Origin of the sequence: Pseudomonas izuensis (assembly GCF_009861505.1) — a bacterium.
Lineage (GTDB): Bacteria > Pseudomonadota > Gammaproteobacteria > Pseudomonadales > Pseudomonadaceae > Aquipseudomonas > Aquipseudomonas izuensis.
In genome coordinates this window covers 105,951-149,203 of sequence record NZ_WTFT01000014.1, presented here as the reverse complement: position 1 = coordinate 149,203, position 43,253 = coordinate 105,951, and the positions used below count along the sequence as shown (strand labels likewise).

Annotated in this window: 42 protein-coding genes and 1 pseudogene; 18 read left to right on the top strand and 25 right to left on the bottom strand. The window is 59.7% G+C overall.

What is annotated here, in order from left to right; translation table 11 throughout:
* The coding region (locus GPL81_RS31230) for a hypothetical protein (protein ID WP_218585649.1) at window positions 1–362 on the top strand (362 nt) is incomplete at its 5' end.
* Window positions 316–477: pseudogene (locus tag GPL81_RS31720) on the top strand (DUF6124 family protein); the annotation flags it as partial. The gene GPL81_RS31230 and the pseudogene GPL81_RS31720, both read left to right, overlap by 47 nt.
* 634 nt (window positions 478–1,111) lie before the next feature.
* On the opposite strand, the gene GPL81_RS14980 reads toward GPL81_RS31720, so the two are convergent.
* The 4 genes from GPL81_RS14980 to GPL81_RS14965 form a co-directional block, all read right to left on the bottom strand.
* Window positions 1,112–1,498 (bottom strand): VOC family protein, encoded by a 387-nt coding sequence (locus GPL81_RS14980; RefSeq protein WP_160107379.1) that lies wholly within the window; start codon window positions 1,496–1,498, stop codon window positions 1,112–1,114.
* 71 nt (window positions 1,499–1,569) lie between these two features.
* A complete protein-coding gene (locus GPL81_RS14975) occupies window positions 1,570–3,168 on the bottom strand; it encodes an arylsulfatase (RefSeq protein ID WP_246218931.1) in 1,599 nt (532 codons plus the stop codon).
* A 320-nt stretch (window positions 3,169–3,488) separates the two neighbouring features.
* Window positions 3,489–3,668 carry a hypothetical protein gene (locus GPL81_RS14970; protein ID WP_160107377.1) on the bottom strand — a complete coding sequence of 60 codons (180 nt, stop codon included), beginning with the start codon at window positions 3,666–3,668 and terminating at the stop codon, window positions 3,489–3,491.
* A gap of 102 nt (window positions 3,669–3,770) precedes the next feature.
* On the bottom strand, window positions 3,771–4,553 hold the full coding sequence (locus GPL81_RS14965) for a CHAD domain-containing protein (protein WP_160107376.1): 783 nt from the start codon (window positions 4,551–4,553) through the stop codon (window positions 3,771–3,773).
* 158 nt (window positions 4,554–4,711) lie between these two features.
* Between GPL81_RS14965 and GPL81_RS14960 the strand changes: the two genes are divergently transcribed.
* Complete coding sequence (locus GPL81_RS14960) at window positions 4,712–5,485, top strand: ParA family protein (protein WP_160107513.1); 774 nt, start codon at window positions 4,712–4,714, stop codon at window positions 5,483–5,485.
* A 126-nt stretch (window positions 5,486–5,611) separates the two neighbouring features.
* Window positions 5,612–6,025, top strand: coding sequence for an arsenate reductase ArsC (locus tag GPL81_RS14955; RefSeq protein WP_160107375.1), 414 nt, complete (start codon window positions 5,612–5,614; stop codon window positions 6,023–6,025).
* A 66-nt stretch (window positions 6,026–6,091) separates the two neighbouring features.
* Here GPL81_RS14955 and GPL81_RS14950 read toward each other — a convergent pair whose 3' ends face one another.
* Together GPL81_RS14950 and GPL81_RS14945 are read right to left on the bottom strand one after the other, a co-directional pair.
* Entirely contained in the window at window positions 6,092–6,514 is a 423-nt protein-coding gene (locus tag GPL81_RS14950) for a tautomerase family protein (RefSeq protein ID WP_160107374.1), read from the bottom strand.
* Window positions 6,515–6,577: 63 nt separating this feature from the next.
* On the bottom strand, window positions 6,578–7,363 hold the full coding sequence (locus GPL81_RS14945; RefSeq protein WP_160107373.1) for an SDR family NAD(P)-dependent oxidoreductase: 786 nt from the start codon (window positions 7,361–7,363) through the stop codon (window positions 6,578–6,580).
* A gap of 177 nt (window positions 7,364–7,540) precedes the next feature.
* Here GPL81_RS14945 and GPL81_RS14940 point away from each other — a divergent pair, with 177 nt between their 5' ends.
* Window positions 7,541–8,047 (top strand): winged helix-turn-helix transcriptional regulator, encoded by a 507-nt coding sequence (locus tag GPL81_RS14940; RefSeq protein ID WP_160107372.1) that lies wholly within the window; start codon window positions 7,541–7,543, stop codon window positions 8,045–8,047.
* A gap of 59 nt (window positions 8,048–8,106) precedes the next feature.
* Here GPL81_RS14940 and GPL81_RS14935 read toward each other — a convergent pair whose 3' ends face one another.
* From GPL81_RS14935 to GPL81_RS14910, 5 genes are all read right to left on the bottom strand, one after another.
* Entirely contained in the window at window positions 8,107–8,508 is a 402-nt protein-coding gene (locus GPL81_RS14935) for a nuclear transport factor 2 family protein (protein ID WP_160107371.1), read from the bottom strand.
* Between the two features lie 27 nt (window positions 8,509–8,535).
* Window positions 8,536–9,294, bottom strand: coding sequence for an SDR family oxidoreductase (locus GPL81_RS14930; RefSeq protein WP_160107370.1), 759 nt, complete (start codon window positions 9,292–9,294; stop codon window positions 8,536–8,538).
* A gap of 172 nt (window positions 9,295–9,466) precedes the next feature.
* Window positions 9,467–10,372: a LysR family transcriptional regulator gene (locus GPL81_RS14925; RefSeq protein ID WP_160107369.1), complete on the bottom strand. Its 906-nt coding sequence runs from the start codon at window positions 10,370–10,372 to the stop codon at window positions 9,467–9,469.
* Window positions 10,373–10,568: 196 nt separating this feature from the next.
* The gene (locus GPL81_RS14915) at window positions 10,569–11,510 is read right to left on the bottom strand and encodes an AEC family transporter (protein WP_121103443.1); all 942 of its coding nucleotides are present in this window, start codon (window positions 11,508–11,510) and stop codon (window positions 10,569–10,571) included.
* A gap of 109 nt (window positions 11,511–11,619) precedes the next feature.
* Window positions 11,620–12,726 carry a mandelate racemase/muconate lactonizing enzyme family protein gene (locus tag GPL81_RS14910; protein ID WP_160107368.1) on the bottom strand — a complete coding sequence of 369 codons (1,107 nt, stop codon included), beginning with the start codon at window positions 12,724–12,726 and terminating at the stop codon, window positions 11,620–11,622.
* A gap of 262 nt (window positions 12,727–12,988) precedes the next feature.
* Here GPL81_RS14910 and GPL81_RS14905 point away from each other — a divergent pair, with 262 nt between their 5' ends.
* Complete coding sequence (locus tag GPL81_RS14905) at window positions 12,989–13,723, top strand: FadR/GntR family transcriptional regulator (RefSeq protein ID WP_096510361.1); 735 nt, start codon at window positions 12,989–12,991, stop codon at window positions 13,721–13,723.
* A 231-nt stretch (window positions 13,724–13,954) separates the two neighbouring features.
* On the opposite strand, the gene GPL81_RS14900 is transcribed toward GPL81_RS14905, so the two are convergent.
* The 4 genes from GPL81_RS14900 to GPL81_RS14885 form a co-directional block, all read right to left on the bottom strand.
* Window positions 13,955–14,953, bottom strand: coding sequence for an NAD(P)H-quinone oxidoreductase (locus tag GPL81_RS14900; protein ID WP_160107512.1), 999 nt, complete (start codon window positions 14,951–14,953; stop codon window positions 13,955–13,957).
* A 210-nt stretch (window positions 14,954–15,163) separates the two neighbouring features.
* The gene (locus GPL81_RS14895; RefSeq protein ID WP_160107367.1) at window positions 15,164–15,997 is read right to left on the bottom strand and encodes a fumarylacetoacetate hydrolase family protein; all 834 of its coding nucleotides are present in this window, start codon (window positions 15,995–15,997) and stop codon (window positions 15,164–15,166) included.
* 81 nt (window positions 15,998–16,078) lie between these two features.
* Window positions 16,079–16,915 (bottom strand): enoyl-CoA hydratase/isomerase family protein, encoded by an 837-nt coding sequence (locus tag GPL81_RS14890; protein ID WP_160107366.1) that lies wholly within the window; start codon window positions 16,913–16,915, stop codon window positions 16,079–16,081.
* A 41-nt stretch (window positions 16,916–16,956) separates the two neighbouring features.
* Window positions 16,957–17,868, bottom strand: a complete 912-nt coding sequence (locus tag GPL81_RS14885) for a bile acid:sodium symporter family protein (RefSeq protein WP_160107365.1) — start codon at window positions 17,866–17,868, stop codon at window positions 16,957–16,959.
* A 427-nt stretch (window positions 17,869–18,295) separates the two neighbouring features.
* On the opposite strand from GPL81_RS14885, the gene GPL81_RS14880 reads away from it, so the two are divergent.
* A complete protein-coding gene (locus GPL81_RS14880) occupies window positions 18,296–19,297 on the top strand; it encodes an AraC family transcriptional regulator (protein ID WP_160107364.1) in 1,002 nt (333 codons plus the stop codon).
* Between the two features lie 18 nt (window positions 19,298–19,315).
* Here GPL81_RS14880 and GPL81_RS14875 read toward each other — a convergent pair whose 3' ends face one another.
* The 3 genes from GPL81_RS14875 to GPL81_RS14865 all read right to left on the bottom strand — a co-directional run bounded on the left by GPL81_RS14875 (window position 19,316) and on the right by GPL81_RS14865 (window position 21,164).
* A complete protein-coding gene (locus tag GPL81_RS14875) occupies window positions 19,316–19,735 on the bottom strand; it encodes a nuclear transport factor 2 family protein (protein WP_160107363.1) in 420 nt (139 codons plus the stop codon).
* Window positions 19,736–19,763: 28 nt separating this feature from the next.
* A complete protein-coding gene (locus GPL81_RS14870; protein WP_160107362.1) occupies window positions 19,764–20,234 on the bottom strand; it encodes an ester cyclase in 471 nt (156 codons plus the stop codon).
* Window positions 20,235–20,381: 147 nt separating this feature from the next.
* Window positions 20,382–21,164, bottom strand: a complete 783-nt coding sequence (locus GPL81_RS14865; protein WP_160107361.1) for a sulfite exporter TauE/SafE family protein — start codon at window positions 21,162–21,164, stop codon at window positions 20,382–20,384.
* Between the two features lie 72 nt (window positions 21,165–21,236).
* On the opposite strand from GPL81_RS14865, the gene pdxR reads away from it, so the two are divergent.
* Entirely contained in the window at window positions 21,237–22,733 is a 1,497-nt protein-coding gene (gene pdxR / locus GPL81_RS14860; protein ID WP_246218930.1) for a MocR-like pyridoxine biosynthesis transcription factor PdxR, read from the top strand.
* Between the two features lie 5 nt (window positions 22,734–22,738).
* On the opposite strand, the gene GPL81_RS14855 is transcribed toward pdxR, so the two are convergent.
* On the bottom strand, window positions 22,739–23,347 hold the full coding sequence (locus GPL81_RS14855; protein ID WP_246218939.1) for a helix-turn-helix domain-containing protein: 609 nt from the start codon (window positions 23,345–23,347) through the stop codon (window positions 22,739–22,741).
* 248 nt (window positions 23,348–23,595) lie between these two features.
* Here GPL81_RS14855 and GPL81_RS14850 point away from each other — a divergent pair, with 248 nt between their 5' ends.
* The 5 genes from GPL81_RS14850 to GPL81_RS14830 all read left to right on the top strand — a co-directional run bounded on the left by GPL81_RS14850 (window position 23,596) and on the right by GPL81_RS14830 (window position 27,780).
* Window positions 23,596–24,249 carry a hydrolase gene (locus tag GPL81_RS14850; RefSeq protein ID WP_160107358.1) on the top strand — a complete coding sequence of 218 codons (654 nt, stop codon included), beginning with the start codon at window positions 23,596–23,598 and terminating at the stop codon, window positions 24,247–24,249.
* A gap of 67 nt (window positions 24,250–24,316) precedes the next feature.
* Window positions 24,317–24,898 carry a putative antibiotic biosynthesis monooxygenase gene (locus GPL81_RS14845; protein WP_160107357.1) on the top strand — a complete coding sequence of 194 codons (582 nt, stop codon included), beginning with the start codon at window positions 24,317–24,319 and terminating at the stop codon, window positions 24,896–24,898.
* Window positions 24,899–24,990: 92 nt separating this feature from the next.
* On the top strand, window positions 24,991–26,829 hold the full coding sequence (locus tag GPL81_RS14840; RefSeq protein ID WP_160107356.1) for an amidohydrolase: 1,839 nt from the start codon (window positions 24,991–24,993) through the stop codon (window positions 26,827–26,829).
* Between the two features lie 43 nt (window positions 26,830–26,872).
* The gene (locus GPL81_RS14835; RefSeq protein WP_096510373.1) at window positions 26,873–27,337 is read left to right on the top strand and encodes a nuclear transport factor 2 family protein; all 465 of its coding nucleotides are present in this window, start codon (window positions 26,873–26,875) and stop codon (window positions 27,335–27,337) included.
* 11 nt (window positions 27,338–27,348) lie between these two features.
* Window positions 27,349–27,780 (top strand): DoxX family protein, encoded by a 432-nt coding sequence (locus GPL81_RS14830; protein ID WP_160107355.1) that lies wholly within the window; start codon window positions 27,349–27,351, stop codon window positions 27,778–27,780.
* A 111-nt stretch (window positions 27,781–27,891) separates the two neighbouring features.
* Here GPL81_RS14830 and GPL81_RS14825 read toward each other — a convergent pair whose 3' ends face one another.
* From GPL81_RS14825 to GPL81_RS14810, 4 genes are all read right to left on the bottom strand, one after another.
* On the bottom strand, window positions 27,892–29,898 hold the full coding sequence (locus GPL81_RS14825; RefSeq protein WP_160107354.1) for an FUSC family protein: 2,007 nt from the start codon (window positions 29,896–29,898) through the stop codon (window positions 27,892–27,894).
* 127 nt (window positions 29,899–30,025) lie between these two features.
* Window positions 30,026–31,300: an MFS transporter gene (locus GPL81_RS14820; RefSeq protein WP_160107353.1), complete on the bottom strand. Its 1,275-nt coding sequence runs from the start codon at window positions 31,298–31,300 to the stop codon at window positions 30,026–30,028.
* A 60-nt stretch (window positions 31,301–31,360) separates the two neighbouring features.
* Window positions 31,361–32,515, bottom strand: coding sequence for an acyl-CoA dehydrogenase family protein (locus GPL81_RS14815; RefSeq protein ID WP_160107352.1), 1,155 nt, complete (start codon window positions 32,513–32,515; stop codon window positions 31,361–31,363).
* A gap of 60 nt (window positions 32,516–32,575) precedes the next feature.
* A complete protein-coding gene (locus GPL81_RS14810; protein ID WP_160107351.1) occupies window positions 32,576–33,442 on the bottom strand; it encodes an IclR family transcriptional regulator in 867 nt (288 codons plus the stop codon).
* A gap of 236 nt (window positions 33,443–33,678) precedes the next feature.
* Here GPL81_RS14810 and GPL81_RS14805 point away from each other — a divergent pair, with 236 nt between their 5' ends.
* The 3 genes from GPL81_RS14805 to GPL81_RS14795 all read left to right on the top strand — a co-directional run bounded on the left by GPL81_RS14805 (window position 33,679) and on the right by GPL81_RS14795 (window position 37,315).
* Complete coding sequence (locus GPL81_RS14805; protein WP_160107350.1) at window positions 33,679–34,464, top strand: enoyl-CoA hydratase; 786 nt, start codon at window positions 33,679–33,681, stop codon at window positions 34,462–34,464.
* Between the two features lie 3 nt (window positions 34,465–34,467).
* The gene (locus GPL81_RS14800; RefSeq protein WP_160107349.1) at window positions 34,468–35,997 is read left to right on the top strand and encodes a 3-hydroxyacyl-CoA dehydrogenase; all 1,530 of its coding nucleotides are present in this window, start codon (window positions 34,468–34,470) and stop codon (window positions 35,995–35,997) included.
* 85 nt (window positions 35,998–36,082) lie between these two features.
* Window positions 36,083–37,315 (top strand): CaiB/BaiF CoA transferase family protein, encoded by a 1,233-nt coding sequence (locus tag GPL81_RS14795; protein ID WP_160107348.1) that lies wholly within the window; start codon window positions 36,083–36,085, stop codon window positions 37,313–37,315.
* Window positions 37,316–37,353: 38 nt separating this feature from the next.
* Here the strand turns inward: GPL81_RS14795 and GPL81_RS14790 are convergent, their stop codons facing one another.
* Together GPL81_RS14790 and GPL81_RS14785 are read right to left on the bottom strand one after the other, a co-directional pair.
* Entirely contained in the window at window positions 37,354–38,781 is a 1,428-nt protein-coding gene (locus GPL81_RS14790; RefSeq protein WP_160107347.1) for a diguanylate cyclase, read from the bottom strand.
* Window positions 38,782–39,030: 249 nt separating this feature from the next.
* Window positions 39,031–40,050 (bottom strand): amidohydrolase family protein, encoded by a 1,020-nt coding sequence (locus GPL81_RS14785; protein WP_178122597.1) that lies wholly within the window; start codon window positions 40,048–40,050, stop codon window positions 39,031–39,033.
* A 312-nt stretch (window positions 40,051–40,362) separates the two neighbouring features.
* On the opposite strand from GPL81_RS14785, the gene GPL81_RS14780 reads away from it, so the two are divergent.
* The gene (locus GPL81_RS14780) at window positions 40,363–41,700 is read left to right on the top strand and encodes an MFS transporter (protein WP_160107346.1); all 1,338 of its coding nucleotides are present in this window, start codon (window positions 40,363–40,365) and stop codon (window positions 41,698–41,700) included.
* 24 nt (window positions 41,701–41,724) lie between these two features.
* Window positions 41,725–42,987, top strand: a complete 1,263-nt coding sequence (locus GPL81_RS14775) for a gallate dioxygenase (RefSeq protein ID WP_160107345.1) — start codon at window positions 41,725–41,727, stop codon at window positions 42,985–42,987.
* Window positions 42,988–43,253 lie beyond the last annotated feature (266 nt).

Here is a 43,253-nt window from a genome sequence, read left to right as displayed (position 1 = left end):
CACTGCCCTCCGGTTGGCTTCGCTGCACCTACATGCAGCGTGTTCGACTGCGTCGAACGGCGCTGCGCGCCACTCCCCGGATGAACACCTCCACTCAGCCTCCCGAAGGGGCGGGTGGATCAAAATCAAAAGCGGCAGGCGAGCTAACGCTCGGCCTGTTGAGTGGTGAGAAGCAGGTGTGCACCGTCCACTGTGGGAGCTGGCTTGCCAGCGAAGGCGGCCTCACAGCCAACCTTTCTCTCGCGGACATACCCAATCCCCCTGTAGGAGCGAGCCTGCTCGCGATGGACGTCAACGATAACGCGCACCTTCCGGGTTTGCGCTTGCGAAACCTTGGCCTTGGCCAGTGTCATGGCCAGTGAACTGGCGTTTCTCCTCGAAGGCCCTAAATGCAATCTGGCCTTGGGGATTCAGCAGATGATTTCTCTTGCCGAGTTGTCGGTGAATTGGGTGCTGGATCACGTTGATCCGCAATAAAGAAAGCCTGCTGAACCGGTGACGGTCAGCGGGATTGCTGTGGCCTGTGCCGCCGACTTCGCAGTTCAAGCCAGCTCCTACAGTTTCGCGTTCTCCCTGCAAGCGCTACCGCAAAAACAAAAGCGAGGCCGCCGCCCCTCTGTAGGAGCTGGCTTGCCAGCGAAAGCGGTTAATCAGTCAACATTGATGTTGAGGGTGCCGCCGTCTTCGCTGCGATGCGGCGACCCGACAAGCCAGCTCCTACAGTTACGCGTTTTCCCGGATGAATTTCCCATCTGATCCGTATTTTTCAGCGCTTTCTGCCTCTGTAATGCACTCAGTTTGCGTCGCACAATTACGGCAAGTTCCGCGCCTGAAGCCGCGGTGCACCGCAAACTCAATGTGTAGGGGGCCTTATGGGCAAGATGGCGATTTTTCTGGGTGGCTTTCTGGTGCTGACTATTTTGATTGGCGTGCTGGCGACGATTTCGCCGGTGTGAGGGGGGGACTGATCGGGGATTTTCAGGGGCTGACAGGGCCTCATCGCGGGCAAGCCACGCTCCCACAGGTAATGCGGCGTTCGTATCATCAGGGACCGACACAAAACCTGTGGGAGCGGGCTTGCTCGCGAAGGCGTCCGTCCGGCCTATCCAATTCAATGCCTTTGAACGATCTGGATCAGATTCCCGCAGGTGTCGTCAAACACTGCGGTGGTGACCGGACCCATGGCGGTCGGCGGCTGGGTGAATCGGACCCCGGCGGCACTGAGTCGCGCGTACTCTGCATGGATGTCTTCGACGCCGAAGGAGGTGTAGGGAATGCCATCCTGTTTCACCGCCGACTTGAACGGTTTCGCTGCCGGATGGGCGTCAGGCTCCAGCAGCAATTCGACCCCGTCTGGATCGCCCGGTGACGTGAGCGTCAGCCAGCGAAACTGGTCCATCGGAATGTCATGTTTGAGTTCAAAACCCAGCACGTCGCGGTAGAAGGCCAGCGCCTTTACCTGGTCGTCGACCATCACACTGGTGACCACGATCTTCATGAATCTCTCCTCCCTGGCGCGACGCAATCAGTAGCCAGTGGCAGCCCCGGGCGAAGCTGCCACTCCCAGGGTCAGTTAGGGATCGGAATGTTCACACCTTCCTTCTGCAGGTCCTCGCGCACCGACTGGAATTTCTGGTACTTGGAAATTTCAACCGGGCCGTCATAGGTCATGCTCTGCATCTTGCGAGGCGGATATTTGGCGTAGGTCTTCATGAGCTTGTCGATGGCCTGGCTGATCGGAACCATGGTCCAGGTGCGTTCGGTGATGTTGCTCATGAAAATGTCATAGCGCTCTTGCGGGTCCTGATACAGGTCGAAGACCTGCGGTACCGTCGCCACGTATTTCGCAGCGCCTTTCCAGCCCAGGTTGGTGTCCACGGCCAGGCCGCCTGTCGGGGCGCCATCGTCGCCACGCAAGTTGAACACAGCCTTGTAGTTGCCCACACGGGCAGCCCCCGGGGACAGCTCGTTTTCGGTGAAGTAGAACCACTCTTTTCGTGGATCGGGGCCGGTGCCCTTCAACACCGGGGTCATGTCATAGCTGTCGAAGATGATCGGCTGACCTTCGCGATCTTTCTCCGGCAGTTTGATCCCGGCCACCGAGGCGAACGTCGCCATCAGATCCAGGCCGCCGATGATGTCGTGGTTCTTGGCGTTCGCCTTGATCTGGCCGGGCCAGACCATGATCGCCGGCACCCGGTTGCCCCCTTCGCGCACCGTACCCTTGGTGCCCCGGAATGGCGTGTAACCGGCATCCGGATAAACGTCCTGCCAGGCGCCGTTATCGGTGGTGTAAACCACCAGGGTGTTCTTATCCAGCCCCAGCGCTTTCAACTTGTCCATGATGTGCCCGATACGGGTGTCGAGCTCGACGATCGAGTCGGCGTACTTCGTCTTGGAGATCGACTTGTGGACGAACTCCGGAGCGGGCAGGTTGGGTTGATGCACCTTCATGAAGTTGACGTTGATAAAGAACGGCTTGTCGGATTTGGCTGCGCTGTCGAGGAACTCCAGTGCTGCTTTCTCGACATAGCTGTCGAAGAACGGAACTCCGACCACACCCGGCTTGCCATCCACCACCGGCGTATCCACGTATTGTCCGTTGATCTTGAATTCCTCGACTGCCTTTTCCCCCGCCTTGGCGGACAACGCGCCTTTGGTCACTTGGGCGAACATGGCGCGGGTCTCCGGATCCATGTCCGGGAACCAGGTGGGATCGGCGTAGGTGTAGGCATTGAGGTGGTAAAGGCCGGCGTATTTCATGACGTCGTAACCTTGCGCATTGGGCAGTGCGTAGTCGGCCTCGCCCAAGTGCCATTTGCCGGTGAAATAGGTTTCGTAACCACCGGTTTTCAGCACGGAGGCCAGTGTCCACTCAGCCGCCGGCAAACCGCCGCCCTGGCCCTGGAATGCTACTGTGGTCATGCCGCTGCGGTTGGGGATGCGCCCGGTCTGCATCGCGGCCCGGCCCGGCGTGCAGCTGGGTTGGGCATAGAAGGAATAGAAGGTGGTGCCTTCTGCCGCCAGTTGATCGATGCTGGGCGTCGGCATGCCGCGACCGACACCGCCGCCATAGGGGCCGAGGTCACCGTAGCCGGTGTCGTCGGAGACGATAAACAGGATATTGGGTTTTTCGGTCTGTGCTGCCTGGGCAACGTTGATTGCCATTAACAATGAACATGCCAGGTAAAACCTGGGGCGGTGCGAGAACCTGTTCATAAGGGTTTTCCTTTCTCTGGTTCCGATCCGTGTTGCAGGTCGCCCAAGTATCGAGGGCAAAACAACAGGACCTTCGTGAGTAACCCCCCAACGTTTAGCCTGGACGGTTCAAGGAAACCCTTTAACGACTGGATCGAATCCCGCGTACCGTTCAAGGCGCCCGTAATAGCCTAGTACGGTGTTTTCGCCGCGCTTGTGACCAGCGGTGTAATTCAGTGTCATTCGTCGCCTGGGCTGGACTGGAAAAATCCGGCCCGGGCGTTAAAAGTCTAACTAACCTCCGGTTTTCCCCCTTCCAGGGCAAAGGTATGAGAGGCCGCCTCTATCCGCTCTTCGAGTTGGGCAATGTACGCTTTAGCGTCCTCCAGATTGGGGAACGAAATGGCCGTTTCGCCAAGCCATACCTTGCACCCGCTTCCTTGTTCATTTGCCTCGATTTTGATCTTCATCTGCAAACCCTTTGCTGTTGAGGCGGCGGAGGGTATCGCACTTTTTAGATGATTCAAAATGTATCAGAGGCTCTACAACAATGCTTTCAGGGCGATTTAACATTAGCCTTTTGAATTGTTCAGGTCTTTCTCAAGGTGATTGAGCAGCGATGCCAGTTTCATCTCGGCATCAGCCAGCGCCTGTTCGGATGCGACTTGCCAGTAAGGGGCGATTTCGAGCAGATCAGGTTCGGATTCGGCCCGCAGGCACCATTGATGATGATCGTGCCACGAGCCAAGGGACGACTGTACCGACTTCAGTTCAGCCCTGGATTTAGCCTTGAGCGGTGACAATGCCGGAAACGCATCGGTGAGGTATCTCGCGTTTTTCACGATGATCCTCAGTTCGTGCCGGTCAAAATCCTTGTCCCGAAGCCCGGCGATCAGCTGAGTGATTCTTTTCTTCAGGGCTTTCTGAACCTGACGTTTGACATCGGCCAGTTCGCCGGCTCTTTCGGCCGTCCTGAACAAGTCAGGCCACCGATCCAGTTCGTCAAACAGATTGTCGAGCTCCGGGCTGGCAACGATCTTGCGATTCTGTTCTGTCAGGGATGCGCTGCGACTCATCGCCTGGCGCGGATAACCCATTTTCTGCAGTTCACCGATGATGACCTCCAGATCCCTCGTGGGGGTCGTCACGCTGCCGACTTCAGCCGCCGCCTGATTCAACGCTGCAACCTCCGGCATGTTGCGCAGCGGACGCAAAAGGCTTCGAACTTTGCGAACCGCGATCCTCAGGTCGTGCAGGGCTTCGCTGTCGCTGTTGGCTTGCAACCGGGCACGAGCGTGATAGAGGGAGACTTCCAGGGTGATGATATTGGCCACGAAATCGTCGACAAAAGACATCATCGTCCTCGCTTGTGAGTGGATTCGCAGAGCGTAGCAGAGCTTCTGTTTGTTGCAGCCATTGCGCGCGATGGCTGCAATAAAAAATTCATCAAGTTACCGCAGCAGGTTCGCAACAAATCGATACACTGGAATCTTTTGCCACAGGAAGGGCAATGATGCGCCGCGTTGTTTTCAATCAGAAGGGTGGGGTGGGTAAGTCGAGTATTGTGTGCAACCTGGCGGCTGCAAGTGCAATGGAAGGCTATCGGACACTCGTTGTCGATCTGGATGCCCAGGCCAACTCCACGTATTACCTCACCGGTCTGACCGGCGATGACATCCCGGTGGGCATTGCCGATTTTTTCAAGCAAACCCTGTCTTCCGGGCCGGCAGCCAAAAAAAGCCGCGCCCAGATCGTCGAGACGCCCTACGACAATCTTCACCTCATCACGGCCAGCGGCGAGCTTGCCGACCTGCAGCCCAAGCTCGAAGCCAAGTTCAAGATCAACAAACTGCGCCGGCTACTGGACGACATTTCCCTGGACTACGACCGGATCTACATCGATACGCCTCCGGCGATGAATTTCTACGCCTTCAGTGCGCTCATTGCTGCGGACGCGGTGTTGATTCCATTCGATTGCGATACCTTCGCGCGCCAGGCGTTGTACCAGGTGCTGGCGCAGGTGGCAGAACTTCAGGCTGACCATAATGAGTCACTGGTCGTTGAAGGCATTGTCATCAATCAATATGTGAGTACCACGGGCTTGCACCGCAACCTGGTCGAAGAGCTCATCGTCGAGGGGTTACCGGTTCTTCCGGTGTATCTCGGCAGTTCGGTCAAGATGCGTGAGTCCCATGAGCGGTGCCAACCGTTGATTCACCTCGATCGGCATCACAAACTGACCGGGCAGTTCGTTGATCTCTTGCACGTGCTGGAGGAAGCAAGCTGAAGTGGCGCGGGCACTGAAAGATTTGGAAATAGTGCATTCCATCGACTTGAAGTCGGGCGATTAAAAACGCTGCTTAACTGAGCCATGTCGTTTTTTCAGATCACTGTTCGAACGGGGGAGAAAGTAATGGCTGACAAATTCCGGGTGCTGTTTGTCTGCGCTAAAAATGACGTTCGTTCGTTGTTTGCCGAGGCGCTGCTACGCCACACCGACTCATCCAGTTTCGAAGCGTTCAGTGCCGGTCTTGAGCCCGGTGAGGTGGATCCTCGAACCCTGGAGTCACTCGAACACATTGGCATTGAGACCAATGGCCTGCGCAGTAAATCGATCGATGAATTCGAGGGGCAGGAGTTCCACTATGTCATCACCCTGTGTGACAAGTCGTCCGAGGAAGACTCACGGATTCCGACCTCCGGCGAGGTGATCGTGTGGAGCTTCGAAGACCCGACGACCAGTGAGCGACATGAACCGTTTCGCCATGCGCTCCAGGAGATTCACGACCGCATCAAGATGTTTGTCACGGTGAAAACCAGGCAGTGAGCAGAGTGGGGCATGGTCGGTAAAACCACCGACCCACGGGTTCGTCATGTGGGTCGGTGGCATGGCTCAGGCCTGTAAAGGTGAGGGTCGATTCTCGCTGCGCCAGCGGATCTCATCAGGCGTCCCCGGCAGCGGTGGGCGATACCCTCCAATTGTCCACAGACTGAACGGCGTTTCGTCTACGTGCATCTCCCACCGCAGTCCCCGTTCAGTGATGAATGGCGCCAGCAGTTTTGCAACGGCATTGAGGAATCGCTGCTTTATCTCCTCGTCGTTGAACTGACGAGCGATGTGATCCACCGAGATGCGGACAAAGTCGTCTGCTGGCTCGCCGCCAATGTAGAACGACGACTTCGGTATCGCCTCGAACACAACTCCGACATAAAACGGCGGCAGCATGTGATAGAGGCTGGTGATGCGTTGAGAGATGGCTTGTTTGTCCTCGGACGAGAACGCTTCCTCAGGGTGATAGACCTTCCAGAGCGGCATGTTTTTTCTCCTTTCTTGTTTTCTGATTCCTGACACGAAATGCCGGGTGGTTCATGCGGTGGGTTATTGGGTGTAACGCTCGGCAGGCGTGCCGTGTTGGGTGAGCGCCTTGACCAGTCCGCCCCGGGCCATTTCAACGCTCTGCCAGGCAGTTAAATCATGGAGTGTCGGGAAGCACACGACTTCCTCTTGGTCCAGAGCATTCAAGGCGGCATCCACCAGCGCTTGCGGGGAGATAAACAGTTGGTCCGGGAACGGTGCCGGCTTGTCACCGAAGAACTCGGAGCGCACCGGGCCAGGCATCACCACCTGGACGGTGACATTGCTCTGGGCGAGTTCTGCTTGGAGTGAACGGGTGAAGTTGAGAACATAGGCTTTCGAGCCGCTATAGCCACCCGCGCCCGGAACAGGCATGAAGGCGACGACTGATCCGATATTGATGATCGTTCCTTCCTTTGCAGCAGCGAAACGCCGTGCGGCTGCCAGCGACAGGCGAGTCAGCGCCACGACGTTGACCTGGAGCATGTTGGCCGCTGTCGCGGGATCAATGCTGGTGGTCATGCCAAGCGCGCCCAGGCCTGCGCAATTGACCAGAACGCGCAGGTCAGTGGCGCTGCCGATCAGGGCCTCGACTTCCGATACGTCCTGCTCGTTAGCGAGGTCGGCAGTGACAACCTGAACAGTTCGGCCATGTTCGTTGCGCAATTGCCCGGCCAGTTCTTCAAGACGCTCAAGCCGTCGGGCCACGAGGATCAGATCGTGGCCACGCTCGGCAAGCCTGGCGGCATAAACGGCGCCAATACCTGACGATGCACCGGTCACCAGTGCGGTCCCCTTTATTGTGCTCATGCGCAATTCCTCTTGTTTTGGTTGGATGACCCAGTTAACTCTGATAACTGGAGTGACAAACCATAACTCTAGTAATCAGAGTGAGCAAGGCCTATTATTGGGTCAGGCTTGTCCCTTGGTCAGGCTCTGTCCGCAGGGTTATCCTGCGCACACATGTTTCGAGAAAGGCTGATTTCAATGCGATCCAAAGGCTTTGACGGCATGGCGTGTTCCATCGCCAGCGTGCTGGGCGCCATCGGCGACCGCTGGGGGGCGCTGATTTTGCGGGACGTGCTCCTGGGGCTCAGGCGCTACGATGATCTGCGTCACTCCACGGGCATTACCAACGCTACGCTGTCAGATCGATTGAAGGCGCTGGAGCAAAATGAGCTGATCGAGCGGCGGCAGTACCAATCGCGCCCGGACCGCTATGAATACGTGCTGACATCACAGGGGACAGACACCGCACTGGTGCTTATGGCTTTGGCACAAGTCGGCGACAAATGGGACCTGGGAGATCTGGGTGGACCTCCCCTGAGATTTATCAATGCGAACACAGGGAATGGGGTCAAACTCGCTCTGCTCGACGAAGCCACGGGCGAGAGGGTTGTCTTGCGAGACGTTCGGGTTGAAGAGGGGCCGGCAGCCGATGAACTGACTCGCTGGCGATTGGCAAAACGTGCAGAGCACGTTGAAACGCGTTAAGGGTGATCAACCTGGAACCGTGTTGCGATCACCCTCGCGCAGGCACTGTTGCGGATGCGTCAGCCTGGAAACTGATCACCGAACATGGGATGGCCACCCGCGGAGCCTTCGCGCGTAGCCTCGTCCTGAATCACATCCCAATGTTCGACCATCACACCCTCTTCGAGTCGCAGGATATCGACCACGACCCAGTTCGTCGGCTGGCCGAGGCCGGAGAAGCGTCCGTGCAGCATGACGAAATCACCTTCGGCCACCGCGAGCTGACATTCGTAATACAGGTCGGGCGATCCGGCAGCGACCAGTTCAAAAAGTCCCTCACGACCAGGGGGCACATGAGCGCTGTGCTGGATGTAAGAGGGCGACCAGAAGCGTTCGGCTGCCGCCAGATCCTTGCGATTGAACAGTGTCTGGAAAGCTTCGAGCACGATGGCTTTGTTTTCGGCGGGTGTGTGCAGGGTCATGGTTGGGTCCTATTGGCAAAATAAGGGTCAGCCGAGAGCCGGTCCGCTGGCGAGCATGTCGTTGAACTGATCGACCCACGCATGTTCGTTCGGCCCGGGATTGGCACGCATGGCTTCGGCGGGAGAGACGAGGACCTCGTCCACGCCGCTCTCGAACTGCTCCATGGCTTGCGTGATGAACTGGTCCAGCGGAATGGCGCGCTCTTCTTCGCTGCTGTTGAGCAACTCGGTGCGTACCCAGGGCGGCGCGACTTCAACCAGTTGGATACCTTGTTCACGCAGCAGGTAGCGTTGCGACAGCGTGTAGGAATGAAGCGCAGCCTTGGTCGCCGAGTAGACCGCCGCGACGGCCATTGGCACGAAGCCGAGCACGGAGGAGACGTTGGCAATCACCGCGTCAGGCCTGGCTTTCAGATGCTCGACCAGCGCCGAGGTCATGCGAATCGGGCCGAGCAGGTTGGTGGTGACGGTCAACTGCGCGAGCGCGTCGTCAACCGGCCCGCCGGCATTGTCCAGCATCATGACGCCGGCATTGTTGATCAGCACGTTCAGATCCGGGTACCTGGAGAGCAGCGTCTGTGCGGCGGCGCGGATGCTGTCCGGGTCAGTGATGTCGAGTTCGATCGCAGCCATGCCCGGATTGGCGTCCAGTGTTTGCTGCAGCCGCTCTTTGCGTCGGCCGGAGATGATCACCTGGTTACCCAGTTTGTGAAAGGCTTCGGCCAGGCCCCGGCCAATGCCGGAGCCGCCGCCGGTGATGAAGATGGTATTGCCGGTCATACGCATGACACGTCTCCTGGAAGGATGCTGTAAGGGGCGTCCAGCGCGGCGTTCGGTTGGATTCGTCGTGCTGAGTGACGGCACTAAACTGTCAGCTTCGGCGCAAATGCAGTAGCCGTCCTGATTGGCTATGACTTATGTAAGAAATGCATAAGGTCATGCAGCGAGTCGCTGCCACTTACATTCTCAACGTGTCGCTATCCTCGGCCAGGAGGCTGGAGATCAAATGCTCGATCAGCGCGCGGCCGGCACTTCGGGTGCGCGAGCCATGGGGGAAATAGGCATGCACAGGAATGGATTCGGTCTCCCAATCGGTCAGCAGGGGGACGAGTTCACCGGTTTCAAGTTCGCGCCGGCATGCCCAGGCCGTTGTCGACGTGATCCCCAAGCCCGCGGTGGCCGCTGCGACAGCTCCCTCGTTTTCGTCCGTTGAGAAATGCGCCTTGAGCTCAATGGTTCGGGTCTCTCCATTGCGTGTGAACATCCAGCCGCTGGGAACAATCGAGGCAGGGCCTGCGATGATTCGATGGGATTGCAGGTCCTCGGGGGTCGTTGGCTCGCCAGCGGCGCGCAAGTAGGCGGGGGCGGCGAGAATGAACCGGGAGATCGTCATGATCTGACGGCTCGTTGCACTGGAGTCCAACAGCCGTCCCAGGCGTATCGCGACATCGATATTTTCGCGGACCAGATCCTGCCAGTGATCGGCGAGCAGGACCTGGATATGCAGGTTGGGGTGCAGGGCTGCGAACGGCGCGATGCGCGGAATGATTTCCCTCACGCCGATGCTCGTTGGCATGCTGATTCGCACGACGCCACGCAGCTCTGCGCCCGCGCGAACGCTCTGTTCTGCTTCTTCCACCGCGGCAAGGATGGGCTCCATGCGCAACAGAAAATCCGCCCCCGCTTCAGTGGGCACGACTGCGCGTGTCGATCTCGCCAATAGCAGGGTGCCGAGATCGGCTTCGAGTTCGGCAATAGCCCTGGATACTTGGGATTGAGAAAGACCCACTTCACGGGCCGCGGCTGAAAAACTGCCCAGTCGCGCGACCCTGGTGAAAAGCCGGTAAGTGAAAAGGTCCTTCATGGGTTAGCACCTTCCATCAGCCCGTGTGCACGTTAAGGCCCCGGTTATCGGCGGTGCAGATTGTCACGCTGCTTCAGTATGGAAAGGATAGTCCGTGTAACCCGCCTCAGTATCACCAAAGAACGTCTCGCGATCGTACGGGTTCAGCGGCCAGCCATTGCGCAGGCGTTCCGGCAAGTCAGGGGTAGCCCCACCATCAGGCTGCCGCCAGTCCCCCGTCAATCAGGTAGATCGCCGCCGAAAACGTCACGATCGACAGCACGGTACTGACCAGGATGGAGGTGGCGGCTTCGCTCTGATAGGCGCCGGTCTGGTTCGCGAACATCGCCGGGATCGTCGCCGATGGAAGCGCACACAGCAGGATCATCTGTTGTGCGTAAAGGCCATGGGTGCCCAGTACGACAGTGGCGCCGAACATCAACACCGGGTGAATGAACAGCTTGAGCCCAAGGTTGGTCCACACCTCACCCGACATTTTCAGCTTCTCGGAAGACATGATCAGTCCCAGGCACAGCAGGGATACGCCAGGTGTTGCCTTGCCCAGAAGCGTGAGTGATTCCGCGGCCAGCGGCGGCAGTTTGACCTGAAGCAGGGAGAGGAGGATGCCCAGTGCCGGTGCCCACATCAGCGGGCGGCGTACGGCTCCCGACAGGCTCGACACGAATGCCTGGGTGCCGCTGCCTTTGCCATCGGCGATGGTCAGCAGCATGGTCGTCACCGGAATCATCACCAGGCTCGCGACCAGGTTCAGCACCAGCACTGAATAGATGCTGCCTGCGCCGTACATCGCGCCGAGGATCGGGATGCCCATGAAGGCGGCGTCGGGGTAGCCGTTGACGAAGCCCTTGAGCGTCGCCACCTTGAGGTCGCGAAAGCGCCACCAGCCAATCACCAGCGCGATCGTATACATGCCCATGATGCCGATAAACGTGGCAGCGACGAACTTGAAGTCGAACAGCTGTTCGCGAGGCGTGCCGGCCATCCCGACAAACAGCAGCGCCGGGAATATCCAGCCGAGCACCAGCCGGCTGATCAGCAGACTGTCCGAATGGCTGAGCCGCCCGCGCTTGCCGGCGATATAGCCCAGCGCGATCACAAACGCGACGGGCAAGATGGGCCCTACGATCCTGTCTAACATGTCATCAATCCTCGTATTTATTCTTATCAAGAATGTCGCCATGGCTGATCGAGGCTGGTGCGACGTTTGTTGCGTCGGCCTCGATCAACGGTGCAATCGGCTTATGGGGTTAAGGTGTGAAGCGGTAGTCGCGAATGACGTCCGGGTCCGGCTCGATGCCGAGCCCCGGCCCTTGCGGTACGTCGATGCGTCCGTTACGGGGAATGATCGCGTCGCCATAGAGTTGCGCTTCGAGATCGAAATAACGCCACTCCACCAGTGACTTGGCACCGCCCAGGGCGGCACTTCCATGCACGGCGGCCAGCAGGCCGGGACCGTCATAGAAGGCGTGGACCATCACGGTGACGCCATGGGCGTTCGCCAGTGCATAGACTTTTTGCAGTTCGGTGATGCCACCCATTTTTGCCGGGCTGGGCTGAATGAAATCGACCGCGCCGGCTTCGAGCAGGTGCTGGAAGTCCATCAGCGTCGACGCATTCTCGCCGGCCGCAACCGGAATGCCGCCTTGCCTGCGCACCGTCGACAGGCCCGAATAGTTTTCCGGCGGCCACACCGGCTCTTCGATCCAGCGCAGATTCAGCGGACGAAGTTTCTCGGTCATATCCAGCGCTTCACGCACGGACCACGGGGCGTTGACGTCGAGAGTGATTTCCACGTCGGGGCCGGCGGCTTCGCATGCGGCGCGGATGACTTCGACATCAACCTCATGCAGCTTCAGGTGGCGGAAACCGCTGTTGACTGCGCGTTGCACATTGATGCGGATGAGCTCGGGGTCGGCATAGCGGATCAGGCTTGCATACGCCGCCAGCGAGGTGGCCTCGCTGCCGCCAAGCAGTTGGTAGATCGGTTGGCCGGCCGCTTTGCCAGCGATATCCCACAACGCGATATCAATCGCCGACAAGCCGTAGATGAACGCGCCGCTGCGACCGAAGACGTGAAACTTCTTCTGCAAATCGCCCTGCAATTTCTCGCGGCGCGTGACATCGCTGCCAATCAGCTCGGGCGCAAGGATGGTGTCGATCACGATTTTTACCGCCGGTATCGCGGTGAAACCGAAGGTTTCGCCCCAACCGACAATGCCGTCGTCGGTCGTGATTTTAACCACGAGGGAATCGACCATCTGCAGGTCTTTCGGCCCCCAGACCCCACCGGCCGACTTGCCTCCAGTGGTGAACGGAATCCGCAGCGCAATGGTTTCAATACTGGCAATTTTCATAAGACGTCGCCTCAAGCGGGTTGCACGGTGTCGCGGCGATTTTCGGATTTCGCCTGCGCCAGGTTGAGGACAACGTATATGACATCCTGTTGTTCATCAACTGAACAACTGGTGCTTTTCTTCAGGCCTTCGTCTATGCGTTTATCAACATATTGATTTTATTGAATTTAATGATTATGTCGGTTGCAGAACTTCAGTTTTAACTGACGGGAACAAGTCGCCTGATGTAGATTAAGTAGACAAGTGAGAGGGAAGAACGAGCATGAGTGAAATGAATGTGCAACCCGTCGCGCGGCGACCTCACCTTGCCGAGCACATCGCCCGCTCGTTGAGCGACGAGATTGCCTCCGGACGACTGCGACCGGGCGATCGTTTGCCCACCGAACAGTTTCTCGCGCAAAACTTCGGCGTCAGCAGGAACGTCGTACGGGAAGGCATCGCGACGCTTCGAGCGCAGGGGCTGATCCAGTCGCGCCAGGGCGTGGGTGTGTTCGTTTCGGCCGCGAGCCAATCGCCGGAGCCTTTGGCACCCCGCGAGAGTGCGCCGTTGCTGGACGGCGACAATACGATCCGCAACATGTTCGAAGTGCGGGCCGTACTGGAAAGCCAGGCCGCCGCGCTGACGGCGTCGCACATGACGCCCGGCAAGCTGAAAACGATTCAGGCGGCGGTCCTGCGTATGCAATATGAAGGCGAACCGACGCTGGACACGGTCAACGCTGACCTCGACTTTCATCGGGCCGTGGCCGCCGCGTCAGGCAACGATTATCTCGAGACGATGATTCGCACGGTGCTCGAACCGATGCGGGCATTGATCACCATGAACTTCGCGCGGCGAGGCCCGGTGTTCAGCAATATTCCGCACGCGGCGCGCGGGGAGCATGAAGAGTTGGTGCAGGCATTCATCGACCGCAATGCGGCGGCGGCGCGTCAGATCATGGGGCAGCATATCGTCAGCGCAGCATCGCGATTCGGCTACGAGATCAAGTTTTACTAGGGGCGATGGTTGTTTCATTGTTCTACAAGTGACTCAGCGCGCTTGCTCGCGAAAAAGCGCCCAGGCAACGCGGTCATTCAGGCAGGGCGCGTTATCGTTGACGTCCTTCGCGAGCAAGCTCGCTCCTACAGTGTTGATCTCCAGCGAACGCCAATCCTGCGGCCAACGAAGTTCCCTTGTAGGAGCTGGCTTGCCAGCGAAGAGGCCGGCACATTCAGCAGTGCCAGGCTATCAGGCGATGAGCGTGGCGCCTGTCGTCAGGACGATTTTTCCAAAGTGTGTGCCGGAATCGATCAGCTCGTGAGCGCCGCGAGCGTCGGTCAGCGCAAAGGTCTTGTAGATGACCGGCTTGATCTTGCCGCTCTCGATATGAGGCCAGACCTGCTGCTCGAGTTCATGCATGATGGTCGCCTTTTGCGCGGGGGTGCGCGATCGCAAGGTCGAGCCCATATGCGTCAGGCGCTTCATCATCATCGGTACGACGTCGAGGTCCTTCGCCGGGCCCTTGATCACACCCACCTGAAGGATCCGGCCGTCCATGGCGGCGACGTCATAGTTTTTCTGCACATAGTCGCCGGCAATGATGTCGAGGATCACATCGACACCTTTTCCAGCGGTGGCCTGCTTCGTTTCGGTGACGAAATCGGCCTCCAGATAATTGATCGCGAGGTCCGCACCCAGCGCCAGGCTGGCGTCCTGATGCGCCTGCGAGCCGACGGTCGTGATGATTTTCGAAGCGCCAAATGCCTTCGCCAGCATGATCGCCGTGGTGCCGATACCCGACGCGCCGCCATGGATCAACACCGACTCGCCGGCATCCAGCTTGCCGCGCTGGAAAACGTTCAGCCATACCGTCATGAACGTTTCGGGCATGGCCCCCGCTTCCAACAGCGACAGGCCTTTAGGGATGTGCATCGTGTTGCAGGCGTCCGCCACTGCAAATTCTGCGTAACCACCGCCGGGAATCAATGCACACACCCGCTCACCGATCTGGAAGTCGGACACGTTGGAACCCACGGCGACCACCTGACCTGACACTTCCAGCCCGGGAATGTCCGTCACGCCGGCGGGTGGATCGTACAGTCCTTTGCGCTGGAACACGTCCGGACCGTTCACGGCCGCCGCGTGGATGCGGATCAGCACCTGGTCGGCGGCTGGCGTCGGTACCGGGCGCGTCGTCGGCACCAGGACTTCGGGGCCGCCGGGCTGTTTGATTTCAATGGCCGTCATGAGGGCCGGTACGCGATAAATTGGATCAGACAAAGCGATCACTCCTCAAAAAAATGATGCTCGATGGATCCGGGTGGATCATTGAGCGAAGCCCCCCCAAGTCCGTGCAGTATAAATATCGATACTGATGCTTGCGCGCAGCGATATTCATGACGTGTGATGCAAATTTGCATCAACAGGAGGGCGCGATGAATCGGGCTGCCGCTTCCGTTACGCTTCGTCCATCACCGGATTGAGCAGTTTGCCGATACCTTCGATTGACACCTCAACCACGTCGCCGGGCTTGAGGTAGACCTTGGGGGTCATGCCGAAACCGACGCCCGCGGGAGTGCCGCTCACGATGACGTCGCCGGCTTCCAGGGTGAGCGCTTCGCTGAGGGTGGAGATGAGGGTCGCTACATCAAAGATCATGTCTTGGGTATTGACGCACTGAACGACTTTTCCATTGACCCGGGTTTCCAGCAATAGCCCCTTGCCGCCGGCGGGTAGCTCGTCAGCCGTGACCAGGTCCGGTCCGAATGCGCCGGTATCGTCGAAATTCTTGCCGACGGTCCATTGCGGCGATTTGAACTGGTAATCGCGGACCGAGCCGTCGTTGAACAGTGCATAGCCCGCGACGTGATCGAGCGCTTTGTCTTTCGGGATATGGCGGCCCCCGCTCTTCAAGACCACGGCCATCTCGCCTTCGTAGTCCAATGCGTTGGATATTTTTGGACGAATCAGCGGTTTGTTGTGTGCCGTCAGGCTGCTGTTTAAACGTGCAAACAGCGTCGGGTAGTCCGGTTGGGCGTAGGAGGACTCTTTGACATGATCGGCGTAGTTCAAACCGAGGCAGAGGATTTTCCCCGGTTTGCACATCAATGGCAGGTAGTCGTGTTCGCCAATGTCGACAATAGGCCCTGGTGCGTTGGCGCCGTAGGTGGCCAGATTCACACCACGCTCAAGCAGGGACTCCAGCGTTTCTTCGCCCAGCACTTTGACACCCTCGGGGGTGTGTACGCCCAGCACGGCGCGACCTTGATGGTTGAAGTGAACGTATCGCATGGGAGTGAACCTCTATTTGTGGTTGATCAGGAAGGGGGGGGGGCAGGACAAAGCGCTGCCAAATGGCAATCCGCGGTGGCGCTATGGGTACAGTGGGGAAAGTTTCGACATAAAGTTCATCTCAAGCTCACCCTCATAGGTTTCAGCGCCGACCTTCAACGCTTGCGCCACGCGGGCTTGGGTCACGTCGCTTGCGACGCTCAAGTCCGACGCATGGGCTTCCACCAGAAGCCCCTCTGCCAAGGTGCCAAATGCTCCGGTATCCACGGCCGCCTTGGTATGAGCGATGGCATGCGCGGGGAATGAGGCGATACGGTGAGCGAGTTGCTCGACAAAAGGTGTCAGCTCGTCCGCTGGCAATGCTCGATTGATAAAACCGTAGCGTTCTGCCTGCGCTGCTGAAAAATCGTTGCAACCCAACAGCACTTCCAGGGCGCGTCCCCTTCCGACGAGCCGGGGCAACCTTTGCGTACTGCCACCGCCCGGAACGAGCCCGACCGCGACCTCTGGTTGGGAGAAAATCGCTTTGTCCAGGGCCGCAAAGCACATGTCCATGGCCAGCGCGATCTCACTGCCTCCGCCCCGAGCCCGCCCCTCGATTTTTGCGATGGTGACCTTGGGCATGTTCCTGAACCGTTCGCCGATCATCTGTGTAAGGCGAAAACTGCGAGTAGGGGACACCGTTTTGGGAGCGGCTCCAACCCGCCCCAATCCAGAGTGAGCGATAAAGAAATCGGGAAGTTCGCTCTGCAGGACCACGACTCGGACGTTCTCATCGACCTCGAGTTCTTTGCCCAGCTTGTCGAATTCCAGCGAGAGCACTTCATCAAGAAGATTTATCGGCGGGTGATGGATGCTGACGAATGCAACGCCAGCATCAAACCTGAACCGGAAACACTTGTAGTCGGAATATCCCATGGTACGGCCTCCTTTTTTGGTGATCGTTTCGGTAACAAAAACTACCTTTGAGACACGTGGGCCGGGACGTCTGCCTTGATCCTCAGTTCTCTGGCATGGGTTGCATTGACCCACCAACCGAAGATTGCAGCAGTGAAGAACATGAGCACGCTGTAAATGGCTGCCGGAATGGCCATGGTCGGGTTGTTCAGCAATGTCGGACTGAGCGCCAGGGCGATAGCCAGAGCGCCATTGTGAATGCCGATTTCCATGCCGATGGCGACGGCCTGGCGCTGCGGCAACCGGAACAGGCGTGGTACCCAGTAGCCGACGCCGAGGCTGAGCACATTGAACAGCAATGCGGCCATACCGACGACGGGCGCGTAGTCCAATACCGTCTGCCAATCTTTGACTAAGGCGAGCGCTACAGTGGCTATTAGGAATAACGCGGAAATGATCTTCATCGGGCGTTCCATGAGAACGGCGAAACGTGTCGCCAGTTTGCGTACCAGCATGCCCACCGCGACCGGCACCAGGACGATGAAGAACACCTGCACGACTTTGGTAAATTGCAATGGAATGGCCTGACCATCTGCCATGAAGTACATCAGTGCCCCATTGACGAGCAGCGGCATGGTGATAATCGCCACCACCGAATTCACGGCCGTCAGGGTGATGTTCAGTGCGACATCACCCTGAGCCAAGTGGCTGTAGAGGTTGGCACTGGTGCCGCCAGGGGAGGCCGCCAGGAGCATCAGGCCCACGGCCAGTACCGGTGCCAGACCAAACCCCTTGGCAATGAGGAAGCACAAAAGTGGTAGCAGGACTAACTGGCAGACAAGGCCGATCAGGACGGGCTTAGGAAATTTCACCACTCGGGCAAAATCCGCCGAGGTGAGCGACAACCCCAGACCGAGCATGATGAAGCCCAGGGCGATGGGAAGGAATGTAGTCAGTAAGGGCGATGCATTCATTATTGTTGTACTCGCAGCGAGGCAAACCCGGCGGTTGATCGGGATGCAAACGAGTCTAGTGAGGAGGGGAGAAGGACGAAATTCTCCTTGCCAGCCAGACTGCTCGCCTTGCCGGTCAGGTATATGCCTCATGAAACTTCAATATCATTGCTGGGCCAGTACGCCGGCGTCCTTGCATGGGGCGAGAAGGTCGCGCCTGATGTGGACCTATGCAGGAGCGAGCTTGCTCGCGATGGTCGTTAACGATGACGCGTGTTTACTGGCTAAACACGGTGCTCTTGAGTCCATCGCGAGCAAGCTCGCTCCTACATCGTCCTAAGGTGAACATCAGAATGAAACAACGGCGGAGGGTGAGGCCGGTCAATGTTGTCTCGCGTGTGGATGCTGGTGTAAAACGGCTGCGCCTGAATCGAGTGGGAATCTGCAGATGAGTCCGCGTACTACTTCCTCCGGCTGGGCAAGCGCCATTGTCCGCGCCCTGGAAATGGGCGGTGTCGACTGCCGCAGCCTGTTCGAACGTCTTGGGATGGACTATTGCGCGCTGAGTGATCCCGAAGCACGCTTCCCCCAGGATGGCATGACGGGCCTATGGCACCTGGCGGTAGAAGCCTCGGGCAATCCCGTCATTGCCCTGAACCTGGCCCAGGTGGTGCGACCATCCTCCTTCCATGTGGTTGGCTATGCCTTGATGTCCAGCCGCAACTTGCATGAGGGGATATCCAGTCTGGTCCGCTACCAGCGCATCATTGGGGAGAGTGCAGATCTCAGCCTTCACCCTACATCGGACGGCTATGAGTTGACGCTGGCCATTCACGGCGATCGTTTACCTTCCGCCAGGGAAAGTGCAGAGGGGTCGCTGGCCTATATTCTGGCTTTTTGCCGCTGGCTGGCGTGCCGTCCATTGACGCCTCGCCTTGTCAGCTTTACCGGACCTGCGCCGGCTCATCTGACACCCTATCGCGAGGTGTTCCAGGCCCCCCTGAAGTTCAATGCCGGGCACTATGCATTGTTGTTCGACCGCACCGATCTGGATACTCCGCTGCATTCTGCCAACGAAGCCCTGGCGCAATTGCACGAACGCTTCGCCGGCGAATACCTGGCGCGCTTTTCGGATGGCCAGATCACCCATCAGGTGCGCCAGTTGCTCTGTCGTTTGCTGCCCCAGGGGGAGCCCAAACGTGAAGTGGTGGCCCAGGCAATGTTAATGTCCGAGCGTACCTTGCAGCGCCGCCTGCAAGCGGAAGGCACCGGTTTTCATCTACTGCTCGACGGTACTCGCCGAGAGCTGGCCGGCCAGTATTTGATGCAGCCCCAACTCACCCTGCAGGAAATCTCCTATCTGCTGGGCTTCGCCGCGCCAGGCAATTTCTTCCGCGCCTTTCGCCGTTGGTTCAATACCACACCCAATGAATACAGGGCCGGTTTGTAGAGCGAGGACTTTCAATCCCTATGGCTGCGCGGCGGATATCGGTGTATCGAGCGCATGGGCCGCGCGGATGGGGTCGAAGTACTCGCGCAGGAAGACGATCTTGCCATTCTCTACCCGGCAAAAAAGGACGTAGTCCTGGCGATAGATTCGGCCTGTAGGCTTGATCAAGCCTTCTGCCTTGACCTCAGCCACCGCCATGCCGGGATCGGCAAAGGCGTGGATCTTCAGGTCGTGAAAGCGGAAATTTTCGACCGCGCCAACGAACCAGCCCACATGGTTCAGCACTTCCTGACGGCCGTTCAGTCGTTCGGGATGACCCAGACCCGGCGCATAGGGAAGCTCCCACAGCAGATTATCGGCGATCAGTGTCTTCCACTGTTCGTGGTCATCAATAAACGTCTGGAAATGCAGGTGCAGCAACTGCGCAGCGCTACTCATTTTCTTGTCCTCAATTGGCCGGGTGGTTTCAGTGTTGTACAACGCCGAGCTGATGCAACCCAGTCATCCAATCCTCCATGTGCCAGGTGCGCACGATTTTTCCATCCTGGAATTCATGGATATCGGTGGCCATGATGTTGATTCTGCGGTGGGTCGGCGCCACGCCAGCGAAGGTTCCGGTCTGGATGCCAGAGATACGCGAGCGCACGATGACCTTGTTGCCGTCCTGCAAGACTTCCTCAATCTTGATGCTGAAGTCGGAGAACGTGCTGTGCAGGTGCTTGAGCACGGCCTTGGCGCCAGCCGGGCCAGGGACTTGATCGGGGCTTGAGGGAATGTCCAGCCAGTTGTCGCTCAATATTTTGTCGATCAGGCTCGGATCATTCCTGTCGAAGGCGTCGTACCAGCGTTGGACATCCTGCTTGTAACTATTGGGTTGCGCGGCACTGGCGCTGGCGCACATCACCGTAAACAAGAGGATGTAGAGGAGGGTTCTCACGTTTGAGCTCCTGATCGAGCGTGGCAACGTTGCCACGTCGATGAGGAATTTCGCATAGGGGAAGAACGAGTAATAGCCGAATAAAATCGACGCCTATGATCGAGAAAATAGAATAGTCAGGGGTGCGTTGCTCGTGCGATCAGGCTCTCAGGCCATATAACCACTGACCCCATCCCACAGCAGCTTCACGGCCGTAACCACCAGCAATCCATAACAGGCGCGGTACATCTGGCGCTGGTCCAGTCTGGCGTGCAGCCGCCAGCCCAACCAGACACCACTGGGTACGGCGAGCAGACAGATGGCCGTCAGGCTCAATACGTTGCCGGTCGGTTTGGCCAACATCAGCCAGGGCACGGCCTTGAGCAGGTTGCCCACCGTGAAAAACATACTGGTGGTTCCGGCGTAGAGCTGCTTGCTCAGGCCCAGCGGCAGCAGGTAGATCGCCAGCGGTGGTCCGCCCGAGTGCGCGACCATGGTCGTGATGCCCGATGTGAGGCCTGCGGCCACGGCCTTGGGTTTTGAGCGCGGCTGGACCCTGACTTCGCCGCCGGCCTTGAACCAGAGAGCGACAAACGTCAGCGTGACCACGGCCATGACAATGGCGACGGCACGGTGGTCCATCACGCGAAAGAGCAGATAGCCGACGCCGATGCCAACGACCAGCCCGGGCACCAGCAGTTTCAGGTCCACCCTGGACCAGGTGGATGGCTTCCAGTAGCGCAGGCCGAACAGGTCCATGGCGATGAACAACGGCGCGAGCAGGCCGCCGGCCGTGATCGGGTCCATCACCAGCGACAGCAGCGGGATGCCGACAATGGCAAAGCCGCCGCCGAATGCGCCCTTCATGAAACAGATCAGAAAGACCCCGGCGAAGGTGACAAGGAGGGTGGTGATGGTCAGTTCCAAAGTGTCGGCCCTCTGGGGATTCATTCCGGATGGATGCGAGCCCATAATCTCGACCATGACCTGCACAAGAAAAAGTGCCAGTTTCGAGGTTTCTCCATGGGCCAGTTTTCAACCGAATCGAATGTATCCTCCCGCGGTACGGAGCGCCGTATCTATGCCAGGCTGCGGGCGCAGATCGAGGACGGCACGCTCGCCGCAGGCGCGAAACTGGTTTCGACTCGGGCAATGGCGGCCGAGCTAGGCGTGTCGCGCACCACCGTGACGGCGGTCTACGAACAACTCGCCGCCGAGGGCTTTGTCGTGACCTCGGCGGGCAAGGCCGCCCGGGTGGCACAGGGGATGAGTACCCCGTCCGGGGCGGTCAAAGCGGACTCGCCGCAGAGCCGGAAACTGCCGCCCGCACTGTCTTTGTACGGTCAGCGAGTGGCCGCCCTCGAGCCGTACAGCGTCGCTTCGCCACTGGCCCGCATCGACTTCAAGTACGGCTCGGTGGCCTCGCGGGATTTCCCGGCCCTGGGTTGGCAGCGCGCTTACCGCGCCGAACTGGTCAAGCGTCAGACAAACCTCTATTACGGTCAGCCCGAAGGGGAAGCGCGCCTGCGCAGCGCGCTGCAGGGCTACCTGCGCCGCGCCCGCGGCCTGGTGTGCGACGTGGAGCAGATTCTCGTGGTGCATGGTTCGCAGCAGGGGGTGGACCTGTGCGCCCGGCTTCTGCTCGATCCGCACGATGCCTTCGCTTTCGAGGAACCGGGCTACCGCATGGCCCGATACAGCTTCGAGGCCACGGGTGCGACGGCGCTGCCCATAGCGGTCGATACCGCCGGGCTGGATACCCGCCATCTGCCGGACGATGATCGCGTGCGGTTGGCCTATGTGACCCCGTCGCACCAGTTTCCCATGGGCGCCGTGCTGTCCATCGCCCGTCGCCAGGAACTGCTGAGGTGGGCAAGCCGACACCACGCATGGATCATCGAGGACGATTACGGCGGCGAGTTTCGTTATGGCCAGCGGCCCATCGACGCGCTGCAATCGATGGACACCGATGCCCGGGTCATTTATGTCGGCACCTTCTCCAAGGCACTCTCGCCGCAGCTCAGGCTCGGGTATCTGGTGCTGCCCCACGAGCTGGTTCATGTGTTCCGCGAAGCCAAGCGGATGACGGATCGTCACTCGGCGCGCTGGGAGCAAAACGTGCTGGCCTCGTTGATCGAAAGTGGCACCTATGAGCGCCACGTGCGCCGCCTGCGCCGGGAGAACGAGCGGCGACGAAAAGCACTGCTGGAGGCTGTCGAGCAGCATCTGGCAGGGCAGGGGCAACTGGTCGGCATGGCGGCGGGGCTGCATGGCGTGTTGCTGCTGCCGGCACTTCGCGCCGTGGACGAGCTTGCGCTACAGGCGTCCGCTCTCGAGCGCGGGGTTGGCGTTTATCCGCTCGCGCCGCTGTTCGCCGACCCCGGGTCATCGGCGTGCGAGCGCCCAGCAGGGCTCATTCTGGGTTATGCCGGCCTGACGACCCGGGAGATTGATGAAGGGGTCGGTATTCTTGCTGAAGTGATTCGGGACCTGATGGGCGATGGCGTCAGGGGCCGATAGGCTCATCAACCCTCCGGGCCAGGGGAATATCGAAAGCCAGTAGTGAGCTGACGCCAGTAAGAAGGCGAGAACCCCGTACATCGACTGAAGACCCTGGAGAAATGCGAGCTGTCGGAGAATCCGCAATCAATCGCGATATCGGTAATTTTCAGTGAGGGATTCAGGAGCAGCTTCCTGGCTTTGTCCACGCGTAATTGCAGAAGGTACTGATGAGGACTGGAACCGAGACTGAGCTTGAACGCCCGGCTGAAATGGCAGCGAGAGTAGGAGCATTCACGGGCCAGTTTTTCAACGGATACACCATCGACAATGTGCGCGCACAACATTTCCCTGGCACGTCGCTGCTGCCAGGGCGCCAGGCCTCGATCCTTCGCAGACACGGCAACGCTTTTCTGACCCTGCTGGAGGGACAGGTGCGCCTGCATGGCCATCATGACTTGATCGATGAAAAAGCGATTGGCTTCATCCGGCTGGTTGAGCATGGGCATCACCGCAGAGGCCAAGTGAAACATGACCGGGTCAGACGCCTCGATGCTGTACAAATGGATGAGCAAGAATTCATCGATGGACGGTGTGCGGGTAGCGGGGGTGTTTTTTTCGGGTATCGGATGCATGCGCAAGCTTCCTCGAAGTCGGGATACAGGTGCAGGTGCCGGCCGTTTTTGACATCCAGTCTGGTACATGATCCGACAGTTGCAACAAAGGGTGAGGGCCATTCATCCTTTTCGTGGTGCCAGGCTGTCCCGATCCGGGAATCAGCAAATTATCTGCGCACAAACCTTCCAAAATCGCACATCCATACAATCGCCGGCTCCAACACACCCTGAGAATGCACACTCCCAAACGTATTCGGAGAAGTGTCATGGCAACTGCAAAAGCAACACCCGGTAAAGGCTTGTTGGATCCATCCAACCACGCTCTGATCCTGATCGACTTCCAGTCACAGATGTCATTTGCCACTAAATCCATAGACGCGGTCACCCTTCGCAACAACGCTGCATTGATCTCCAAGGCCGCCAGGGAATTTGGTGTTCCGGCCATTCTTACCACGGTCGCTGAAAAGAGCTTTTCAGGCCCCATGTTCGAGGAAATCACCTCGACGTTTGCTGGCCAGGCGCTCATTGATCGCACCAGCATGAACACCTGGGAAGACGAGCGGATCGCCGTGGAAGTGAACAAGATCGGTCGCGATAGAATCGTGCTTGCCGGTCTGTGGACGTCGGTCTGCATCGTCGGCCCTGCGATCTCGGCGCTCGAGCAAGGGTTCGAGGTCTACATCATCTGTGATGCCTGCGGTGACGTTTCGGATGAGGCTCACGAACGCGCCATTACCCGTATGGTCCAGGCAGGCGCACGGCCAATGACTTCGCTTCAGTACCTGCTGGAACTGCAGCGCGACTGGGCCCGAAGCGACACCTACAACGAGACGGTGAAGACCTCCATTGCCCATGGCGGCGCTTATGGTCTGGGCTTGATTTACGCCAAGACGATGTTCAACGCCTCGGAAGGTCACTGATCTGTTTTACGCCTCATCCCGTAGGGGGATGAGGCGCACTCAGGCGTCGGTCACTCGGGAGGTCGCAATGAGCATTTTCGATGCCAATGAAGTGGCCACGTTAGTCGTTCGGCACCGGGCCCGGCAGGGCAGTGAGAACGCCTATGAAGACTGGTTGCGAAAAACAGTCAATACCGCCAAGGGTTATGAAGGGCACTTGGGCGTGGATGTTTTTCGCAGCCATCAGGACGGCGTTCATCTATTCACGAGTGTCCTGCGCTTCTCCTGCACGGAAAAGCTTCAGGCCTGGCTGGACTCCGAGGACCGTCGGTTGCTGGTGGCTGAGGTGCAAGACCTGCTGGCCGATGGTGATCAACTGGAGGTCAGCCAGGGGCGCGAGTTCTGGTTCACGCCCGAGACAGCCCAGGCGTCACCGCCGCCGCGGTGGAAACAGGCTTGCATTACCTTTTTGGTCATCCTTCCGCTGTCATTGATTGTCCCCTTGTGCTGGGGCCTGTTGTTCGCACGGGTTCCGTGGCTGGGAGGGTATGTCCAGAGCAATGTGGTGATTACGCTGACCATCGTCCTGCTGGTGGTGTACGTGTTCATGCCGCCTGTGACCCGTCTGTTCGCACCCTGGCTCAGTGGTGATAAAAGCGGGCGTCCGTGAAACCCGGCACACCGCGAATCGACAGGCGCCGGCCTTGCCGGTGAAGGCGGCAGCAAGCATTGCATCGCAAACGCTGACAATCAGGAGGCACCATGAACGCTGATTTGATCATGATCAATGGCCGCTTTCACACCGTTGATCGCGAGAAACCCACGGCCAGTGCCGTGGCTATCAAAGACGGGAAATTCATCGCGGTTGGCAATGACGAAGACATCATGGCCACGCGCGGCAGCGCCACTCAGGTCATTGACTTGAACAAACGCACAGTGATTCCCGGGCTGAACGATTCCCACCTCCATCTGATCCGGGGTGGCTTGAATTTCAATCTGGAACTGCGTTGGGAAGGCGTGCCTTCGCTGGCGGATGCCCTGCGCATGCTCAAGGTACAAGCCGATCGTACGCCCGCGCCACAGTGGGTGAGGGTGGTGGGCGGCTGGACGGAATTCCAGTTCGCCGAAAAGCGCATGCCGACCCTGGACGAACTGAACAAAGCCGCTCCCGACACGCCGGTGTTCGTCCTGCATTTGTATGATCGTGCGCTGTTGAATCGTGCCGCGTTGAAAGTGGTCGGCTACACCCGCGATACGCCCAATCCACCGGGTGGGGAAATTCAGCGCGATGCCAATGGCGATCCAACCGGTATGCTGATCGCCCGCCCCAATGCGATGATCCTTTACTCGACACTGGCCAAAGGCCCGACATTGCCGCTGGAATATCAGGTCAACTCGACACGCCAGTTCATGCGTGAGCTCAACCGGTTGGGCGTCACGAGCGCCATCGACGCGGGGGGTGGCTTCCAGAATTACCCCGACGATTACAAAGTCATTCGCGAACTGGCCGATAAAGACCAGTTGAGCGTACGCATCGCTTACAACCTGTTCACGCAAAAGCCCAAGCAGGAACTGGCGGACTTCAAGAGCTGGACCAGCCTGGTCAAGCCCGGCGACGGCAACGATTTCTTCCGTCATAACGGTGCCGGTGAAATGCTGGTGTTCTCTGCCGCCGACTTCGAGGACTTCCTCGAGCCACGCCCCGATCTTGCGCCAAGCATGGAGCAGGAACTGGAGCCGGTGGTTCGCCATCTGGTCGAACACCGTTGGCCCTTCCGGCTGCATGCGACTTACAACGAATCCATCACGCGGATGCTCGACGTGTTTGAGAAGGTCGACCGGGACATTCCCTTCAATGGCCTCCCCTGGTTTTTCGATCACGCCGAAACCATCACCCCTGAAAACATCGAGCGCGTCCGGGCGTTGGGTGGCGGCATCGCCATTCAGGACCGGATGGCGTTCCAGGGCGAATATTTTGTCGAGCGTTATGGCAACAAGGCCGCCGAGCACACGCCGCCCATCCAGCGGATGCTCGCCGAAGGCGTACCCGTGGGCGCAGGCACCGACGCGACCCGGGTGTCGAGCTATAACCCGTGGACATCGCTGTACTGGCTGGTCAGTGGAAAAACCGTGGGCGGCATGACGCTGTATCCGCAAGGTCTGTCACGGGATACCGCGTTGCAGCTGTATACCCATGGCAGCGCCTGGTTCTCGTCGGAGCAGGGCAAGAAAGGGCAGATCAAGGTCGGTCAACTGGCTGACGTCGTGGCCTTGAGCGCCGATTTCTTCAGCGTCGAAGACGAAGCGATCAAGTGGATCGAATCGGTGTTGACGGTGGTGGGAGGCAAGGTCGTTTATGGTGCCGGTGAGTTCGACCAATTGGCACCGCCCGCGCTGCCGGTCATGCCGGATTGGTCACCTGTCAGCAAGGTTCCGGGGCACTGGAAGCCCAATGCGATGGCCGCTGTCCGGGCGCACCAGTGCAGTGGTCCTTGTGCCGTTCACTCACACAGTCACGACCGGGCCCGGTTGTCGTCTGTGCCGGTCAATGACTTCAGAGATTTCTGGGGAGCCTTCGGTTGTTCCTGTTTTGCATTCTAGGGACGGGAAACGGACGGGGCGGATTTCAGTGGAGCGAATCATCATGCTGAGCAACATGACGATGAGTGACGAGCATCGCAAATCAGTGATCCTGGACTACTTCAGGGCCTTTGATAACGGCGGTGTCGCCCCGGATGGCCGCCATATCCTGGAGCTGTTTTCCGAAGACGCACAGGTTTACTTCCCCAAATGGGGGATCGCGACCGGGCGTACGCAGATCGCTGAATTGTTTGCGGACTTGAGTGCGCGGCTGATTTCAATCACCCATGACTACGCTCATTTCAACTGGGTTTTTTCCGGAACGGATGTCGTCGTGTGTGAAGGCACAAGCCACGGTGAGCATGTGGATGGCGCGTGGTGCGCCGGCAATCCGGACTGGGCCGCCGGGTATTGGTGTGATGTTTTCGAAGTCCGTGACTGGAAGATCCATCGTTGTTTCATCTATCTCGATCCGGATTACGCAGGGCAGGACTGCTTGCGCTATCCCTGGTTGGCGAAACCGATTTGAGGCCGGCAAACATGTCTACGACTGATATTGAAACGACAACCACCGCCACCGATGTTGCACTGTGCTGGCTGCGCATCACCGGGTGCCTGCTGCTGTTGTCCGTGCATGGCATCCCCAAGCTGCTGCATTTCGACCACGAACTGGGCGTGATCGAAGACCCGTTTGGCTTGGGGAGCTGGTTGACCTTGTCACTGGCGATTTTTGCCGAAGTGCTGTGCCCGGTGTTTATCGTCCTCGGCGTGTTGACACGCCTTGCGACCTTGCCGGTGCTGTTTTTGCTCGCGGTTTCGGTGATCTGGGTGCATCCGGAGTGGAGCCTGGCCGAAGGGCAGTTTGCCTGGCTGTTGCTGATCGTCTTCTCGACGATTTTTGTCGCGGGCCCCGGGCGATTGGCATTGGGTACGGGCTTGGCGCGTCGCTGGCCACTTGTGCGTGAACTGTAGGAGCTGGCTTGCCAGCGAAGACGGCGGCACAGTCAACATCAAAGTCGACTGACAGGCCGCTTTCGCTGCGATGCGGCGGCCCGACAAGCCAGCTCCTACAGGGGAAATGGGTTAGCGAGAGGGCGGGCATGAGTGACACCACCGCCGCCATAAAAACTGCAACTGCAACACCGCCACACGCGCCAGTTCCTGTCGCCTCGTGGTCATTCGTGTGTCTGCATCCAGCACCTTGAGCAGTTGTACGCTGGGTTCATCCAGCCGCGTCACCTGGTCCGGTGTTGGTGGAGCTTGTTTGAGCAGGTGAGCGACATCGTGCAAATACCGGTCACGTTCGCGTGCCGACGGGCCGCTGGCTTCGGTCAGGCAGCCGCGCAGGTGCAACAGTTCGCCGCCCAGGTCGAGGCCGTAGAGACCGTTGTGCCAATGTGGGTTGGGTTCATCCGGTTGTTGGGTGCGCAATTGCGCCAGGCGCATCAGGCGGTCGGCCATGCGGCCGCCGAACCAGCCTTCGGCCTGTTCCAGTGGCCGTTGAGTCAGCCGGGAGAGGTCGGCCAAGGACGCTTCGACCAGTCGGCGATAGTGGCGCAAGCCAGGCCCCAGGGTCACCAGCCGGAAGACGGCGACTGAAATGCCCACCCCGAACAAAGTGGCCAAGGCCTTGTTGAGGAACTGATCGAAGTCGTAGCTCATGACGTTTGCGGGCGCGACGTTGGTCACGAAGAAGATGCAGAACGCCGAGGCAATAGCGGCGATGCCGGGTTGGCTCAGGCACAGCGAGGCAATGAACAGCGGCACGCCAAGCCCCAGGCACAGCATGGGGAAACCTTCCCAGCCAGGCAGCAGGCCGAAGGCGACCAGCGCCGCGACCGGTACCGACAGGGCGATGCCCTTGAGGAAGTTCAGCGCCGCCTCGGCAGGCGCTTCACGTCCGGCAAACAGGCTGAGCACCACACCGCAGCTTGATACCGCCCCCAGCCCCGCAGGCCAGGCGGTGAACACCCAAAACCCGGTGACAGCAAGAAAGGCCAGGGCGCTACGCAGGCCGGACATGACGCCTTGCTCGATATCCCGGTGCCAGGCCAGCGGCCCGGGGACATTGCTGACAGGCTCGCCTTGCTCCACGGCCTTGAGTGATTGGATGGCGACTGTGGCCAGACGCAGCACCAGGGCCATGCGCATCAGGCATGCGCGCACCTGCGGATCGAGGCCTGTGACCAGAAGGCGTTCATCCAGCGCAAGCGCTTGCCGGTCGAGGGCCGCTTCGTCACCGTCGGCCAACGCCTGGGCCACGCCTTCGATCAGTGGGTCGACGTATTCGCCCGACGCCTGGTCCAGTATCAGGCGCAGGCGTGCCACACCACGACTCACGCGAAGCAGGCTGAGCAAGTCGCGGTTCATCACCCGCAGAGCTTGTGCTCGCAGGCGCCCCGAGGGGCCCTCGAACCCGGCGTGATCGCGCTGGGAGTCCACCGAAACAATGCGGCCCAATGCACCGAGCAAGCCCTTGCGCGGGTCGACGCCCAGCAGCTCGGAAGCCGCCGCGGTCATTCCGCTCTGCCAGACCCCACGGGCCTGGAGCGCAAGTTGGCGTTCGATGCGACGTGGCCACAGCAGGGTGCTCACCAACGATGCGCAGACGATGCCGAGGGTGATTTCAAAAAAACGTGCTTGCGCCTGATCGAAGATGTTCAGGGGCGCGGCGGTAGAGGGCAGGGCGACGATCGCCGTGGTGTAGCCGGCGAGTACGAAGCCATAGGATGCGTTGTTGCGGTACAGCGAAGCGCCTGCCGTGCAAACGCCCAGCCACAATGCCATGCACGGCAGGAACAGCCAGGGTGTCTGGCCGAACAGGCCGATCATGCCCAGGGAGACCACGGCACCGACAACGGTGCCAAGCAATCGGTAGGCGCTCTTGGACAGCACCATGCCGCTCAATGGCTGGTTGACGATGAACACCGTGATCAACGCCCATTGTGGCTGCTGCATGTCCAGGAAGAACGCCAGGTACAGCGCCAGGCCGCCCCCAAGCATGTTCTTGAGGGCAAACTGGAGTGCCGGGGTCGACGGGTTGAAAACGGCCTTGAAGCAATCGCTCAGTGCTCGAGGGAAGGTCGGCATTCTTTTGAAATCCACTACGCTGGCTAATGAAGATGTTCGCTGTGATCAGCAATCATCAATTGGCCGCCGGTGTGTTGAATTCGTCTTCCTCTGGCGTTGGCGGGTCCAAGGGTTGTGGGTATCGGCGCTACTGCCTCTGTGGGTCGAACTGCTTGTCCTTGATAAACAACGCCGGAATCACGCCACAGATGAAATAGGCCGCCCCCATGACCAGCAGGCCCACGCCAATCGAGCCCTGGGAGGCGAGGAAACCGATGGCGGCAGGCGCCACCGCAGCCCCCAGGCGCCCGATGTTGTAGGCACCGCCGACGGCGGATCCGCGCAGTTTGGCCTCGAAGCTTTCCGTCATGTAGGTGGCGTTCACACCGTAGGGAATGCCGTACAGGAAGCCGAATATCACCAGTAGCCAGAGAATGTTTTCCGGGCTCTGGAACAGCACGATCACCGGCAGGAACACGGCGGTTCCCAGGGCGCCAAAGGCGAATACGGCACGGCGTCCGATGCGGTCAGCCGCCAGCCCGGCAAGCACTTTGCCGAGGATCATGGCGGTGTAGGTGCCCACCATGTAGCCGGTCATGGCGCTGAATTTCACCCCGAGTTCACTTTCCAGGTACGTCGGCATCCAGTTACTGACACCGTAGTAGCCGAACTGCAGGAAGCCGGCGGTCAGAGCCCAGAGCATGAACATGCGGCGAGCCTGCGGATCAGCGAAAATCTGTTTGAACATGCCATCGCGTTTTTCCCCGGAGCGGTGCTGGATGCCCGCCAGTCTGTTCCTGGCACGCTCGGCCTGGGCGTTGATCCAGGCTTGCGGTTCCGGAACGAAGCGCTGCATCACCAGGGCGAGAACCACCGGGATGATGGCGATGTAGAAAAGCCACCGCCAGCCATGGGTCGGCAAGATCCAGCCGGCCAGCAGCGTTGCGACGATGTAGCCCACCGACCAGCCTGCCTGCAGGGTGCCCAGTGCCGTTGTGCGATAGCGGGTGGGTACGTATTCGGACATCAGCGTATTGCACGCGACGTACAGCGCGCCGATGCCCAGCGAAGCAATGAATCGGGTGATTGCGAACTGCCAATAGCTGTGCGTCAGGCCCAGTATCGCGGTGCCCAGGGAAAACAGCGCGATACTCCAGACCACGGTTTTCACCCGGCCGAAACGATCACAGGCCCAGCCGCCGTAGATGCCACCGATGGCCATGCCGGCCAGGGTGAAACTACCCAGGCTGCCGGCCTCTACGTTGCTCAGGCCAAACTCGGCCTTCAAGCTGCCCAGGCTGTAGGAGAGCAGCATCAGATCGGCGCCGTCGATCAACAATCCAAGAAAGCAGAAGATGAAGACCAGTACCCAGGTACTGGTTTTGGCGTGCGTAATCGCACTGGCCTGAGCAGCAGTGTCCATGACGTTACCCTGTTGTATTTATTTGAGGAGAACTCGAACCGGGATCTGAAAAGCCGAGCCTCAGCGCTGGGCGTCGCGGATCATGTTCCGGGCGATGACCAACTGCTGGATCTGGGTGGTGCCTTCATAAATCCGGAACAGGCGAACGTCGCGGTAGAAACGCTCGATGGCATATTCGCTGACATAGCCGGCACCGCCATGAATCTGTACGCAACGGTCGGCGACGCGTCCGCACATTTCCGTGGAGAACATCTTGGCGCAGGAGGCTTCGGTGCTGACGTTATGGCCGTCGTCACGCTTGCGCGCGGCATCGAGCACCATGCAGCGAGCGGCATAGATCTCGGCCTTGCTGTCGGCGAGCATGGCCTGGATCAGTTGGAACTCGGCGATAGGGGTGCCGAACTGTTTGCGTTCCAGTGCATAGCGCAAGGCATCGTCGAGCATCCGCTCGGCGGCACCGACGCTCAGGGCCGCGATATGCAGGCGCCCCTTGTCGAGTACTTTCATGGCGGTCTTGAAGCCTACGCCTTCGATGCCGCCGATCAGTTGGCTGGCCGGTACCCGCGCGTTTTCAAAGATCACATCGCAGGTGTGCGCCCCTTTGTGACCCATTTTGTGGTCGGGCTTGCCCAATGACACGCCGGGTGTTCCGCGCTCGACAATAAACGCGCTGATGCCGCCGGCGCCTTTGATCCCGGGATTGGTCCGCGCCATCACGGTGTAGATGCCGGCGTGGGGGGCATTGGTGATGAAGCGTTTGGTGCCGTTGAGAATGTAGCTGTCGCCGTCACGCACCGCCGTGGTCTTGAGCGAGGCGGCATCCGAGCCGGCATCCGGCTCGGTCAGGCAAAAGGAACTCAGCAGTTCGCCGCTGGCCAGCATCGGCAAGTAATGACGCTTCTGTTCTTCAGTGCCGTCCAGGAGGATACCGATGGAGCCGATCCCGTTGTTGGTGCCGATGTAGGAGCGAAACGCCGGAGAGGTGCGACCCAGCTCGAAGGCGATGTTCACCTCTTCTTCCATGGTCACGCCCAAGCCACCGAACTCTTCCGGGAGTGTCAGGCCGAACAGGCCCAGTTCCCGCATCTGCTCGACGATGTCCTGTGGGATCGCGTCGGTTTCAGCCACTTCGTTTTCGCGGGGAATCAGCACTTCGCTGACGAACTGGCGAAGGGAATCCAGCAGAATCTGCAGGGTTTCGGTATCACGGATCATGTGCGCTCCTCGAGGCTCGCAAGCGAGCCGGTTGTTTAAGGGCGCCGTTACTCCGTGCTTTCAGCGAGCAGCGGCGCCAATGTTGTTGACCATGTTGATCAGGCGAGGCCCGATATCGTCCACGAGCTTTTCACGGGACAGCTGGAAGCTCGGCCCACCGCAGTTGAAGGTCAGCAACCCGTACTGCGGGTGCAGCAACGGCACGGCAACGGAGTTGACGTCGCGGTGCCACTCACCGATCGACAGGCAGAAGCCGTAGTCGGCGAAATCCCTGAATGTCCTGTCCAGACCCTTGCGGATGGCTGGCCATTGCTCTGCTTCCCGCTGGCGAATGTGATCGAGCAGAAACTCCCGCTCGGTTTCCGGCATCGCTGCCAGGCACGCCCGACCCACCGAACTCTGTGCCAGTGGCAAATAACTGCCGATCTGCCGGCGCATGGTCATGTTGCCCTGGCCCTGGACCACATCCAGGTAGACCATCTGCAGACGATCGCGGGCGGCCATGGCAACGGCGGCCTGAGCGTGATTGGCCAGCTCCTCCATCAAGGGATGGGCCACCGTGCGAATCGCCAGGTTCGACAACATGGCGTAGCCAAAACCGAGTACACCGACATCCAGCTGGTACTTGCCTGAATGCACTTCACGCTTGAGGCAGCCCAACCGCATCAGCGTGTTGGTCAGGCGCGTCACGGTCGGTTTGGGCAGTCCCGTCATACGCGCCAGGTCCTGGTTGCCGAGCACGTTTTCGCGCGGCGTGAAGCACCTCATCAGCTCCAGCCCCCGGGCCAATGCCGTCACGAACTGGCCACTGCTTTCGTCTTCGTTCAACGCACTGGCGGGATCGAGCATGCCCTTCTTCAGCAAGTCGATTTCATCCGATCCTTTTGCCTTGTCCGTTGCTCGCTGATCTGCCTTGTTGCGATCCATGGTAAAACCCCGCTTTCGAAAAACGCAAGAAAATAAAATTCAGTTTCGTCTAGCGAAATTGTATTCGCTGCTTTGAAAAAAACCAAACGAATTATAAAAGTCATTCAACACATTGTATTTAAAGGATATTAAAAGATTTATCAGCTTTCTTGTTTACATGAAATTGCAGGCGTATCTATGATTGTTTGTAATTACGGTATTCAGTTTCGTCTAGCGAAACAAAGCACGAGGTGATTATGAGCTCCCCGCATCAATCAGTAGTGGCCCTGCAAATCCGCGATGACGCCGTCGCGGTCGTCCGGATCGAACGGCCCGAGGTCAAGAACGCGCTCAGCGTCGCCGTGCGCGAACAACTTGCTGAAACCTTTCGCGCCCTGGCCGGCAACGACCGGGTACGGGCGATCGTCCTCACCGGCGGTGAGCAGTACTTTGTCGCCGGGGCCGACGTGCGCGAATTCGCCGGGGCCAGCCCAATCGGGATGTATCGCCGCCACACGGAATACCTGTGGGAGGCCATTTCCCGCTGCCCTAAACCCGTGATTGCCGCGGTGAATGGTTTTGCGCTTGGGGGCGGCTGCGAACTGGCCATGCACTGCGACATCATCGTGGCAGGGCAATCGGCGCGTTTTGGCCAGCCGGAGGTCAAGCTTGGCCTGATGCCGGGGGCGGGTGGCACCCAGCGCCTGATCCGCGCCGTCGGCAAGTTTCAGGCGATGCGTATCGCACTGACCGGTTGTCTGGTCACGGCCCCCGAAGCGCTCGCCATGGGCATGGTCAGCGAGGTGGTGAGTGACGAGCGGACACTGCCGCGGGCCCTTGAGCTGGCAGCGGAAATAGCGGCGCTGCCGCCCCTGGCAGTGGCCCAGATCAAGGAAGTGATGTTGCTCGGCGCCGACCTGCCGCTGGACAGCGCCCTGGCGCTGGAGCGCAAGGCGTTTCAGTTGCTGTTCGACTCCAGGGACCAGAAAGAGGGCGCCAGTGCCTTTTTGGAAAAACGCAAAGCCATCTATTCGGGGGAGTGATACATGAGCCGTGAAATCAACCGAATGGCGGTGGTGGGCGCTGGCGTCATGGGCACCGGCATTGCCCAGATTGCAGCCCAGGCGGGTATCCAGGTCCTGCTGTTCGATAATCGCGAAGGCGCTGCCCGCACCGCTCGCGATAACCTGAAGCAGACGCTGGACACCCTGGTCAGCAAGGGCAAGGTCCAGGGCGGCGATGCACTGGCCACCCTCGACCGTGTGCAGGTCGCGACCTCGCTGACGGAGCTCAAGGACGTCGACCTGGTGGTCGAAGCCATCATCGAGCGCCTGGATGCAAAGCAGGCGTTGCTCGCACAGCTCGAAGCGGTCGTCGCCGATGATTGCATCCTGGCAACCAATACCTCGTCTTTGTCCGTGACCAGCATCGCCCGGGAATGCCGGCGCCCCGAACGTGTCGCGGGGTTCCATTTCTTCAACCCGGTGCCGCTGATGAAAGTGGTGGAAGTCATCGATGGCCTCGCCAGTGATCCACGGGTGGGCGATCGCTTGCAGGCGTTGGCGGCGCGCATGGGCCACCGGGGTATCCGGGCCAGTGACACCCCCGGTTTCATCATCAACCATGCGGGGCGCGCCTACAGCACCGAAGCCCTGCAAATGCTCAAGGAAGGCATCGCCGAGCCCGCGGAAATCGACCGTATCCTGCGCGAGGGGCTGGGTTTTCGCATGGGGCCGTTCGAGCTGTTCGACCTGACGGCGCTGGACGTCTCGCACCCGGTGATCGAGTCGATCTATAACCAGTACTATCAGGAGCCACGCTATCGCCCGGCGGCGCTGACCCGGCAGATGCTGGAGGCCGGCTTCGTCGGTCGCAAGGCCGGGCGTGGCTTTTACCGGTACGCCAATGGCCAAAAGGTGGATGCGCCCCAGCCGCAGGCGGTGCCGGTCGTGGAGGTGCTGCCGCCGGTGTGGCTCGGGACCGAGAACGAGGTCGATCACGCCAACCTGACGACTTTGCTGGAGCAGTTGGGCGCGAAGGTGGAGCAGGGTGCCACGCCGTCCAGTGAAGCACTCTGCCTGCTGGCGCCCTATGGCCTGGACGCCACCAGTGCCGCTGTCTTCTTCGCCACCGATCCTGCGCGCACGGTGTGCATCGATCCGCTGCTCGACATCGCTCGCTACCGCACACTGATGCCGACCCCGGCCACCCGTGTCGACATGCGCAACGCCGCGCACGCATTGCTGGCTCGCGATGGCGTGGGTGTCAGTGTCATCAGCGACAGCGTCGGCTTCGTCGCCCAACGCATGCTGGCCATGATCGTCAACCTGGCCGGCGACATCGTTCAACAACGCATCGCCAGTGTCGAAGACCTCGATGAGGGTGTGCGGCGCGGTCTTGGTTATCCGCAGGGGCCGTTGGCCTGGGGCGACAGCGTCGGCGCCAGACGCCTGCTGACCATCCTGGAACGCATGACCCAATTGACTGCAGATCCACGTTATCGACCGGGCCCCTGGCTGCGCCGACGCGCGACCCTCGGCCTGTCGCTGCGCCACGTTGAACCGACGCTGACCTGATGGTCAGCCCGTGTATCGGTGTCGGCCCGGGGCTGGCAATGGTTATCGAGCGCGCGTGAGTGCGCGCAAGCAAAGGTGATATGAAATGGGTGCTCTGACTGGATACCGCGTGCTTGACTTGAGCCGTGTGCTGGCCGGTCCCTGGTGTGGCCAGACGCTGGCCGACCTGGGGGCCGAAGTAATCAAGATTGAACGGCCGGTAGCGGGTGACGATACCCGTGGCTGGGGGCCACCGTGGATGAAGGGCCAGAACGATGAGGTGACCCAGGAAGCCTCTTATTACCAGTCGACCAACCGCGGCAAATTCTCGGTGGCACTGAACCTGGCCGACCCAGAGGGCCAGGCGTTGGTGCGGGCGCTGGCCACTGATTGCGATGTGCTGATCGAAAACTACAAGGCCGGTTCGCTGGCCAGGTACGGGCTGGATTATGCAACCTTGTCCCGGCTCAACCCGCGACTGGTGTATTGCTCGGTGACGGGCTTCGGGCAGACGGGGCCGAGGGCCGCTGAGCCGGGGTACGACTTCATCATCCAGGGCATCGGCGGGCTGATGAGCATCACGGGCGAGCGTGATGACCTGCCCGGTGGAGGTCCGCAGAAAGTGGGCGTGGCGTTTTCCGACCTGATGACGGGGCTTTACTCGACGGTCGCCATTCAGGCGGCGTTGCTCAGCCGCGAGAAGACCGGCCTGGGCCAGCACATCGACATGGCATTGCTGGACGTGCAGGTCGCCACGCTCTGTAACCAGAGCCAGAACTACCTGGCCAGCGGCAAGCCTCCCGGCCGCTACGGTAACGCCCACGCCAACATCGTGCCGTATCAGGTGTTCCGTGCCCGTGATCGGGATTTCATCATCGCCTGCGGCAACGATTCCCAGTTTGTCGCGTTGTGCGAGGCCATTGGCCTGGCGCACCTTCCTTCGGACCCGCGCTTTGCGCGTAATGCGGACCGGGTGACCCATCGGGAGGCAATCATCGAGATTCTCTCGCGGCATTTCCTCGGCGCCAGCGCCGATGAATGGGTGCAACGCATTCATCCGCAGGGTGTGCCGGTGGGGGCGATCAACAGCATTGCCCAGGCGCTGGACGAGCCGCAAGTGAGGGCCCGCGACATGCTGGTGAACATTCCCCATCCGTTGAAGGCGGACTTCGTCACGGTGGGCAGCCCGATCAAATTGTCTGGCACGCCGGTGGAATACCTGCGCCCGGCACCGATGCTCGGTGAACACACCGATGAAGTCCTCAAGCGTCGGTTGGGACTGGACGATGAACACCTGTCGGACCTGAAGGCCCGCGGTGTCATCGAACAAATGGGTTAACGCTGACAGTGAACCTGTCAGCGACTTGCAGAGGAAGGTCAGGGCAGCGGTTGCAGGCTGGTCTTGAAGGTCGTGACCACACGGTTACGGCCTTCGTGTTTGGCGTGATACAGGCGTTGATCGGCTGCCCGCAGAATGGCCTCGATGGTGTCGCCGTCGCGGCCAGATTGCGACACGCCGATACTCACGGTGACCACGGTAGACCGCTGCAAGCCATGAAAAGAACTGTTTGCAACGCTGCTTCGCAGGCGCTCGGCGATGACGTGCGCGCCTTCAAGTGAAGTCTGCGGCAGCAGTATCATGAATTCTTCCCCGCCCACCCGGGCGACACCGTCATACGGCCGGATCGAATCGAGGCATTTCTCCACGAAACTCTTGAGGATGTCATCGCCGACCTGATGCCCGAAGCGATCGTTGATGGACTTGAAATTGTCCAGATCAAGTGCCAGCACGGAGAACGGCGCAATGCCGCGTTTGGTCCGGCCGATTTCGACTTCGACCCGCTCCATGAATCGACGCCGATTATCGGCGCCTGTCAGTGGATCGGTCGCCGCCAGGTGCCCGAGTTCCTGATTGGTGCGCTGCAGCTCCTGCAGGGCGCTCTCGGTATAGGCCATCGCTTCGGCAAGGCGCACCATCAACTCTTCCTGGCTGTAAATCTTTGAGAACGACCGGGTGGTAAGGAATGCTTGCACCACCCCATAGCTCAACATGAAGAATCCACCGGCGAAGATCGCATGCGCGAGCCACCACATATGGTTCCACGGACGTGCAAGGATGAAGGCAAGGGATGACAGTGCGAATGCAGAGACCGAGACGACAAAAATCATCATCAGCGGCGAACGGATACGGCGCAGCAAGAGTATTGCCACGGTCAACGCGGATAGAACCAGGGCACCACCTTCCATCGAGAGGCGCACCAAGGGATTGCCGGCGATCGACGAATTCGCGACGTACGCCACGGCCACATTAACCAGCAGGAACAGTCCTATCCAGGTCAACCACGGGCGGGCCTTCGTTCGTTGCTCCTCGGTATCAGGGGGGCGGTGGTACGACAGCATTCCGACTAGCAGCAGAATCGACATGACCAGTCGAGAGGCCGGTCCATACAGCAGGAAGAGCCAGATATTGCTGTGTGCTTGCCCGGTGAACGCACCATGCAACGCGTAGATGATTACAAAACCGAGAAACCCCAGGGTCATCCAGCGCAGCAGCGGGTCTCCCGATGACTGGTAGCAGCGCCAGGTTACGTACGTCACAAACAAGCCTTCCAGGGTCGCTGCGGTGATCGCAATGATATGGAACAGGTGATTTTCGAATAGCAGCGTAGGGTCCTGAAAGAGGTACAAGTAGCCAATCAGATAGGCCGGAACCAACGCAAATCCTGCGAGCAGCAAATAGGCGTAAACCTTGACCACGAGGCGAACGGCTTCAGGTGATTCGTCGGTGGCGATGAGATTGCTCATGGTTCCCTCCCATTTCAAATCCGTTGAGCCAGCACCGGTCCGGTGTTGGCGCCGCCTGCACGCCAACGGTCCCTCGAAATCGTTACGCCAATAGGGGATGGACCGATCTATGGCATTTCAATATTAGACTCCCTGTCAATTTCTGCTGCGCCAGCAGATAAAAATGAATCGCCCGAGGTTTCCCGGGCGCCTGCGAATGACTGCATTTGGCTGAACCTTACCCATTCGAGTCAGCCGTGACTGTTTGAGTCAGGCGGTAAAGCCGAACAGGCGTTTTGGGGTTTCCCAAAGTATCTGCTGGCGGTCACTGGCATTCGGGAACATCTCGCCGAAGTTGGTCAGAACGGTGCCCAACGCCATGCTTTGACGCGCGCGCAGGAACGGCCAGTCCGTGCCCCACATGCAGTTTTCGGCCGTGAACGCCTGCAGCAGTGCCCGTTGGTAGGGCTGGGCATCGGCATAGGGGAAACTCTGCCTGGAGTATTGCGACAGCCCGGAGAGTTTGACGAAGGTGCGTCCGTTGCTCGCCAGGGACAGCAGTGCCTGGAAAGCCGGCTGTTGCAAGCCCGCACTGACATCGGGGCGGCCGGAGTGGTCGATCAGCACACGGGGACGCGTGCGCTCAAGCAAGGGCAACAGCGCCAGCAGTTGATCGTCCTTCACCTGGACCTGGGCATACAGGTCCAGCTCGGCCAGGCGCCCCATCAGGGTGTCGATGTTCAGAAAACGCTCGGGGCCCAGCAGCGCAGCATTGAGCGCCACGCCGACGACACCCTGGGCCTTGTACTGCGCGAGCGTCTCGCTGGAGACGTCGTTGGGCACCACCACCACACCTTTATGCCGGCCCTTGTGGCGAGCCAGGGTGTCCAGCAGGCAACGGTTGTCATAGCCGTAGGCAGAGGTTGGCTGCACGATCACTGAGTGGCGAATGCCATAGGCCTGCATGACCTGTTCGTAATACGCCGCCGGGCCGATCTCAGGCCCTGCCGGTTGGTAGGTAGCGTCGGCGGGGTAGGGGAATTGGGCCGGGTCGATCACGTGATGGTGGCAATCGATCTTCGGTTGCGACAGCAGACTGAGCAGTTGGGAATCCATGGCCGTGCCTGATGATTGATCGGTGCTTTCGTTATCTGCGCTCTGCTTGTTATTGCGTGAGGTGGCCTGGCTCAGGATCGGCAGGCCGAGCGCGGTGCCGGCTGTGAGCACCACGGAGGTTTTCTGGAGCAGCGAGCGGCGGGAAAAACCGCTGTCATCGAGACACGTGGCCATGTTCAAACCCTTGTTTTTATCAGTCGGTGCGGCGACAGGGAGTCCATCACCGCCACCCCCTTCGAGGCAGTAGTGCCGACCTTAAGGCAAGCGCTTGCACAGCGTCGTTTGTGAAGTCTTTAAGCAGGTATCGATTTTAGTTATGGGCACCTGTCCGATAAACAAAACAGATACCCGATTAAGGATTTCCCAGAGGCGGCGCAGTCACTTGCGGCTTTAAAGTCACGCTCATCGTTCGGCTATCTGGTGGCCACTGGCCCGTACCCATCCCCAAGCCGTTCGGCCTCTCGACAACAATAAGAAGGTGAAAACATGAGTCACGAAACGGTCGACATCAAGGCGTGGATCGATAACCGTCCGGTTGCCAGGTATCAGTGGCTCATCATGGGCTTGTGTTTCTTCATTGTTTTATTCGATGGGCTCGATGTGGCGGTCATGGGCTTTATCGCGCCTTCGCTGATTCAGGATTGGGGCCTCTCCAAGGCCGCCTTCGGCCCGGTCATGAGCGCGGGCATGGTCGGGCTCGCCATCGGTGCCTTGACGGCCGGCCCTTACGCCGACCGCTTGGGACGCAAGAAGGTGCTGCTGTTTGCCGTGAGCGGATTCAGCGTACTCAGCCTGGCGTGTGCGTTCGCCCGCAATCCCTATGAGCTCGCGGCCTTGCGGCTGTTGACCGGCGTGGCCCTGGGCGCCGCGATGCCGAACACCACCACGCTGCTGGCCGAATACCTGCCAGAGCGCAACCGTTCGCTGTTCATTACCCTCATGTTCACCGGTTTCAACATGGGCTCGGGGCTGGGCGGCTTGTTCGCTGCCTGGTTGATTCCCCTGCACGGCTGGCAGTCGGTGTTGCTGGTCGGCGGCATCCTGCCGCTGGTGTTGCTGCCTTTTCTCTGGTTACTGTTGCCGGAGTCCGCACGCTTCCTGGCGGCTCGCAATGCGCCTGCCGCGCAGATCGCCAAGGTGCTGAACAAGCTCGGTGGCCAATTTCCGGCCACCACACACTTCACCCTCGCCGAACCCCAGGCCCAGCACAAGGCACCGGTGCGCATGCTGTTCACCGAACGCTATCGGACCGGCACGCTGGCGCTCTGGTTGACCTATTTCATGGGCCTGCTGGTGATCTACCTGACCATGGGCTGGATGCCGACCCTGTTGCGTGAGGGCGGCCTGTCCATTGAACGGGCGGCGACCATCACCGGCCTGTTTCAGATCGGCGGTACGGTCGGGGCGATCGTGGTCGGCTGGATCATGGACCGGCGTAACCCGAACGGTGTCATTGCCACTGCCTATGCATTGGGCGGCATCTCTATTCTGCTGCTGGGGGCGTTCAGTCTGGAGTCGAGCCTGCTGGCGGTCGGCGTGATGGCCGCGGGTTTCTGCATGAGCGGTGCACAGACCGGACTCAACGCGTTTGCTCCCGGTTACTACCCGACCGACTTTCGCGCCACAGGCGTGAGCTGGATGCTGGGCATCGGTCGTTTCGGGGCCATCTTTGGTTCTCTCATCGGGGGTGCGGTGCTCAGTCTCGGGTTGGGCTTGCCGTTACTGTTCGCCCTGTTGAGCGTGCCGGCCTTCATCGCCGCCCTGACGATCCTGGCTAACGGTCATGCACGGCGCCGGGTCAGCCAGACCCTGGCGGCGCAATAATTTTCTAGAACACAGGAACTCATCATGGCACGCATCATCGGTGGCCTCGCGGTATCCCACACTCCCACCATCGGCTTTGCCGTCGATCACGACAAACAGAATGAAGCGGCCTGGGCGCCGATTTTCGAAGGCTTCGAGCCGATTAAAGTCTGGCTGAAGGAGCAGCAACCGGATGTGTTGTTCTACATCTTCAACGACCACGTGACGTCGTTTTTCTTCGACCACTATGGTGCGTTCTCCCTCGGGGTCGATGAGCGTTACGAGGTGGCGGACGAGGGCGGTAACCCGCGTTTGCTGCCTGCGGTCGGTGGACATGCGGCGCTGTCGCGGCACATTGGCCAAAGCCTGATGGCCGATGAGTTCGACATGAGCTTTTTTCGCGACAAGCCGCTGGACCACGGCTTCTTCTCGCCCATGTCGGCGCTGTTGCCTTGCGATCCAGAGTGGCCGGTGGAAATCGTGCCGCTGCAGGTTGGCGTGTTGCAGTTCCCGATCCCCAGCGCCTTGCGCTGCTACAAGCTGGGCCAGGCCTTGCGCCGGGCCATTGAAAGCTATCCCGAAGACCTCAAGGTGGCGATTGTCGCCACCGGTGGCGTGTCCCATCAGGTGCATGGTGAGCGCTGCGGTTTCAATAACCCGCAGTGGGACGAGCAGTTCGTTGATCTGCTGGTCAACGACCCGGTACGCCTGACCGAAATGACCCATGCCGAGTACGCCACCCTCGGCGGCATGGAAGGCTCGGAGGTGATCACCTGGCTGATCATGCGCGGCGCTTTGTCGGCCACGGTGAAAAACCTGCATCAGGACTACTACCTGCCGTCCATGACCGGCATCGCCACGCTGTTGCTGGAGAACCAGGATCGGCCAGTGCCGGCGGATGTGAACGCGCGGCACTTGCAGCATATGCAGCATCAGTTGGCCGGCATTGAGAAACTGGAAGGGACCTATCCGTTCACCCTGGAGCGTAGTGCCAAGGGCTATCGCCTGAACAAGTTCCTGCATCGCATGATCGAGCCGCAGTGGCGTCAACGTTTTCTCGATGCCCCGGAAGCGCTGTTTGCGCAAGGCGGGTTGAGTGAAGAGGAGTGCGAACTGCTGCGACGTCGTGACTGGCGCGGGTTGATCCAGTACGGGGCAATCTTCTTCGTACTGGAAAAACTCGCGGCGGTACTGGGGATTCCCAACTTGCAGGTCTACGCGGCGATGCGTGGGCAGAGCCTGGACGAGTTCATGAAAACCCGGAACCAGCAGGTGCTCTACTCGGTGGCGGGTAAAGCTCCGCGTTGATTTGCAATTGCCTGTAGGAGCGAGCTTGCTCGCGATGGTCGTCAACGATAACGCGTGCTTACTGGCTAATCGCGGTGCTCTTGAGTCCATCGCGAGCAGGCTCGCTCCTACAGAGAACCTCCACTCGGCCTCACGAGGGTGCGAACACCGCGTAAAGCCAAAGCGAGGCGGCCTGACAGCCGACCTGAATGTTGTTGACCGCATACATATCCATTCCTGCGGCCACGGCCACCTAGGGTTCCGCTTTTACAGCGGGTCACTTGGAA

What these genes read in the sequence shown, in the direction of transcription:
- GPL81_RS14980 (WP_160107379.1), bottom strand. Translation starts at nt 1,498, where the DNA reads ATGAAGATCGTGGTCACCAGTGTGATGGTCGACGACCAGGTAAAGGCG.
- GPL81_RS14975 (WP_246218931.1), bottom strand. Translation starts at nt 3,168, where the DNA reads ATGGCAATCAACGTTGCCCAGGCAGCACAGACCGAAAAACCCAATATC.
- GPL81_RS14970 (WP_160107377.1), bottom strand. Translation starts at nt 3,668, where the DNA reads ATGAAGATCAAAATCGAGGCAAATGAACAAGGAAGCGGGTGCAAGGTA.
- GPL81_RS14965 (WP_160107376.1), bottom strand. Translation starts at nt 4,553, where the DNA reads ATGTCTTTTGTCGACGATTTCGTGGCCAATATCATCACCCTGGAAGTC.
- GPL81_RS14960 (WP_160107513.1), top strand. Translation starts at nt 4,712, where the DNA reads ATGCGCCGCGTTGTTTTCAATCAGAAGGGTGGGGTGGGTAAGTCGAGT.
- GPL81_RS14955 (WP_160107375.1), top strand. Translation starts at nt 5,612, where the DNA reads ATGGCTGACAAATTCCGGGTGCTGTTTGTCTGCGCTAAAAATGACGTT.
- GPL81_RS14950 (WP_160107374.1), bottom strand. Translation starts at nt 6,514, where the DNA reads ATGCCGCTCTGGAAGGTCTATCACCCTGAGGAAGCGTTCTCGTCCGAG.
- GPL81_RS14945 (WP_160107373.1), bottom strand. Translation starts at nt 7,363, where the DNA reads ATGAGCACAATAAAGGGGACCGCACTGGTGACCGGTGCATCGTCAGGT.
- GPL81_RS14940 (WP_160107372.1), top strand. Translation starts at nt 7,541, where the DNA reads ATGCGATCCAAAGGCTTTGACGGCATGGCGTGTTCCATCGCCAGCGTG.
- GPL81_RS14935 (WP_160107371.1), bottom strand. Translation starts at nt 8,508, where the DNA reads ATGACCCTGCACACACCCGCCGAAAACAAAGCCATCGTGCTCGAAGCT.
- GPL81_RS14930 (WP_160107370.1), bottom strand. Translation starts at nt 9,294, where the DNA reads ATGCGTATGACCGGCAATACCATCTTCATCACCGGCGGCGGCTCCGGC.
- GPL81_RS14925 (WP_160107369.1), bottom strand. Translation starts at nt 10,372, where the DNA reads ATGAAGGACCTTTTCACTTACCGGCTTTTCACCAGGGTCGCGCGACTG.
- GPL81_RS14915 (WP_121103443.1), bottom strand. Translation starts at nt 11,510, where the DNA reads ATGTTAGACAGGATCGTAGGGCCCATCTTGCCCGTCGCGTTTGTGATC.
- GPL81_RS14910 (WP_160107368.1), bottom strand. Translation starts at nt 12,726, where the DNA reads ATGAAAATTGCCAGTATTGAAACCATTGCGCTGCGGATTCCGTTCACC.
- GPL81_RS14905 (WP_096510361.1), top strand. Translation starts at nt 12,989, where the DNA reads ATGAGTGAAATGAATGTGCAACCCGTCGCGCGGCGACCTCACCTTGCC.
- GPL81_RS14900 (WP_160107512.1), bottom strand. Translation starts at nt 14,953, where the DNA reads ATGACGGCCATTGAAATCAAACAGCCCGGCGGCCCCGAAGTCCTGGTG.
- GPL81_RS14895 (WP_160107367.1), bottom strand. Translation starts at nt 15,997, where the DNA reads ATGCGATACGTTCACTTCAACCATCAAGGTCGCGCCGTGCTGGGCGTA.
- GPL81_RS14890 (WP_160107366.1), bottom strand. Translation starts at nt 16,915, where the DNA reads ATGGGATATTCCGACTACAAGTGTTTCCGGTTCAGGTTTGATGCTGGC.
- GPL81_RS14885 (WP_160107365.1), bottom strand. Translation starts at nt 17,868, where the DNA reads ATGAATGCATCGCCCTTACTGACTACATTCCTTCCCATCGCCCTGGGC.
- GPL81_RS14880 (WP_160107364.1), top strand. Translation starts at nt 18,296, where the DNA reads ATGAGTCCGCGTACTACTTCCTCCGGCTGGGCAAGCGCCATTGTCCGC.
- GPL81_RS14875 (WP_160107363.1), bottom strand. Translation starts at nt 19,735, where the DNA reads ATGAGTAGCGCTGCGCAGTTGCTGCACCTGCATTTCCAGACGTTTATT.
- GPL81_RS14865 (WP_160107361.1), bottom strand. Translation starts at nt 21,164, where the DNA reads ATGAATCCCCAGAGGGCCGACACTTTGGAACTGACCATCACCACCCTC.
- pdxR (WP_246218930.1), top strand. Translation starts at nt 21,237, where the DNA reads ATGGGCCAGTTTTCAACCGAATCGAATGTATCCTCCCGCGGTACGGAG.
- GPL81_RS14855 (WP_246218939.1), bottom strand. Translation starts at nt 23,347, where the DNA reads ATGCATCCGATACCCGAAAAAAACACCCCCGCTACCCGCACACCGTCC.
- GPL81_RS14850 (WP_160107358.1), top strand. Translation starts at nt 23,596, where the DNA reads ATGGCAACTGCAAAAGCAACACCCGGTAAAGGCTTGTTGGATCCATCC.
- GPL81_RS14845 (WP_160107357.1), top strand. Translation starts at nt 24,317, where the DNA reads ATGAGCATTTTCGATGCCAATGAAGTGGCCACGTTAGTCGTTCGGCAC.
- GPL81_RS14840 (WP_160107356.1), top strand. Translation starts at nt 24,991, where the DNA reads ATGAACGCTGATTTGATCATGATCAATGGCCGCTTTCACACCGTTGAT.
- GPL81_RS14835 (WP_096510373.1), top strand. Translation starts at nt 26,873, where the DNA reads ATGCTGAGCAACATGACGATGAGTGACGAGCATCGCAAATCAGTGATC.
- GPL81_RS14830 (WP_160107355.1), top strand. Translation starts at nt 27,349, where the DNA reads ATGTCTACGACTGATATTGAAACGACAACCACCGCCACCGATGTTGCA.
- GPL81_RS14825 (WP_160107354.1), bottom strand. Translation starts at nt 29,898, where the DNA reads ATGCCGACCTTCCCTCGAGCACTGAGCGATTGCTTCAAGGCCGTTTTC.
- GPL81_RS14820 (WP_160107353.1), bottom strand. Translation starts at nt 31,300, where the DNA reads ATGGACACTGCTGCTCAGGCCAGTGCGATTACGCACGCCAAAACCAGT.
- GPL81_RS14815 (WP_160107352.1), bottom strand. Translation starts at nt 32,515, where the DNA reads ATGATCCGTGATACCGAAACCCTGCAGATTCTGCTGGATTCCCTTCGC.
- GPL81_RS14810 (WP_160107351.1), bottom strand. Translation starts at nt 33,442, where the DNA reads ATGGATCGCAACAAGGCAGATCAGCGAGCAACGGACAAGGCAAAAGGA.
- GPL81_RS14805 (WP_160107350.1), top strand. Translation starts at nt 33,679, where the DNA reads ATGAGCTCCCCGCATCAATCAGTAGTGGCCCTGCAAATCCGCGATGAC.
- GPL81_RS14800 (WP_160107349.1), top strand. Translation starts at nt 34,468, where the DNA reads ATGAGCCGTGAAATCAACCGAATGGCGGTGGTGGGCGCTGGCGTCATG.
- GPL81_RS14795 (WP_160107348.1), top strand. Translation starts at nt 36,083, where the DNA reads ATGGGTGCTCTGACTGGATACCGCGTGCTTGACTTGAGCCGTGTGCTG.
- GPL81_RS14790 (WP_160107347.1), bottom strand. Translation starts at nt 38,781, where the DNA reads ATGAGCAATCTCATCGCCACCGACGAATCACCTGAAGCCGTTCGCCTC.
- GPL81_RS14785 (WP_178122597.1), bottom strand. Translation starts at nt 40,050, where the DNA reads ATGGCCACGTGTCTCGATGACAGCGGTTTTTCCCGCCGCTCGCTGCTC.
- GPL81_RS14780 (WP_160107346.1), top strand. Translation starts at nt 40,363, where the DNA reads ATGAGTCACGAAACGGTCGACATCAAGGCGTGGATCGATAACCGTCCG.
- GPL81_RS14775 (WP_160107345.1), top strand. Translation starts at nt 41,725, where the DNA reads ATGGCACGCATCATCGGTGGCCTCGCGGTATCCCACACTCCCACCATC.